58 protein-coding genes (1 of these 58 running past the window's edge) are annotated in these 57,671 nt (G+C 37.1%); 48 read left to right on the forward strand and 10 right to left on the reverse strand.

The window, feature by feature from the left end; translation table 11 throughout:
- Window positions 1-352: 352 nt before the first annotated feature.
- Window positions 353-1,468 (reverse strand): FUSC family protein, encoded by a 1,116-nt coding sequence (locus tag BLR79_RS00455; RefSeq protein WP_092083787.1) that lies wholly within the window; start codon window positions 1,466-1,468, stop codon window positions 353-355.
- Between the two features lie 190 nt (window positions 1,469-1,658).
- On the opposite strand from BLR79_RS00455, the gene BLR79_RS00460 reads away from it, so the two are divergent.
- Entirely contained in the window at window positions 1,659-2,135 is a 477-nt protein-coding gene (locus tag BLR79_RS00460) for a Fur family transcriptional regulator (RefSeq protein WP_092083789.1), read from the forward strand.
- Window positions 2,136-2,174: 39 nt separating this feature from the next.
- Here BLR79_RS00460 and trpS read toward each other — a convergent pair whose 3' ends face one another.
- A complete protein-coding gene (gene trpS, locus BLR79_RS00465; protein ID WP_092083791.1) occupies window positions 2,175-3,167 on the reverse strand; it encodes a tryptophan--tRNA ligase in 993 nt (330 codons plus the stop codon).
- Window positions 3,168-3,390: 223 nt separating this feature from the next.
- Here trpS and spxA point away from each other — a divergent pair, with 223 nt between their 5' ends.
- The 4 genes from spxA (at window position 3,391) to pepF (ending at window position 7,628) form a co-directional block, all read left to right on the forward strand.
- Complete coding sequence (gene spxA / locus BLR79_RS00470; RefSeq protein ID WP_092083793.1) at window positions 3,391-3,789, forward strand: transcriptional regulator SpxA; 399 nt, start codon at window positions 3,391-3,393, stop codon at window positions 3,787-3,789.
- A 160-nt stretch (window positions 3,790-3,949) separates the two neighbouring features.
- Window positions 3,950-4,675: an adaptor protein MecA gene (locus tag BLR79_RS00475; RefSeq protein ID WP_092083795.1), complete on the forward strand. Its 726-nt coding sequence runs from the start codon at window positions 3,950-3,952 to the stop codon at window positions 4,673-4,675.
- Window positions 4,676-4,723: 48 nt separating this feature from the next.
- Window positions 4,724-5,764 carry a competence protein CoiA gene (locus BLR79_RS00480; protein WP_092083797.1) on the forward strand — a complete coding sequence of 347 codons (1,041 nt, stop codon included), beginning with the start codon at window positions 4,724-4,726 and terminating at the stop codon, window positions 5,762-5,764.
- An 85-nt stretch (window positions 5,765-5,849) separates the two neighbouring features.
- On the forward strand, window positions 5,850-7,628 hold the full coding sequence (pepF, locus tag BLR79_RS00485; protein WP_092083926.1) for an oligoendopeptidase F: 1,779 nt from the start codon (window positions 5,850-5,852) through the stop codon (window positions 7,626-7,628).
- Window positions 7,629-7,663: 35 nt separating this feature from the next.
- Here the strand turns inward: pepF and BLR79_RS00490 are convergent, their stop codons facing one another.
- Window positions 7,664-8,485 carry a phosphotransferase family protein gene (locus BLR79_RS00490; RefSeq protein WP_092083799.1) on the reverse strand — a complete coding sequence of 274 codons (822 nt, stop codon included), beginning with the start codon at window positions 8,483-8,485 and terminating at the stop codon, window positions 7,664-7,666.
- Between the two features lie 59 nt (window positions 8,486-8,544).
- Window positions 8,545-8,889, reverse strand: a complete 345-nt coding sequence (locus tag BLR79_RS00495) for a PepSY domain-containing protein (protein ID WP_092083801.1) — start codon at window positions 8,887-8,889, stop codon at window positions 8,545-8,547.
- Between the two features lie 170 nt (window positions 8,890-9,059).
- Here BLR79_RS00495 and pepA point away from each other — a divergent pair, with 170 nt between their 5' ends.
- The 11 genes from pepA (at window position 9,060) to thrS (ending at window position 22,023) form a co-directional block, all read left to right on the forward strand.
- The gene (pepA, locus tag BLR79_RS00500; RefSeq protein WP_092083803.1) at window positions 9,060-10,148 is read left to right on the forward strand and encodes a glutamyl aminopeptidase; all 1,089 of its coding nucleotides are present in this window, start codon (window positions 9,060-9,062) and stop codon (window positions 10,146-10,148) included.
- A gap of 16 nt (window positions 10,149-10,164) precedes the next feature.
- Window positions 10,165-10,800 (forward strand): YtpR family tRNA-binding protein, encoded by a 636-nt coding sequence (gene ytpR / locus BLR79_RS00505; RefSeq protein WP_180955433.1) that lies wholly within the window; start codon window positions 10,165-10,167, stop codon window positions 10,798-10,800.
- Window positions 10,801-10,831: 31 nt separating this feature from the next.
- Window positions 10,832-11,344, forward strand: a complete 513-nt coding sequence (locus tag BLR79_RS00510) for a hypothetical protein (RefSeq protein ID WP_092083806.1) — start codon at window positions 10,832-10,834, stop codon at window positions 11,342-11,344.
- The gene (gene murC / locus BLR79_RS00515; protein WP_092083807.1) at window positions 11,331-12,668 is read left to right on the forward strand and encodes a UDP-N-acetylmuramate--L-alanine ligase; all 1,338 of its coding nucleotides are present in this window, start codon (window positions 11,331-11,333) and stop codon (window positions 12,666-12,668) included. The genes BLR79_RS00510 and murC overlap by 14 nt, the downstream gene beginning before the upstream one ends.
- A gap of 129 nt (window positions 12,669-12,797) precedes the next feature.
- Window positions 12,798-15,467, forward strand: a complete 2,670-nt coding sequence (gene polA / locus BLR79_RS00520; protein WP_092083808.1) for a DNA polymerase I — start codon at window positions 12,798-12,800, stop codon at window positions 15,465-15,467.
- A gap of 22 nt (window positions 15,468-15,489) precedes the next feature.
- A complete protein-coding gene (gene mutM, locus BLR79_RS00525) occupies window positions 15,490-16,332 on the forward strand; it encodes a DNA-formamidopyrimidine glycosylase (RefSeq protein WP_092083809.1) in 843 nt (280 codons plus the stop codon).
- A gap of 11 nt (window positions 16,333-16,343) precedes the next feature.
- Window positions 16,344-16,934: a dephospho-CoA kinase gene (coaE, locus tag BLR79_RS00530; protein WP_092083810.1), complete on the forward strand. Its 591-nt coding sequence runs from the start codon at window positions 16,344-16,346 to the stop codon at window positions 16,932-16,934.
- On the forward strand, window positions 16,934-17,422 hold the full coding sequence (gene nrdR, locus BLR79_RS00535) for a transcriptional regulator NrdR (protein ID WP_092083812.1): 489 nt from the start codon (window positions 16,934-16,936) through the stop codon (window positions 17,420-17,422). Before coaE ends, nrdR begins: the two co-directional genes overlap by 1 nt.
- The gene (locus BLR79_RS00540) at window positions 17,406-18,848 is read left to right on the forward strand and encodes a replication initiation and membrane attachment family protein (RefSeq protein ID WP_092083814.1); all 1,443 of its coding nucleotides are present in this window, start codon (window positions 17,406-17,408) and stop codon (window positions 18,846-18,848) included. Before nrdR ends, BLR79_RS00540 begins: the two co-directional genes overlap by 17 nt.
- A gap of 4 nt (window positions 18,849-18,852) precedes the next feature.
- On the forward strand, window positions 18,853-19,770 hold the full coding sequence (gene dnaI / locus BLR79_RS00545) for a primosomal protein DnaI (protein WP_092083817.1): 918 nt from the start codon (window positions 18,853-18,855) through the stop codon (window positions 19,768-19,770).
- 306 nt (window positions 19,771-20,076) lie between these two features.
- Window positions 20,077-22,023 carry a threonine--tRNA ligase gene (thrS, locus tag BLR79_RS00550; protein ID WP_092083819.1) on the forward strand — a complete coding sequence of 649 codons (1,947 nt, stop codon included), beginning with the start codon at window positions 20,077-20,079 and terminating at the stop codon, window positions 22,021-22,023.
- 90 nt (window positions 22,024-22,113) lie between these two features.
- Here thrS and BLR79_RS00555 read toward each other — a convergent pair whose 3' ends face one another.
- Entirely contained in the window at window positions 22,114-23,421 is a 1,308-nt protein-coding gene (locus BLR79_RS00555; protein WP_092083821.1) for a D-alanyl-D-alanine carboxypeptidase family protein, read from the reverse strand.
- Window positions 23,422-23,635: 214 nt separating this feature from the next.
- Here BLR79_RS00555 and BLR79_RS00560 point away from each other — a divergent pair, with 214 nt between their 5' ends.
- From BLR79_RS00560 to BLR79_RS00585, 6 genes are all read left to right on the forward strand, one after another.
- A complete protein-coding gene (locus tag BLR79_RS00560; protein WP_159427548.1) occupies window positions 23,636-24,763 on the forward strand; it encodes an O-antigen ligase family protein in 1,128 nt (375 codons plus the stop codon).
- 274 nt (window positions 24,764-25,037) lie between these two features.
- The gene (gene infC, locus BLR79_RS00565; RefSeq protein ID WP_407643812.1) at window positions 25,038-25,571 is read left to right on the forward strand and encodes a translation initiation factor IF-3; all 534 of its coding nucleotides are present in this window, start codon (window positions 25,038-25,040) and stop codon (window positions 25,569-25,571) included.
- 16 nt (window positions 25,572-25,587) lie between these two features.
- Window positions 25,588-25,785: a 50S ribosomal protein L35 gene (gene rpmI / locus BLR79_RS00570; RefSeq protein WP_092083827.1), complete on the forward strand. Its 198-nt coding sequence runs from the start codon at window positions 25,588-25,590 to the stop codon at window positions 25,783-25,785.
- Between the two features lie 32 nt (window positions 25,786-25,817).
- Entirely contained in the window at window positions 25,818-26,174 is a 357-nt protein-coding gene (gene rplT / locus BLR79_RS00575) for a 50S ribosomal protein L20 (protein ID WP_092083829.1), read from the forward strand.
- Between the two features lie 84 nt (window positions 26,175-26,258).
- A complete protein-coding gene (locus BLR79_RS00580; RefSeq protein ID WP_092083831.1) occupies window positions 26,259-27,983 on the forward strand; it encodes an ABC transporter ATP-binding protein in 1,725 nt (574 codons plus the stop codon).
- Between the two features lie 15 nt (window positions 27,984-27,998).
- The gene (locus BLR79_RS00585) at window positions 27,999-29,783 is read left to right on the forward strand and encodes an ABC transporter ATP-binding protein (RefSeq protein ID WP_092083833.1); all 1,785 of its coding nucleotides are present in this window, start codon (window positions 27,999-28,001) and stop codon (window positions 29,781-29,783) included.
- Between the two features lie 44 nt (window positions 29,784-29,827).
- Here the strand turns inward: BLR79_RS00585 and BLR79_RS00590 are convergent, their stop codons facing one another.
- The 3 genes from BLR79_RS00590 to BLR79_RS00600 all read right to left on the reverse strand — a co-directional run bounded on the left by BLR79_RS00590 (window position 29,828) and on the right by BLR79_RS00600 (window position 33,188).
- The gene (locus BLR79_RS00590) at window positions 29,828-31,342 is read right to left on the reverse strand and encodes an AcpB/EbpR/MafR family transcriptional regulator (RefSeq protein WP_092083835.1); all 1,515 of its coding nucleotides are present in this window, start codon (window positions 31,340-31,342) and stop codon (window positions 29,828-29,830) included.
- A gap of 526 nt (window positions 31,343-31,868) precedes the next feature.
- Window positions 31,869-32,546, reverse strand: a complete 678-nt coding sequence (locus tag BLR79_RS00595; protein ID WP_092083837.1) for a DsbA family protein — start codon at window positions 32,544-32,546, stop codon at window positions 31,869-31,871.
- A gap of 60 nt (window positions 32,547-32,606) precedes the next feature.
- Window positions 32,607-33,188 carry a CYTH domain-containing protein gene (locus tag BLR79_RS00600; RefSeq protein ID WP_159427549.1) on the reverse strand — a complete coding sequence of 194 codons (582 nt, stop codon included), beginning with the start codon at window positions 33,186-33,188 and terminating at the stop codon, window positions 32,607-32,609.
- A gap of 139 nt (window positions 33,189-33,327) precedes the next feature.
- Between BLR79_RS00600 and BLR79_RS00605 the strand changes: the two genes are divergently transcribed.
- Genes BLR79_RS00605 through mgtE form a run of 3 tightly spaced genes read left to right on the forward strand, consistent with a single transcriptional unit; the run spans window position 33,328 to window position 36,454 of the window.
- The gene (locus tag BLR79_RS00605; RefSeq protein WP_092083839.1) at window positions 33,328-34,176 is read left to right on the forward strand and encodes an NAD kinase; all 849 of its coding nucleotides are present in this window, start codon (window positions 33,328-33,330) and stop codon (window positions 34,174-34,176) included.
- A gap of 12 nt (window positions 34,177-34,188) precedes the next feature.
- Window positions 34,189-35,091: an RluA family pseudouridine synthase gene (locus tag BLR79_RS00610; protein ID WP_092083840.1), complete on the forward strand. Its 903-nt coding sequence runs from the start codon at window positions 34,189-34,191 to the stop codon at window positions 35,089-35,091.
- Window position 35,092: 1 nt separating this feature from the next.
- The gene (mgtE, locus tag BLR79_RS00615) at window positions 35,093-36,454 is read left to right on the forward strand and encodes a magnesium transporter (RefSeq protein WP_092083841.1); all 1,362 of its coding nucleotides are present in this window, start codon (window positions 35,093-35,095) and stop codon (window positions 36,452-36,454) included.
- A gap of 1 nt (window position 36,455) precedes the next feature.
- Here the strand turns inward: mgtE and BLR79_RS00620 are convergent, their stop codons facing one another.
- Window positions 36,456-36,887: a GNAT family N-acetyltransferase gene (locus BLR79_RS00620; RefSeq protein WP_159427550.1), complete on the reverse strand. Its 432-nt coding sequence runs from the start codon at window positions 36,885-36,887 to the stop codon at window positions 36,456-36,458.
- Between the two features lie 159 nt (window positions 36,888-37,046).
- On the opposite strand from BLR79_RS00620, the gene BLR79_RS00625 reads away from it, so the two are divergent.
- From BLR79_RS00625 to BLR79_RS00735, 23 genes are all read left to right on the forward strand, one after another.
- Window positions 37,047-37,718 (forward strand): DivIVA domain-containing protein, encoded by a 672-nt coding sequence (locus tag BLR79_RS00625; RefSeq protein WP_092083844.1) that lies wholly within the window; start codon window positions 37,047-37,049, stop codon window positions 37,716-37,718.
- A gap of 61 nt (window positions 37,719-37,779) precedes the next feature.
- Complete coding sequence (locus BLR79_RS00630) at window positions 37,780-39,354, forward strand: peptide chain release factor 3 (RefSeq protein WP_092083845.1); 1,575 nt, start codon at window positions 37,780-37,782, stop codon at window positions 39,352-39,354.
- 167 nt (window positions 39,355-39,521) lie between these two features.
- Window positions 39,522-39,788, forward strand: coding sequence for a phosphocarrier protein HPr (locus BLR79_RS00635; RefSeq protein WP_092083846.1), 267 nt, complete (start codon window positions 39,522-39,524; stop codon window positions 39,786-39,788).
- 1 nt (window position 39,789) lies between these two features.
- Complete coding sequence (gene ptsP / locus BLR79_RS00640) at window positions 39,790-41,529, forward strand: phosphoenolpyruvate--protein phosphotransferase (protein ID WP_092083847.1); 1,740 nt, start codon at window positions 39,790-39,792, stop codon at window positions 41,527-41,529.
- A gap of 86 nt (window positions 41,530-41,615) precedes the next feature.
- Complete coding sequence (locus tag BLR79_RS00645) at window positions 41,616-41,840, forward strand: DUF1797 family protein (RefSeq protein WP_092083848.1); 225 nt, start codon at window positions 41,616-41,618, stop codon at window positions 41,838-41,840.
- Between the two features lie 69 nt (window positions 41,841-41,909).
- Window positions 41,910-42,437, forward strand: coding sequence for a YqeG family HAD IIIA-type phosphatase (locus BLR79_RS00650; RefSeq protein WP_092083850.1), 528 nt, complete (start codon window positions 41,910-41,912; stop codon window positions 42,435-42,437).
- Window positions 42,427-43,545 (forward strand): ribosome biogenesis GTPase YqeH, encoded by a 1,119-nt coding sequence (gene yqeH, locus BLR79_RS00655; protein ID WP_234970751.1) that lies wholly within the window; start codon window positions 42,427-42,429, stop codon window positions 43,543-43,545. Before BLR79_RS00650 ends, yqeH begins: the two co-directional genes overlap by 11 nt.
- Before the next feature lie 19 nt (window positions 43,546-43,564).
- Window positions 43,565-43,882, forward strand: coding sequence for a ribosome assembly RNA-binding protein YhbY (yhbY, locus tag BLR79_RS00660; protein WP_092083851.1), 318 nt, complete (start codon window positions 43,565-43,567; stop codon window positions 43,880-43,882).
- Between the two features lie 18 nt (window positions 43,883-43,900).
- Window positions 43,901-44,563, forward strand: a complete 663-nt coding sequence (locus tag BLR79_RS00665; RefSeq protein WP_092083852.1) for a nicotinate-nucleotide adenylyltransferase — start codon at window positions 43,901-43,903, stop codon at window positions 44,561-44,563.
- 18 nt (window positions 44,564-44,581) lie between these two features.
- Window positions 44,582-45,163 carry a bis(5'-nucleosyl)-tetraphosphatase (symmetrical) YqeK gene (gene yqeK / locus BLR79_RS00670; RefSeq protein ID WP_092083854.1) on the forward strand — a complete coding sequence of 194 codons (582 nt, stop codon included), beginning with the start codon at window positions 44,582-44,584 and terminating at the stop codon, window positions 45,161-45,163.
- Between the two features lie 14 nt (window positions 45,164-45,177).
- Window positions 45,178-45,546 (forward strand): ribosome silencing factor, encoded by a 369-nt coding sequence (gene rsfS, locus BLR79_RS00675; RefSeq protein WP_092083856.1) that lies wholly within the window; start codon window positions 45,178-45,180, stop codon window positions 45,544-45,546.
- Window positions 45,543-46,286 (forward strand): class I SAM-dependent DNA methyltransferase, encoded by a 744-nt coding sequence (locus tag BLR79_RS00680; protein WP_092083858.1) that lies wholly within the window; start codon window positions 45,543-45,545, stop codon window positions 46,284-46,286. Before rsfS ends, BLR79_RS00680 begins: the two co-directional genes overlap by 4 nt.
- An 8-nt stretch (window positions 46,287-46,294) precedes the next feature.
- A complete protein-coding gene (locus tag BLR79_RS00685) occupies window positions 46,295-47,455 on the forward strand; it encodes a nucleotidyltransferase (protein WP_092083859.1) in 1,161 nt (386 codons plus the stop codon).
- Between the two features lie 88 nt (window positions 47,456-47,543).
- The gene (locus BLR79_RS00690) at window positions 47,544-48,089 is read left to right on the forward strand and encodes a YceD family protein (RefSeq protein ID WP_092083863.1); all 546 of its coding nucleotides are present in this window, start codon (window positions 47,544-47,546) and stop codon (window positions 48,087-48,089) included.
- 38 nt (window positions 48,090-48,127) lie between these two features.
- Entirely contained in the window at window positions 48,128-48,304 is a 177-nt protein-coding gene (rpmF, locus tag BLR79_RS00695) for a 50S ribosomal protein L32 (protein ID WP_092083865.1), read from the forward strand.
- Between the two features lie 120 nt (window positions 48,305-48,424).
- On the forward strand, window positions 48,425-49,021 hold the full coding sequence (gene clpP, locus BLR79_RS00700) for an ATP-dependent Clp endopeptidase proteolytic subunit ClpP (RefSeq protein ID WP_092083866.1): 597 nt from the start codon (window positions 48,425-48,427) through the stop codon (window positions 49,019-49,021).
- A 234-nt stretch (window positions 49,022-49,255) separates the two neighbouring features.
- Entirely contained in the window at window positions 49,256-50,290 is a 1,035-nt protein-coding gene (locus BLR79_RS00705; RefSeq protein ID WP_092083868.1) for a sugar-binding transcriptional regulator, read from the forward strand.
- Window positions 50,291-50,325: 35 nt separating this feature from the next.
- The gene (gene gap / locus BLR79_RS00710) at window positions 50,326-51,339 is read left to right on the forward strand and encodes a type I glyceraldehyde-3-phosphate dehydrogenase (RefSeq protein WP_092083870.1); all 1,014 of its coding nucleotides are present in this window, start codon (window positions 50,326-50,328) and stop codon (window positions 51,337-51,339) included.
- Between the two features lie 90 nt (window positions 51,340-51,429).
- Window positions 51,430-52,620, forward strand: coding sequence for a phosphoglycerate kinase (locus tag BLR79_RS00715; protein ID WP_092083872.1), 1,191 nt, complete (start codon window positions 51,430-51,432; stop codon window positions 52,618-52,620).
- A 14-nt stretch (window positions 52,621-52,634) separates the two neighbouring features.
- On the forward strand, window positions 52,635-53,393 hold the full coding sequence (tpiA, locus tag BLR79_RS00720) for a triose-phosphate isomerase (RefSeq protein ID WP_092083874.1): 759 nt from the start codon (window positions 52,635-52,637) through the stop codon (window positions 53,391-53,393).
- A complete protein-coding gene (gene gpmI, locus BLR79_RS00725) occupies window positions 53,393-54,922 on the forward strand; it encodes a 2,3-bisphosphoglycerate-independent phosphoglycerate mutase (protein ID WP_092083876.1) in 1,530 nt (509 codons plus the stop codon). Before tpiA ends, gpmI begins: the two co-directional genes overlap by 1 nt.
- Before the next feature lie 85 nt (window positions 54,923-55,007).
- Complete coding sequence (gene eno / locus BLR79_RS00730) at window positions 55,008-56,303, forward strand: phosphopyruvate hydratase (RefSeq protein ID WP_092083878.1); 1,296 nt, start codon at window positions 55,008-55,010, stop codon at window positions 56,301-56,303.
- Between the two features lie 122 nt (window positions 56,304-56,425).
- Window positions 56,426-57,409: an NADPH:quinone reductase gene (locus BLR79_RS00735; protein ID WP_092083880.1), complete on the forward strand. Its 984-nt coding sequence runs from the start codon at window positions 56,426-56,428 to the stop codon at window positions 57,407-57,409.
- A gap of 50 nt (window positions 57,410-57,459) precedes the next feature.
- On the opposite strand, the gene BLR79_RS00740 is transcribed toward BLR79_RS00735, so the two are convergent.
- Window positions 57,460-57,671, reverse strand: partial view of a glycosyltransferase family 4 protein gene (locus tag BLR79_RS00740; RefSeq protein ID WP_092083882.1) — the end only. The gene runs 1,006 nt beyond the window's last position; the window shows 212 of its 1,218 coding nt (coding positions 1,007-1,218); its start codon lies beyond the right edge, outside the window; the stop codon is at window positions 57,460-57,462.

The raw sequence follows: 57,671 nt of genomic DNA on the forward strand, positions 1-57,671 counted from the left end.
AGAAATTAGGCTATTTAAGTCCTGTCGAATACAGACAACAACAATTACTTTTAAGTGCCTAAACATGTCGTAAATCACCTAACCTCAATGGTTTCACAAACCATCCAGACTTATCAAGAGCCGCTTCGCTCTTTCTCTTGACAAGCCTGGATGTCTGATGAGATGTTTTGGTTAGGTCAATTAGCAGCTCCTCTGTTTTTGCGAAATTGGTCACCTTGAAGCAACTTAAGTTTTATATCTTTATTGAATCTTTCAGAAACACAAAAAAGAGCTACCCATTATTGGGGTAACTCTTCATAAAATCTAGTCTAACTTTTTGGGGTCACTATATACTGATCGAAGTAAGCGGCTTTTAATAAATATGATGATCATCTAATTGCAAATCTAAGTCTTTAGTAATTTGTTTTGACTTAAAATTTCGAATTAAACGGTTTAATGTGGATAAGTTTTCTTCGTATTTATAAATCGCGGACATAATATGAATTACTCGGTGAGACTCTGTGTTATACATAAAATCTTTTCCATTCATTAAATCGTCTTCATGTTCATGGGCTGCATCAAAAAATTCTTTCATATAAGTTTTATGAGACGACACATTCATATCAATAAAATTAACTTCATCAGGATCTACCCGACCACTAAATTTCATTAAAATTTGCTCGTGGGCAGCTAGTAAAGTTTCTAGACGATGACGAATCATAATCCGCAAATCATCGGGAAAATCATCAAAAACAAAGTTATTTTCATGTAAGACATTTAGCAGTTCAATCGCACTTTGAGTTGTTTCGCCTAAATAACGGTAAATAACTAATTTACGAGCTAATCCAACACGTTTAGATTTATTTAAAATCATTTCATTACGAGTTAAACCGAATAATTGATTAAAGTCCTTCATCTGCTTGCGAGCCCATTTAATATCGCTAGCTAAGACAGTAAAATCAGTATTTTTACGCATGAAAGCTCGGATCCAAATAATGACTTCAGTACTGACTTGATCGATGACGGTAAACATCTTAGCGTCGTAATGAGGCGGGTAAATTAACCAGTTAATTAAAAAAGATACGCTGACTCCAATTAAAGTATCACCTACCCGCAATATAGCGCGAGTAATAGTCACGGCTTGTTCGTCTCCTCGAGCCGTTAAGACAATCACCGTACCAAGAGCTAAACCGATATAATTTCCTAAATTTAATGTGTTTAACGTGGCGATCAAAAGGATCGAAATAAATCCAATCGCCAGAGGGCTAGAACCTAGAAAGGCCGTGACAACGACCGCAATAATACCACCTACAATGTTCGATAAAACCCGCTGAAAGAACAGTTCATAAGACTTTCTAACAGAAGGTTGAGTCGAATAAACGGCGGCAAGTCCGGCTAAAATCCCATCACCTTTTGTAATCATCATGGATATAAAAATGGATAAGGTAATGGCGAGACCGGTTTTAAAGACACGTGCACCAATTTTCATTTAAATCTTGTCTCCTAATATATTTAAAACAGTCTTTAATATCACTTTAATCATAATATATTGACGGTGTATTTCAAGTAAAATCAATTGAAAATATTGCTTTTTAGTTCGAAGTTTGCTAAAAGAAGAAAATAGTAGTATAATTTTATCGATAATTATTCTAAGTTATTAATAAAGGAGCGTGAGCCTCATGTCAGTTCAACCTCTAACGACACCTTTTGGAACGGATGATTCTTATGGTGAAAAGTTAGCTAATAATATTATTCGCGATTTGAGAAATAAAGGGATTCGCATTACTCCTCAAAGACGCGTCATCTTAGAGTATATGATTCAAACTACTAAACATCCAACAGTAGAAGAAATTTATCAAGATCTTTTACCTGATAATCCTGGAATGAGTGTAGCTACTGTTTATAATAATTTAAATGTGCTTGTTAAAGAAGGCTTTGTAACTGAAATGAAATTCTCAGGTGTGACAAGTCGTTATGACTTTGTTGGCGAACATCACCATCACATCGTATGCGAAAAATGTAACCGTATTAGTGATTTTCATTTCAATCAAACAAATGATATTGTCGATAAAGCTCAAAGTGAAACAGGTTATAAAGTTTCGGCAGCTAAAATCGAACTTTATGGACTCTGTCCTAAATGTCAATTAGACGAATAATAAAGTCCCCCATCAAAAAATCGATGGGGGATTATTTATTTAGTAGCCAATCCCCATCGCATCCTTCATTCGCTGAAGAACTTCTTGGGCTTGGTGGTCAGCTTTTACAGCACCTTCTTTAAGAATTTGAGTTAATTCATCACTATCGACTAATTGATTGAAACGGTCTTGAATCGGTTCAATGACAGAAATAATGCTGTCAGCGATATCTTGTTTAAATCGACCGTATCCTAAACTATGATATTCGTTAACTAAATCATCAATGGAACGATGAGAAACGCTAGAATAAATTTCTAATAAGTTAGAAACAGCAGGTTGATTTTCCTTATCATAATTCACTTCACCAATAGAGTCCGTCACGGCACTTTTAATTTTCTTTTCAATTTGTTTTGGTGTATCAAGTAGAGAGATAAAGCCACGAGGGTTATCATCCGACTTGCTCATTTTAGAGGTTGGATCTTGTAAGCTCATAATGCGAGCGCCTGCTTTAGGATAGAGAGGTTCTGGTTTAACCAGTAGACGTTTTCTCTTGCCGAAGCGGTTATTGAAACGGTCTACAAAGTCACGAGTTAATTCTAAATGTTGACGTTGGTCTTCTCCGACAGGAACGACGTGACTATCGTAAAGAATAATATCAGCTACCATTAAAGCTGGGTACATTAAAAGTCCTGCTCCGACTGATTCTTGTTTGGATGCTTTATCTTTATATTGAGTCATTCGTTCTAACTCACCAATTCCTAAAAGAGTTGTGACAAGCCATGAAGCTTGTGTATGAGCAGGGACGTCTGATTGAACAAAGATGGTTGATTCATTAGGGTCAATTCCGATAGCTAAATATAACGCTGCCAGTTCGCGCGTGCGTTGCTTTAAGTGTTCTAAATTACTTGGAACCGTCATCGCATGCTCGTCAACAACACAATAGGTCGTATTATATTCTTTTTGTAAATCGACGAAACCTTGCATTGCACCGATATAGTTTCCAATAGTTGGAATTCCACTGGGTTGAACTCCAGAAAAGGCATTTTTCTTCATAAGGATCTCCTTTGTAGTGTATTCTTCTTACTGTCTATTATAGCGGACTTTAACTTATAAAAAAACTCAAGTAAAAGCAATAATCATTTATCAATGTGTGATACAAATTTATTAAGAATATCTCAATATTTATAAAATAGTCTAGAAATATGAGAGATTAATAAGTATACTTGTACTTAGCAGTCGAAATACATATGATGGTACGAAGGAAGGTGGACCATTTATGGTAACGTTATATATTACTCCAAGCTGTACCTCGTGTCGAAAGGCTCGAGCATGGTTAGAAGAACATTCAATTCCCTTTGTGGAACGCAATATCTTTTCTGATCCTTTAACAGTCGACGAATTAAAAGAAATTCTTCGTTTAACGGAAGAGGGGACAGAAGATATTATCTCTACACGTTCTAAAGCATTTTTAGAACTTGATATTGAGCTGAGCGAACTGCATTTAAACGACTTCTTTGATATGGTACAAGAACAACCTGGTTTGTTAAGAAGACCGATTATTATTGATGAGAAGCGTTTACAGATCGGCTTTAATGAAGATGAAATTAGACGCTTTCTTCCAAGAGAAGTGCGCGCTTTAGAGTTAATGAAAGCACGCGAAATGGTGAATGAGTAATCTTTTACAGACGATCAACTGGCAATGACAATCATTGTCAGTTTTTTTGTTTAACAATCATTAAATTTATTTTATGCTATTGGCTTAATAAATGAATAATGTATATAATAGAGGATAAGTGAATCCATTCACTGAAATGGATATCAAGGGGGTGCATAATATGGAAATGGAAAGAATCAATGATAATCTCATTAAAGTAACAATTGATTCTCAAGATCTTGCTGAACGAGAAATTGACTTTTTAGACTTAGTAGGGAATCAACACGAGATTGAAGCATTCTTTCGCTCCGTGTTAGAAGAAGTCGATGTAGATAATCAGTTTAAAGATTCTGACGCAGTAACTTTTCAAGTCATTCCAACATCTAATGGATTGGAATTATTTATTAGTCGTGCCGATGGAGTAAGCTCATCAATGGCTTCCGATGATCCACAAGAATATTTTGATCACTTACTCAAAAACACATTAGGTTTGACCGATGAGATGCTTCAAAAAGAGCCGAGTGCTTTTTCTAAATCTCACTTAACTGGTCAAATAGATCGCAATAAACCATCCTCTCAATTAGAAGATGATGATCTTGAAGATAGCGAAGTGTCCTATGCTTTTGAAGAAGAAGTTCTTCATTTTAAGACGTTAGAAGACTTTATTTTAATGGCTCGTAATATTTCTCATGATGGGCTAATTACAAGTCTTTATACGTTAAATGGTGAGTATTTTATGATTTTAACGGTGGAGCCTGAGTGGGATCAATCGATGGACGAAATGGTCGAACGCTTTGCAAGTATGTTAGAGTTTTGCGAATTGGCCTCAATTACGCCAGCAGTATTGAAAGAACACGCCTCGTTAATTAAAGAAATAGATGCTTTAGAAACTTTATCTAAATTATAAAATGGAAATCCCTCCTTTTGGTGTATTTATACATAGGAGGGATTTTTTATGTTATATATGGCTTTTACAAAAGATCAAAGAGTTGTTTATGCACAAGAAGTACTAGGAAAAGAAGGACCCTTTTATTGTCCGAAGTGTAAAAAAGAAGTGATTGTTAAATGCTCATCAAAAGATGTTCCATTTTTTAGCCACGTTACAAAAAAGCGTGTGGCTCTATCTGAGAGTCCAAAACACAAGTTAGCTAAAGAGCAATTAAGTCACTGGTTTCAAGATAATCAATTGCATTGGGGTTCAGAAATGTACTTGAAAGATACATCGCAATACCCAGATGTATTAGTCGAATACCCGTTAGACAGTCAACAATTATGGTGTATTGAATTTCAACATTCCCGTTTATCAGCAACAGACCTTTACAAGCGCCAATTAGGTTATAAAAAGCAATCTCTTAAAGGACTATGGTTACTAGACGATGAAACAGTTAATACGACGATTCCTAAATGGCATTTTAACTTTGTTCAATATAATAGTCATTTAGGGTTGTATTTAGTTTATTATAACGTCACTTCAAACGAGTTAGTGCTTCGCTATCATTTACCGATCGCTTGGCAAAGTAACAAATTAACTTATCAAACAATGAGGTTACCATTAAATCAGACCACTTTAACTGATTTGTTTAATGGATTTACAAAGATCCAGCAACGCGAAAAAACCGCTTTAAAGCAACCGACTGAGACACTGAAAAGTCGCTATGCATTAGAAGGTATCAAATCAACCGCTAACTACCGTCGTTATTTAAATACCTTTTATCGTTTAGGTCACTCTTTGGAAGATTTACCTTATTGGGTTTGGGGCTTTCAACCGAAAAGTTGGGTCTTTAAAGAGCCCATTTGGTATACGTTAGGACGACTCTTTTTTGAAGCTACAAAACAGACGTTTACTAGCGTATATGATCATTTCATTGAAACTGAACAAATAAACTATGAGCTGTTTCCTTTACTAGATGGACCTTGGCAAAGGGTGATCCAAGAGGAAATAGAACAGCTAATGAATGGCGAGTTTTTTAACCAACAAGAATTCAGTGAGAGTTAGTGTGTGTTATGTTAAACTAGACATAAGACTTAACATTCAAAGGAGATGAATTGACGTGAGTCAACAACTGAAAGAAAGAAGTGCAATGGATCCGAATTTTCAATGGGATTTGACGTCTTTATTTGCAGATGATAATGAGTGGCAAGAAGCTTATGACAAGGCAAATAAATCACTAGAAGACATCGAACCCTTTAAAGGAACCCTCGGGCAAAGTAGTGAGCAATTACTTAAAGCAATTGAAACGTTGTTAGCAATCCAACGCCAAATTACGAATATTTATGTCTATTCTCACTTAAAAAACGACCAAGACCAAACAAATTCGACTTATCAAGAAATGCATGCTAAAGCTGTGCAGCTTTATAGTCAATTCGGTCAAGCCGTTGCCTTTTTTAACCCAGAACTTTTATCGATTCCGCAAGAAACTTTAGCGCAATTTATTGAAGAAAATGACGCGTTAAAAGAGTATGAGCAATATTTAGACGATGCGACGCGCTATCGTCCTCACGTTTTATCAGAACAAGAAGAATTGCTGTTAGCTCAAGCAAGCGAAATTTTTGGCTCACCAAGTACAACATTTGGTATGCTAAATAATGCGGATTTAAAATTCCCAGAAATTGAAGACGAAGAGGGGAATAAAGTTCAACTGACTCATAGTGTGTACGGAAAAATGTTAGAAAGTTCAAATCGTCGCGTTCGTAAAGATACTTTTGAAGCGTTTTATTCGGTCTATGATCAATTTAAAAATACTATCGCCTCGATTTTAAATAGTGAAATTAAAACTAATAATTACCGTGCGAAAGTAAGAAAGTTTGATTCTGCGCGCCAAGCTTCCTTATTTAGAAATAATATTCCAGAAGCGGTTTACGATACATTACTTAATACAGTTGGCGAGCGTTTAGAATTATTACACCGCTATGTGAATTTAAGAAAAGAATTACTAAATGTAGAACAACTTGAAATGTATGATATGTATACACCTCTTTTAGGGGATGCGCCTATTGAAGTTACTTATGAAGAGGCAAAGCGCATTACGTTAGAAGCTCTGGCACCTTTAGGCGAAGAATATCATCAAATTTTACAAAAAGCATTTGATGAACAGTGGATTGATTTATACGAAAATAAAGGTAAACGAAGCGGTGCTTATTCTTCAGGAAGCTACGATAGTAAGCCATATATTTTAATGAACTGGCAAGACACAGTGAACTGGTTATACACACTTGTTCATGAATTAGGTCATAGTGTTCATAGTTATTTAACCCGTGAAAACCAGCCTTATGTTTATGGAAGCTATGCGATCTTTTTAGCTGAAATTGCTTCGACAACGAACGAAAATCTACTAACAGATTATTTATTAAAGGAATATAAGGGTAATCGTGAAGTAGAGCTGTACATTTTAAACCACTTCTTAGATGGTTTGAAAGGAACGGTATTCCGTCAAACCCAGTTCGCTGAATTTGAGCATTTAATGCATGAATCTGATGCTAAAGGCATTCCGTTAACACAAGAGTACTTGTCACAAGAGTACCGCCGAATTAACGAAAAATATTATGGCTCAGGGGTGAATTCAGACTCTGAAATTGCTTTAGAATGGACGCGTATTCCACATTTTTATATGAATTACTATGTGTTCCAATATGCGACAGGATTTGCGGCCGCAACAGCTTTTTCTAAACGCATTTTAGATGAAGAACCAGAAGCATTAGATAAATATTTAACCTTCTTAAAGTCAGGATGTAGCCAATATCCAATTGAAACAATGAAACAAGCAGGGTTAGATATGACCCAAGCCGATTATATTGATGCGACCTTAGATGTTTTTGAACAACGTTTAGGCGAGTTTGAAGATTTATTACATAGTAAATAAAAACAAGCTCTTTCTTACGCGGAGTAGGAAAGAGCTTATTTATGTTGTAATAAATTAGAAGATAAGTGAGGCTGCGTTGCGGCTTTGTAAATAGCGCGTAGCAATAAAATCATTTGATTGGCTTTTTCATAATCTTCAATTAAATAAAAGTGCTTAATTAATCTTAAAGCATTCATCAAACTATACCACTGAACCCGTTGATAAAAGTTATCTTCCATGGGCATTCGATATTCTTTAAACCAACTAGACCATTGACTAGGTGGAAAGTATTGACATAGTAAAAAAGTAATGTCACTTAAAGGATCCGCAATTTTAACCTCTTCCCAATCGACTAAATAAAGATGATTATTAAGAGATTCCAAAAAGTTTAAATGGTGTAAATCGCCATGACAGACGACATAGTCAACGTTGTAAAAGGCTTCGTCTAAGTCATTTTCTAAAAAATCAATCACTTCATTGAAGAATTGGTGATTCGCTAAAGCAATGGGTAATCCTTTAAAGTAGTGATCAATAAAATCGATGGGGTAAGTTTTTTGGGGATGAATCTTTTCCAGTGAGCTCAGCAAATGATCGCAATGATGGATATAGTGAATTAAATCAATCACTGATGGATCCATCATTTCATTAGGAGTGAGAAGTCTTCCATCGTGCCATTCTTGTGCTGTTAAAATATCGCCGTCAATTGTCCGCCTTGCCCATTTGAGTCGAGGTGCAATTCCTTCAGCCGATAGAGCAGCGACAAAAGGTGAAGTATTTAATTTAAAAAAGAGTCGTTCTTCATTTTTTACTCCCATAAAAGCTTGACCTGTATCGCCAAGAGGCATTTTTAATTCCCAGTCAGTTGCTTTTTTGCTCATGATTCACCCTCCCTTCTAAAATGTTCGATTATTTAAAAACTATACCATGAATTGAATGATTAAGCACGAGTTGAATGTGGCTTTTGTTTGTCAGCGATTTCTAGTAAATGTCCGCTGTAAGCATCGACAAGAAACTCGTAGTAGTGAACACGGTCTTCTTCATGACAATATAATCCACCGCGATAAGCTTTTGTTTCTTCATCGTAATCTATCATCTGACTCGAAATCCAACCGTCTTGCACAATACCTCGCTCTTTAAAGTCCTCTTTTACTTCTTCGAGTAATTCCATTGCGTCAAAGGGCTGAAGTTCTTTATAAAGTAAGATACTTGCAATACTTAAAATAGCGCCGACACCCCATAAAAGAGCGGTGATCGGTGTTTTTGAATTATTACGTTTTGCCACTGGTCATCATCCTTTCTTTTTCATGAAATGAAGCAACTTAATTGTAACATGAATTTGAAGTGGATAACATTGGAAAGAAGACTTTAAAGTCAGCGTCATTGATTTAGTCGCTTATATATGTAAAAATAGATAGGATAAAAGACTGCGACATAATTTAAGGAGGATATTCAATGTCTTCAACACCTTTTGAACAAACATCAACTTTTCAATTGATTAAAGAGTTAACTGAACTTCAAGGAGTCTCAGGAAATGAACGTCAAGTACGTCAATTTATGAAAGAGCAAATGGAACAATATGCTGACGAACTCGACATTTCTCCTTTAGGCAATATTTTTGGAGTTAAAAAAGCCAATGATTCTCAAGCGCCGAAATTAATGATGGCCGCTCATATGGATGAAGTCGGCTTTATGGTTAAGCGCATCACTAAAGAAGGTCAATTTTCGGTCATTCCTTTAGGTGGATGGAACCCTTACGTTGTCTCAGCCCAACGTTATACACTTCAAACTAAAAAGGGCGATTACGTTTGTGTTTCTTCATCCATTCCGCCTCATTTATTAAGAGGAAGGGGCGCTCAAAACGCTCAAGTGAGCGATATTTTATTTGATGCCGGTTTTTCTTCAAAGGAACAAGCCGAAGAATATGGCGTTCGTGTAGGGGATACGATTGTTCCCGAAACAAAGACTGTTTTAACCGCTAACAAAGAAAATGTTATCGCAAAAGCTTGGGACAATCGTTATGGTTGTGTTCTTGTCCTAGAATTATTAAAAGAACTACAAAACGAGCAACTTCCTAACACATTGATTGCTGGAGCGTCTGTTCAAGAAGAAGTTGGACTTCGCGGGATTAAAGGCGCCGTTCACACTTATGAACCTGATGTATTTATCGCATTAGACTGTTCACCAGCCAATGACTTAGAAGGTGCTAAAGACCGTCAAGGCGTGTTAGGCGATGGCTTTTTACTACGCATTCAAGATCCAGGACTGATTACCCACCCAAGATTGTTAGAGTTTTTTGAAACGGTGGCAGAAGAAGAAGGCGTTAAATATCAACCTTTCTTTTCTAAAGGAGGCACTGATGCAGGAGCTGCTCATACGATGAATGAGGGGATTCCAAGTGCTGTCATTGGAGTGCCAGGCCGTTATATTCACGGTCATCAAACATTATTTAATATTTCAGATTATGAACAAGCTAAACACATGGCGTTAGCTGTCGCAAGACGACTCGATAAAACAACACTAAATACTTTACAAGGTCATTAAGAAAGAGGAATGAATTATGTGGATTGCATTTTATAACCCAAAAGCTGCAGGGGACGTTTTATTATTGACACGCGAGGCAACTCGTAGTGAACATTTGCCAGTGGTAGAGAGTAAAGAAAATGTAACGTGTATTAAAAATGAAGAAACAAATAAAATAAATAGTGTTAATATTTTTAATATTTCATCATCTTTACCTCTTCACGAAACAGGTGTGGTAACATTATCTAATGAAGATCAAAAAACAATTAACGATATCATCCAACAAGCTGGATTTGACGTCGAGGTATCCTTAGACGAAACACCTAAATTTGTTGTAGGATACGTTGAAGAAATAGAACCGGTTGAAGGAAGCGATCATTTAAATAAAACACAAACTCGTGTTGGAGCTGATGAAGTACTTCAAATTGTTTGTGGCGCAAGTAATATCGATCAAGGTCAGTCCGTTATTGTCGCTAAACCAGGAGCGGTTATGCCTAATGGAATGATTATTTGGCCAGGTGAGTTGCGCGGAGTTGAAAGTCACGGCATGGTGTGTTCAACGCGAGAGTTAAACTTAACTCATATCGAAAACGAAGACGGTATCTGGGTATTACCTGACGGATATGAACCAGGCACTTCATTAGAAGATGTTGTTAGTGATTTAAGTAAGTAATCTTTAGAAATAAGGAAGAAAAGGGATTGAATTGGATAAGGAAGAAAAGCAACGACGCTTTTTAAAACGATCAACCATTAAACGTCAGCCGCTTTTTCAGCCAGCGTTAAAGTCTGCTCAAAGACCGAAGTTGCATATAGATGAATCGGATCAATTACTTGAAGAAAAATCCAGTACGCCGAGTGAATATGTTGTACCGTATTTAAAACAAGAAGGTAAATCGGGTCATCCATTAGATTTGAATTTGCCTGATGAGTCATTAGTGGATCAAACTGCGGAACAAACGCCACCCTTAGGCGAATATGAGCCGTCTTTAAAAACCAAACCCCCATTTAAAAAAAGCGAATATATTAGTCCTATGGGACCGACTGAAGAAACAAAGGAAATAGATCATGACGATTCTCAAGATAAGCCCTCTATTAGTCCTTTGGCGCCTCATAGTGTATCGAATCGTCAAATTAGAACGATTGTCAGACGTTTACAAAAGACACCTGAACAATTTCTATTATTTCAAAGAGTAGGAGAATCATATGATGTTACATGATACGGTTTATCATTTTGTAGGTATAAAAGGATCTGGTATGAGTGCACTAGCACTTATTTTGCACGGTAAAGGATATAAAGTTCAAGGAAGTGATCAAGCTCAATACTTCTTTACTCAACAAGAACTAGAAAATCAAAATATTCCTTTACTTGAATTTGATGAAGAAAATATTCAATCTGACTTAACCATTATCGCAGGAAATGCCTATAACGATGAAAATAATATCGAACTGGCCAGAGCTAAACAACTTAATTTACCCGTCATTCGTTATGACCAATTTTTAGGTCAATTGATGGAAGATTATATTAGTATTGCTGTAACAGGTTCTCACGGAAAGACATCTACGACAGGCTTATTAGCCCATACGTTAAAAGAACTCGCTCCGACAAGTTACTTAATTGGGGATGGGACCGGAGTTGGGCTAGAAAACGCCACTTATTTTGCGATGGAGGCGTGCGAATATAAGCGCCATTTCCTTTCTTATAAGCCTGACTATGCCATTATTACCAATGTGGACTTTGATCATCCGGATTACTACCAATCGATTGAAGATGTGTTTGACGCTTTTTCAAACTTTGCTAATCAAGCCAAAAAAGGGATTATTGCTTGTGGAGAAGATGAGTATTTAAGACAATTAAAAACGGATATTCCTGTTTATTTTTATGGTTTTAGTGAAGATTGTGACACTTATGCATCAAATATTGAACGTACAGTGGATGGATCAAGTTTTGATGTTATTTTCCAATCTAAAAAATTAGGCCGATTCCAAATTCCAACGTATGGTAAGCATAATATATTAAACGCCTTGTCTGTTATTACTTTACTTTGCTTAGAAGGATTTGAGCCTCTAGAAATCGCCAATCATTTAACGACTTATACAGGGGTCAAACGTCGTTTTTCGATTAAAACCATTGACGATTTAATCGTAATCGATGATTATGCTCATCATCCGGTAGAAATTAAAGCAACGATTGATGCTGCTAAACAAAAGTTCCCGGATCGTTCAGTTATTGCGATTTTCCAACCACATACCTTTAGTCGTACTGTCGCATTATTAGATGAGTTCGCTGAAGCACTTAACTTAGCTGATGAAATTTATTTAGCAGATATTTTCCATTCAGCTAGAGAGACTTCTGGAAAGGTTAGAATTGAAGATTTACAACAAAAAATTAAAGGGCATCACGATCTAATTTCTAGAGATCATTTATCGCCTTTAATGAATTATCAAGATGCAGTTCTATTATTTATGGGAGCTGGAGATATTGATAAGATATCTGAGCAATTTAGCGAGGCTTATTCACGTTTAAATAAAATACAACTATAAAACCAACACTGATGTGTGCAACTTCTTTGAAGAAACGGACGTAACATTTTTGTTATAATAGATAAGAAGCCGAAAAACACATCAGTGTTTTATTTTTTTACTTTATATAACAAACTAAAGGAGAATTTTATGAACTCACGAAAGATTGTATTAATTGACGGAAGTAGTCTTGCTTACCGTGCCTTTTATTCTATCTTTAATATTGAACGTTTTAAAAATAAAGACGGATTACATACCAATGCGTTATATAGTTTCAATCGCATGTTAGATAATATTTTAGATCAATTCAAGCCGACACATATATTAGTCGCTTGGGATAAGTCAAATATAACATTTAGAAACAAATTGTTTGAAGATTATAAAGCAGGTCGTTCAAAAACACCGAGCGAATTTAAAGAACAAATGCCTTATTTTAGAGTACTACTTGATGGGTATGGGATCTCCCATTATGAATTATTAAATTATGAAGCCGACGACATTATCGGAACCCTTGCTAAATCGTCCAATCCTGAAGATGAAGTGATTGTGATATCTGGGGATAAAGATTTAATTCAATTAGCAGACGACCATATTACCGTTGAAATTACGCGCAAAGGAGTGAGTGAACTCGAAGCCTTTACGCCTGAAACGATCAAAAAAGAGTATAATTTAACACCTGAACAAATTGTTGATTTTATGGGGATGATGGGGGACCCATCCGATAATATTCCTGGAATTACCCGTGTAGGAGAAAAAACAGCTCTTCGTTTGATGCACCAATTTGGGTCGCTAGACGGTTTATATGCAGGCTTAGACGAACTGAAACCGTCAAAAATGAAGGAAAACATTATTAATGATAAAGAACAAGCTTATATGAGTCGTGATTTAGCTCAAATTGAAACCAATGCTCCTTTAGAAATTACACTAGAAGACACTGCTTATAAAGGGAAAAATGTCGAACAATTGGTTGAGTTTTATCGTCAAATGGACTTTAAAACATTTTTGACTAACTTACAAAGTGAACAAGGCCTTGAGGTAAGCGACGTCTCTGAAACAGAGCACACTATTCCTGAATATGAAACCATTGTCTTAGAAAAAATAGAAAAAGAGCACTTACCGACACGCAGTGCTCTTTATTTAGAAACATTAGGCACCAATCCTCATTTCGATGATATTGTAGCGGTCACGTGGTCTGATATTGACCAAACGAAAGCTTACATTACAACGCCAGAGGTGGCCTTTAAATCAAAGGAATTCACTCAGTGGTTAGAGTCAAAGGATCACTCGATTATTTCTTTAGATTCTAAACGAGACTACGTACTAACTCATCGTCAAGGCGTTGACTTACAAGGTGTTGACTATGATGTACGTATTGCCGCTTACTTATTAAATACACAACAGGCCCATGAAGTGAGTGATATTTTAGACTTATTGGATCTACCCAACTTAGTCACTTCAGATGTGGCGGTATACGGTAAAGGAGCTAAACGCGGAGTTCCGGAAGATAAAGAAGTCTTCCACCATCATTTAGCTAGCATTTTACGTGTCCTACCGGAATTAAAAGATGAACTCATTAAACAGTTAGCGAAAGTCGAAATGACTGAACTGTATGAAACCATTGAATTCCCGCTGGCAAAAGTACTAGCAAACATGGAAATTAGAGGAATTGCGGTAGACCAAGAACGTTTAAACGAAATGAACGAAGAAATGTTAGCTCAACTTGGACAAATGGAAGAAGAGATTCATGAATTAGCAGGCGAAGAGTTTAACGTTAACTCTCCAAAGCAATTAGGTGAAATTTTATTTGAAAAGTTAGGGTTACCGGTCATTAAGAAAACTAAAACCGGCTACAGTACGGCCGCTAGCGTTCTTGATGAATTACTAGGTAAACACCCAATTATCGAAAAAATATTAGAATACCGCGGACTCGCTAAACTGCAAGGAACTTATTTAGCTGGACTGCCTAAATATATTAAACAAGACGGAAAAATTCATACGAATTTTGTGCAAACCTTAACTCAAACAGGTCGTTTAAGTTCAACGGATCCAAACTTACAAAATATTCCAATTCGCATGGAAGAAGGACGTAAAATTAGACAAGCTTTTGTTCCGTCCCATGAAGATTATCAGTTATTTGCAGCGGACTATTCGCAAATTGAATTGCGCGTATTGGCTCATATTAGTGAGGACGAACATTTAAGACAAGCCTTTATTGATGGCCAAGACATTCATACAACTACCGCAAGACGCGTTTTAGATATTGAAGATGATGAAACGGTTACTGCCAATGACCGCCGAATGGCTAAAGCAGTTAACTTTGGGATTGTCTACGGGATTAGTGACTATGGTCTATCTCAAAACTTACACATTACGCGAAAAGAAGCGAAAGAATTTATTGATCGTTACTTTGAACGCTATCCTGGAGTCGAGACATTTATGCGTGACATTGTCGCTAAAGCGAAAAAAGATGGCTATGTCTCCACACTATTTAATCGTCGCCGTTATTTACCAGATATTAAATCCCGCAACTTTAACTTACGTTCCTTTGCTGAACGAACAGCGATGAACTCTCCAATTCAAGGAACAGCGGCTGATATTATTAAAATTGCGATGGTCCGATTGGAACAAGCACTCAAAGAAAAAGGGTTAGCTTCACGTATTCTTTTACAAGTTCATGACGAGTTAATTTTAGAAGGACCTCAAGAAGAGATGGAACAATTAAAAGAACTCGTTCCTGACATTATGGAATCAGCGGTAGAATTATCTATTCCACTAAAAGTTGAATACGGTATTGGCAATAGTTGGTATGATATTGATTAATTGAAGTCGAAAGGAAGATAATATGCCTGAACTACCAGAAGTGGAAGCGGTTAGAAAAGGATTAAATCAATTGGTCCAAGGAAAAGTCATTCAACAAGTGACGGTCGATTGGCCTAATATTATCGATACAACTCTATCCATTGATGAGTGGAGTCAACTACTTCAAAATGAACGCATTGAAAAAATCGAACGACGGGGCAAATATTTAATTATTTACTTAACTCATTGGGCTTTAATTTCTCACTTGCGAATGGAAGGAAAGTATAATTTTTATCCAAAAGGACAAGTCCCAAGTCAAAAAGGAAAACACGTTCACGTTCGCTTTTTAATGACTGACGGGAGTCAATTAGAGTATGATGATGTTAGAAAGTTTGGCCGAATGACATTGATCGACCCCCAAGGGGTCGGTCGCTATTTTGAAGAAAGAAAATTAGGCCCTGAACCAACGAAAGAACAATTTAGGCTAGATGACTTTGCCTCATCCCTTAAGAAAACAAAACGAGCCATTAAAACGGTTTTACTTGATCAAAAATCCGTCGCTGGATTAGGAAATATTTATGTGGATGAAGTATTGTTTCGATCAAAGATTCACCCGGAAACAAAAGCTGACCTGTTAACCTTAAATCAAGTGGAAACTTTACGAGAACAAATTATTCAAGTTCTCCAAGAAGCGACCGCTAAAGGTGGCTCAACCATTCGAACTTATAAAAACAGCTTAGGTGAATTAGGACAATATCAAAAAGAACTACAAATTTATGGCCGAACGGGTGCATTATGCATTCATTGCCAGACTCCCATTGAAAAAATAAAAGTAGGTGGCCGCGGAACTCACTATTGTCCTAAGTGCCAACCGTTAAAAGCTTAGGAGAGAGATAAATGAAAATAGGCATTACAGGAGGTATCGCGTCAGGTAAATCAACAACAACATTGTACTTAAAAGAAAAGGGCTGGCCCGTCATTGACGCCGATCTGATCGCCCGGCAAGTAGTTGAACCCGGAACTATTGGATTAAAAAAGATTGTTGAATACTTTTCAAAGGATGTATTAACGAGTGAAGGAACACTGGACCGGCCTAAATTAGGCAGTATTATTTTCAGTGATCCATCTAAACGCCAGCAACTCGATCGTATTTTACACCCTCTCGTTCAACAAGAAATCAAACGTCAAATGGAACAATACAAGGCAGCTTTTATATTTGCAGATATTCCGCTACTGTTTGAAGGAAATTATGAAACGTGGTTTGATGAAACGTGGGTAGTTTATGTACCTTTTGAAACACAAATCGATCGCTTAATGAAGCGTAACGGCTTTACAAAAGAACAAGCTTTAGATCGGATTCATAGTCAAATGCCTTTAGAAGAAAAAAAGCAATTAGCTACGCGAGTATTAGATAATTCAAAGGAACCCCAAGCATTGTATGATCAAATTGATCAAATATTAAATGAACTGTTAGGAGGGTGTTGTTAATGGAATGTCCAAAATGTCATCATGACAATTCAAAAGTGGTCGATTCAAGACCCACTAAAGAAGCGATCCGACGTCGTCGCGAATGTTTAAAATGTCATTATCGTTTTAATACCTATGAAAGAGTCGAACAAGTTCCTCTTTTAGTTGTTAAACGTGATGGAACAAGAGAAGAATTTAATAAAGATAAACTATTAAGAGGCATTATTCGAGCGGCTGAGAAACGCCCGATTACTCGGGAACAGATGAATGAATTAGCTAATAAAGTAGAATGGGCCATTCGTGAACAAACGGATCAAGAAATTGAAAGTGAACAAATTGGCGAATATATTATGCCGCTATTATTTGAACTAGATGAAGTCAGTTACATTCGTTTTGCGAGTGTTTACCGTCAATTTCAGTCTCGCGAGATGTTTTTAAAGGAACTAGAGTCAATGCCTCAAACATCGAAAGAGGATAAAGGAATGACCGATCATGGCTTGGACGATTAGCCCGCTACAACCTTTTAAAGTTCGCCATCAAAGTGTATTATCGGCCCTTCAACTGCAATCACTTATCCAACTATATCAGCCAATTATTGGAAAAGAAGCTCTCGCTTTGTATTTAACTCTTTATAATTTGCCTTTAGAAGAAGTTCAGTGGAGTCAAACGCGCATTCATTCAGAATTATTTACAATTTTGAATATGGGGGTCCCTCAAACCAATGAAGCACGGATGAAATTAGAAGCCATTGGATTGATGCGGACCTATCGTGATTCAAGTTCACAAGCGGATATTAACAATCAAAGCTTTTTATATGATTTACAACTTCCGTTGGATTTTAAGCAATTTATGGATAATTCGCTACTCAGTACATTGCTGTTTGAACGTATTGGTGATCAAAGCTTTAACCAGTTACTTAGATCTTGGCGAATTGATCGATTAGACACTAAACGTTACGTTGAAATAACCACTAATTTTGATCAAGTGTTTCAGCCATTATCCAGTCAAGCAACCTATAATGCGATTCAAGAGGAAATGGGCTATGAAGCCTTTAGACACCAAAAAGCCGAGACTTTTCAAGCGCAAGTTATTGAAACATTTGACTACAGTGTCTTTTTGAAGCACTTGATGAACGAAGCCATTGATCATACGGATTTAACGCAAGCTTTAAAAGAAGAAGTCTTAGCGATTCATACTATTTACGGTTTAAATGAATGGGAAATGGTTGATTTAGTTCGTTTAGCCATTAATCAAACAACTGGCCACATCGAAACCTTTCAACTAAAAGAAATTGCTTCTAAACGAGCCTTCCACCAAGAACAAAAAGATCAAAGACCGCAATCAGCTCAAAAAAATAATGAAGAAGAAAATCAGCGTAAACAAGCACTAGCAAGCGAATATCCTGATTTAACATCCGAAGAAATTCATTTAATTTATGTGAGTGAACAAATTCCTTGCGACGTGTTTGTTAAACGGATTAAACAGCTAAAAAATGGTTTCGCAACGGATCAAGAACTTTTTTATGTCAAAGATTTACTAGAAAAAAGTCAATTAAACCAAACGGTTATTAATATATTAGTCTATTATTTATTAGTGATTCAAAACCAAACAAATGTCTTTAAAGGCGCTTTAGAAAGAACGGCTAGCGAGTGGCAACAAAAAGGAATTGACACAGGAGCCGAGGCGTTAGAAGAAATTAAAGCTCAACAACAATTAGCAAAAATTCAAAAAGAAAAGAAACAAACCCAGTTCAACCAAGGATATAATAAACGGACGCGAAAAGAAGCAGATGTCCCAACTTGGATGAATCAACCAAGCGCTTCGTCATCTACGGATAAGACAGAAGAAAATGTCTCTAAACAACAACTAGAAGATGAAGCAGCACGCTTGCAAGCTCAACTTCAAGCGATGTTTAATAATCAAAAAGAGGGGTGATTAAATGAAATCAATGAGTGGATTATTAAAACGTTACACCCAGTCGCCAGAATTTATTAAAAAGCGTAATGAAGCGATCCAACAAATGATGAATTATCCGGAAATTAAAGCCTTTGTCGCTGAACATAATTTATCTCAAGATATGATTGAAAACAGTTATTCCAGACTTCATGAATATATGTTAGAAATGGAAGCGTTAAAACGCGGTGAAGACGGTCAAAACCCAGGATTTGCGCCGGTTTTGTTTTTACACGATAATTATATTGATGTAACCTATGAACCAACGAAAGATTATTTAAAAGAAAAAGAAGAACAAAAAGTTAAAGCGTTAATCGACAACCGGATGATCTCAAGAGACGTTAAAGATGCCACGTTAGCAGATTATGATATGAATACGACCCATCGCCAGCAATTAATGAAAGAAGCTCTTTCTTTTTTAGATCAGTACCGAAAAGACCCTTATCAAGCTAAAGGACTTTATATTCATGGTCCTTTTGGTGTCGGAAAGACTTATTTAATGAGTGCGCTAGCAAATGCTTTAGTTGAAAAAGAACGAGTAGCGGTGACGATGATGCATTATCCAACCTTTACTAATGAATTAAAAGGTTCTTTTGCTAGCAATAATACTCAACAAATTATCGATGACGTAAAAAAAGTGCCTGTTTTAATTATCGATGACATTGGAGCAGAAAGTAATTCGGCTTGGTTAAGAGATGATGTATTAGGAGTTATTTTAGAGTACCGAATGAAAGAATCTTTAGTGACATTTTTTACGTCCAATATGGATTATGCTTTATTAGAAAAGCATTTTTCAGAAACTAGAGATGACCGCGACTTATTAAAGGCCAAACGACTCATGGAACGTGTCTATTCTTTAACGAAAGAAGTAGAATTATACGGTCCTAACCGTAGACATCAATAATTATTAGTTGCAGAAAATTTAAAAATCAATTATGATAGTTTTAACAAGTATGAAGACACCTTCATAAGAAGCAGGCTCCAGAGAGAAACGGGTGGTGGAACGTTTCGCCTTAATTTTATGTAAGACCCCTTCATATCCCTTCAATGGAAAGCGTAAGTGATTAACATTGACGTTCTAGTGCGTTAAACTAGATGAAAGGTTAGTTTATACTAATGAATTTGGGTGGAACCACGTTTTAAGCGTCCCATTGTCTACAGAGGCAATGGGGCGTTTTTATGTTCACCTAACTTATAGGAGGAATTTAATATGTCACAAATTCAATTAACATTTCCTGATGGAAGTGTTCGCTCTTTTGATCAAGGCGTTACTGTAGAAGAAGTTGCGGGAAGTATCGCTCCATCACTTAAAAAAGCAACTTTAGCAGGTAAGTTTAACGATGAGTTAGTGGACTATAACCGTCCCTTAACTGAAGATGGTGCGATTGAAATTATTACAGATAAAAGTCCAGAAGCCTTAGATATTTTACGTCACTCAACTGCTCATTTAATGGCTCACGCGTTAACTCATTTATATCCTGGGATTCAGTTTGGTGTTGGTCCAACCATTGAATCAGGTTTTTACTATGATACTCATTTAGAAAAACCTATTAGTGAAGAAGATTTACCAAAAATCGAAAAAGAAATGAAGCGTATTATCGCTCAAAACGTACCGATCGTTCGTAAAGAAGTCTCTCGCGAAGAAGCGTTAGAAATTTTCGCTAAAGTTCCATTCAAAGTGGAATTAATTAATGATTTACCAGAAGATGAAGTCATTTCAATTTATGAACAAGGAGACTTTGTTGATTTATGTCGCGGGGTTCATGTTCCGTCCACTGGTAAACTACGTATCTTTAAATTACTTTCTTTAGCTGGGGCTTATTGGCGCGGTAACTCTGATAATACAATGATGCAACGTATTTATGGAACTGCCTTTTTCAACCAAAAAGATTTAGATGAATTTTTAAAAATGCGTCAAGAAGCAAGAGAACGTGACCACCGCCGTTTAGGTAAAGAATTAGATATCTTTATGATCTCTCAAGAAGTCGGACAAGGGTTGCCAATTTGGTTGCCTAAAGGCGCAACTATTCGTCGCGTCATCGAGCGTTACATTCAAGATAAAGAATTACAGTTAGGTTATGAACATGTTTATACACCCATTATGGCCAAAACTGACCTTTATAAAACATCCGGTCACTGGGATCACTACCACGAAGACATGTTCCCACCAATGGATATGGGAGATGGAGAAATGCTTGTTCTTCGTCCAATGAACTGTCCGCACCATATGATGATTTACAAAAATGATATTCGCTCATACCGTGACTTACCAATTCGTATTGCTGAATTAGGGATGATGCACCGTTATGAAAAATCCGGAGCATTATCTGGTTTACAACGTGTACGTGAAATGACTTTAAACGACGCGCATATTTTTGTTCGACCAGATCAAATTAAAGAAGAATTCCAACGCGTCTTAGACTTAATTCGCGAAGTATATAAAGATTTCAATATTACTGACTACCGTCTACGTTTAAGCTACCGCGATCCAAATAACAAAGAAAAATACTTTGACGATGATGAGATGTGGGAAACAGCTCAAGCAATGTTAAAAGAAGTTATGGATGAAAGTGGTTTAGAATACTTTGAAGCTGAAGGAGAAGCAGCGTTCTATGGTCCTAAATTAGACGTTCAATTTAAAACAGCCATTGGTATTGAAGAAACGATGTCTACCGTTCAATTAGACTTCTTATTACCAGAACGTTTTGATTTAACTTATGTCGGTGAAGACGGACAAGATGCGCACCGTCCAGTGGTCATTCACCGCGGAGTTGTTTCAACAATGGAACGTTTCGTGGCCTACTTAATTGAAGAGTATAAAGGAGCTTTCCCAACTTGGTTAGCACCGGTTCAAGGAGTCATTATTCCAGTTAACTTAGAAGCTCACGAAGAACATGTTCGTAAACTTCATGATGAAATGATTCGTCAAGGTTTACGTATTGAAATGGACTTACGTAACGAAAAATTAGGCTATAAAATCCGTGAAGCCCAAACGTCTAAAGTTCCTTACCAAATTGTTATTGGAGATCAAGAAATGGAAGACGGCACCGTTAATATCCGTCGTTATGGTTCAAAACAATCCCATACAATTCCGTTTGAAGATTTTATTCAACAAATTAAGGAAGATATTGCTGCTAAAAGTAATTACGACAAATAATAGAATTAACCGAAAGAAGTTTAAAGCTTCTTTCGGCTTTTTTTGTACAAAAAAAGAACTCACCCAATGATGAGTTCTTTAAAATATTCGTTAGAAGAAGTTAAATATACGACGCATGAAGTTAGTTAAGCCAGAATCACGATTGTTTTCTACCGGCTCGCCGTTAGTAATTTCTTCTTCGATAATTTTTTCAGCTTCTTGTTGCTTTTCTTCTTCTAATTCAGCACGTGTCTTCTTCCAAAAGACAGGAAGATCCATATTATATACTTCAGGATTGCGCTCAATACCGTTTAACATCGTCGCAATCTCTTCATAAGTGCTTAGTTCTTCACCGAATACGCCCATTGCCACCGCAATAATAGGGTGACCATCTTCATTAGAAGTAGCTACGAAGTTCTTGCCAGCTTGGTCTGTATAACCAGATTTCAAACCAGTAACTCCTGGACGACCAAAGTCATAGCCTTCGAGAAGACGGTTGTTAGTTGGTAGGACTTCTTCATAGTCTGTATCTTTCATAAAGGTATACTCGTCTTTTTTAGTGATATCTAAAATTTGCGGGTAATCTCTTACCGTATAGTAAGACATTAAAGCCACATCACGAGCAGAAAGAGTATTTTGATCATCAGCGGTTGATCCTTCTAACCACATTGATTCCGGTAAGTTTTCATTAGGTGCACCGGAAACAGAAAAGATTTGTCCATTTAAGCCCCATTCGTCTAACTTTTCTTGCATTGCTTTAGAGGCTTCTTGTTCAGAACCGTAAATCTCCCACATGACAGCAGAAGTTGCATCGTTAGCTGAAGCGATCATAATCGCATGCATTAAATCTTCCACAGGGTAAGCGACCCCTTTTTCAAGACCAACGTTTGATAATTCTGGATCTTGAGTAATGGTTTCAACAATTTCGTCATTAGGGGTAATTTTTTGATCTAAAGAAAGCTTGCCGTTGTCAATTGCTTCATAAATTAAATACATCGCTAATACTTTTGTCATTGACGCAATAGGATACGGCGTATTAGCATCTCGTTCTAATAAAACCTTTCCTGTTTCTGTATCGACGACAATATGAGAGCGAGTATCTAAAGGCAGTGTCGCTAAATCTTGAGGAAAGTCACTTGGCATTTGAAACACGTCATTTTCAACATCTGTAATGACTTCTTTGGATAAATCAGGTGTTTTTGTGTATCCCGATGGAAGTGACTCATCTTCTTCGTGAGATTCTGCTTGTTCTACTTCTTGAGCTTGTTCGGTTTCTTGAGTAATTTCTTCCGTATGTTCTACTTCCTCAGTTTGTTCTGCTTCATCTTCAGCAAAAGTAACCATTGGCAGAGTAGTCATAAATGTTTGCGCTGCAAGCAAACTTGTTAGGAAAATACGTGATAGTTTACGATATTGCACAATGAGGCCTCCTATAAAATTAATCCTATTTATTATATATGACCTATAAGTAGAGTGCAATAACTTCAATAGATAATTCTTAAGTGGAGTTCATAGGGCTTTTGCTAAAACTCTTTGTAAAGTAAAGAAAATAACCTATAATAAGACATGACTGAAAGGCAGGTGACTTTATTTGGTTTATCCACCGACGATAAAAAAACATAAAAGATGGTTGATGGTGGCGCTTTTATCGTTAATGCTACCTTTTTATATTCATATACCTATTTTAGTTTGTACGCTTATTATTTTAATGCCGTCTTATAAAGAAACAATTTTTAATGTGCTTAAATCCCAACCAACATTTTTAACTTTTTTCATGTTAAACGCCGGGACATCACTTTTCTATCGTAACTGGTTAGGAGCGGCAGCTTCGTTAGCATTTTTGTTTGTCAGCATTTTTTTCATTATTTATAACCAAATAGTAACACCTAAACTGTTCTATCAAATAATTCATCGACTATTTCTTACGAGTGGCTTAGTGGTCCTGTGGGAGTTGTTTAATTACCGACGCTATTTAATACAGCATAATGAAACATGGCAATACGTGTTTACGTCACCGAATCCTTATTACCGCGCACAAGCATCCTTTGTCAACGCCAATTATTACGGTTTAATTTGTATTTTCATGGTTTTAATTGGCATGTATTTATTATTTAAAACCCATTCTGTCAAAAAGAAGTTACTTTATTTAAGTATTATTGCTTTAAATATCTTAGGAATGATCATGACGGCGTCTCGTATGTTTATTCCTACGTTATTCATTGGAGTAGCTATTTTTTCATTCTTTAAGTCACCACGTTTAGCAAGAAGAAGCTTTTTAGTGGCTTGTTTAGTCATAGGTTTTATTCTATTGAATCCTTCTTGGTTACCACGAATGCAGTCGATTTCTTATGGTATTGAAGATCGGTTATCCATATGGAAAGTGGGTTGGAAAATCTTTCAACTCAATCCTTTATTAGGAAAAGGTGCCTTTAGTTACCGGACGAATTATTACTTATTTACTAATAAAGGACTAATGCACAGTCATCAACTACTGATTGATATTTTAGCTAACTACGGTTTAATAGGCTTGTTTTTATTGTGGGACAGTTTGATTCCTCTTGCTAGAAAAGTGACTCGCCTTTATCGTCGACCAGTTGCTCATTTAGAGACGGGGCTAATTATTTCGGTTATACTGTGCGTATTGATTCATAGCATTGTAGATGTATCGATTGTATGGTTGCAGACAAGTTTTATTTTATTACTCATTATTTCAGCGCCGGAATCAGTTTATTTAGAACTAGAATCCTTACAAATAGATTAGTTTAAAAATAAAGGTTGTATTGGCTGTTTATTTATGATAGTTTATTAAAGTGCTCATCAGCGAATAAAAAAGACTTGTTATTCACTGATCGATATACTATTCTTAAATAGATGAGACAACAAGTAGAAACATGCCGTTTCTCGCCAACAACCTTTAGTTCATTGGCAAATCATTTCAAAGTGCTTATTTTTACCAATAAGGCTTTATTATGTGCGGCAGTTTATACTTATGTATAAACTGTTTTTTTTAATAGATACTTGTTAACTCAAATATTATGGAGGTGGCCGCTATCGCAAAAGGTATGTTCGTTAACGAAGAGATTCGCGCACGCGAATTACGAGTGATTGGTAATGACGGTGAACAAATTGGCGTCAAATCGACGGAGGATGCATTAACGATTGCAGAATCTTTCGGTTTAGATTTAGTTCTTGTTTCACCTAATGCCAAACCCCCAGTCGCAAGAATTATGGACTACGGGAAGTATCGTTATGAAATGCAGAAAAAAGAACGTGAACAACGTCGTAACCAAAAGGTTGCAAGCGTTAAAGAAGTTCGCTTAAGTCCTTCAATCGAAGAGCACGACTACCAAACAAAATTACGTCAAGCCATTCGATTTCTAGAAAAAGGCGACAAAGTTAAAGCAACGATCCGTTTTAGAGGACGTGCGATTACACATAAAGATTTAGGCCGAGATGTCTTGGAAGACTTTATTGAAGATACACAAGATATCGCAAGTGTTGAAGTGAAGCCTAAAATGGAAGGTCGCAGCATGTTTACAATGCTCGTACCAAAAACAGAAGATAAATAACAGGAGGATTCTTTTCATGCCAAAACAAAAAACACACCGCGGTTTAGCAAAACGCGTTAAGAAAACAGCTTCAGGTAAATTAAAACGTTCACGCGCATTTACAAGTCACCGTATGCACGGTAAAACTAAAAAGCAACGTCGTCAGTTACGTCATTCAACTTTAGTGCATCCGTCTGACCAAAAACGTATTGCGCAACAACTATCATCACTATAATATTCTAATACAACTCAAGGAGGAATTAATCAATGGCACGTGTTAAAGGTGGAACTGTTACACGCCAACGTCGTAACCGTACTCTTAAATTAGCTAAAGGTTACTATGGCTCAAAACATGCATTATATAGAACAGCTAAGCAACAAGTAATGAAATCATACATGTATGCTTACCGTGATCGTCGTCAAAAGAAACGTGATTTCCGTCGTCTATGGATTACACGTATTAACGCAGCAGCACGTATGAACGGTTTAAGCTACTCTGTATTAATGAACGGCTTGAAAAAAGCTGGTGTAGAAATTAACCGTAAAATGCTTGCAGACTTAGCTGTTCACGATGAAGAAGCTTTTGCTTCTTTAGTTGAAACTGCTAAAAAAGCGTTAGCTTAATTTAAAGACTGATGAAAAGAACATTTCCCCTTGATTGAGGAGATGTTCTTTTTTCCATATTTATTTATAAAAGGAGGTTATTATTTGAAGCTCATTTGGCAATATTTAAAAAAGCATCCTCAATTATTGTTCCTTGATTTATTTGGGGCCATGATGTTTGTGGTTGTTAACTTAGGATTACCGACCATTCTATCCTTTATTATCGACCAAGCGATTGTGCCAAAAGATATTCCAAGACTTTATTATTGGCTTATCGTGATGGGGGTCGTCATTATTTTAGGAATGTTAGGACGAATTGTTTTAATATATGCCGCATCTAAGTTGACAACGACAATGGTTAAAGATATTCGAAACGACTTATTCGATAAAATTCAACAATTCTCCCATCAAGAATACGAAACAATTGGTGTTTCTTCTTTAGTCACACGTGTAACCAGTGATGCGTTTGTCTTAATGCAGTTTACTGACCAAATGTTACGAGTTGGAATGATTACACCCATTATGATGATCTCAAGTTTAATTGCGGTTTTAATGACCAACCGTTCGCTGGCGTGGATTATTCTTTTAGCTATGCCATTTGTCGGTTTAGCGGTCTTTGTTATCGCACGAAAATCTCACCCTCTATCTCAAAAACAACAAAGTAATTTAGATTTGCTTAACCAATATGGTCGAGAGAATTTAACGGGACTTCGAGTGATTCGAGCATTTGCTAGAGAAGAATATCAAGAACATAAATTTGATGAAGCTAACCAGTCCTACGCAGGGGTTTCTTCCCGTTTATTTAAACTAATGGGAACGGCTCTTCCGGCCTTTTTACACATTTTCTTTTGGATGTTAATTGCGATTATTTGGTTTGCTTTAAAACCACTTGCTGATGGCACATTATTAGTCGGAAACTTAGTTGCTTTTGTCCAATATAGTTTCCATGCACTATTTTCCTTTATGTTATTAGCTAACTTATTTATTATTTATCCGAAAACTTCGGTCTCGGCAGAGCGTCTTCAAGAAATTTTTGATATGCCGATTTCGATTGATATGAACGAATCAGGAATTAAAGAAACTCAAACTCAAGGTTACTTAGAGTTTGATAATGTGACTTTTGCTTATCCGGGAGAAACAGAAAATCCGGTATTAGAAAATATTAACTTTAAAGCAAAACCTGGAGAAATTGTCGCCTTTATAGGAAGTACTGGAAGTGGTAAATCTACTTTAGTTCAATTAATTCCGCGCTTTTATGACGTCACCTTAGGACGAATTATTTTAGACGAGGTGGATTTACGCGACTATAACTTGAAAGCATTACGTCGTAAAATTGGTTTCGTTCCTCAAAAGTCCTTGCTGTTTACAGGAACCATTGGTGACAATTTACGTTTTGGTAAATACAATGCTGAAGAACGTGAATTAGAACATGCTTCAGATATTTCTCAATCGCGAGACTTTATCGAAAAAAGTCAAAAACGATTCCAAACTTACTTGGAAGAAAGTGGCGGTAACTTATCTGGAGGACAGCGCCAACGTTTATCTATCGCCCGCGCTTTAGTTAAAAAGCCAGCTGTTTATATATTTGATGATAGCTTCTCTGCTTTAGACTATCAAACGGACAAGCAATTGCGTCGTCGCTTAAAAGAAGTGACTCACGATGCGACTGTTTTAATTGTCGCTCAGCGGGTAACAAGTATTATGAATGCTGATCAAATTATTGTTTTAGATAAAGGGAAAATTGTCGGGCGAGGAACCCATGAAGAGCTCATGGCCTCCAATGAAATTTACCAAGAAATTGCTTATTCCCAAATAAAAGAAGAAGAATAGAAAGGAGGCTACTCAATGGAAGTTACACAAAGTGCACCTAAAGAAACTAATTTTGTTCGCAAGTTATGGAGCTTTATGCATCGCTACCGCGGCTCTTTATATTTAGCTATTTTGTTTGTGGCGATTAATGCGATTCTTTCCGTTTTAGAGCCTTTTATTCTAGGTCTTATTATTACGGAAATCACTGAAAACGTTCTTGCTATTGCTAGAGATATTCCTGGAGCTAGTATTAATTATCCTAAAATTACTTGGCTTTTAGTTATTTATTTCATTCGAAGCGTTGTCGTTCAAGTGGCACTTTACAGCCAAAACTTCTTTATAACGAATGCGGTCCAATCAACCGTTCAAGACATTCGAAAAGCTTTAAGTCATAAATTAAATCAATTACCCGTCAGTTATGTTGACCGTCACCAGTTCGGAGACTTGTTAGGACGTTTAACGAATGACGTGGAAGCTGTATCCAATGCGATGCAACAAAGTCTACTTCAAGTAGTCGAAGCGATCTTAAAACTCACTTTTGTTGTTGCTTTTATGCTTTATTTAAACGTCACATTAGCCATTATTTTAACGGTTACGATTCCGCTATGCTATTTTGTAGCGAATTATTTAGTTAAAAAGTCTCAACCTTACTTTAATAAACAACAAAATATTTTAGGCGATTTAAATGGCTATATTCAAGAAAACTTTTCCGGCTTTACAGTTGTTAAACTGTATTCAAGAGAAGCAGCCGCAAGTCATGAATTTCGCCAAATTACAAAAGAATTGGCAGAGGTGGGCTTTAAATCCAGCTTTATTTCTGCTCTAATGTTACCTTTAGTCGGTGTTATTTCTCATGGAAGTTACTTAGTGGTCGCTTTTGTAGGAAGTTTACAAGTCATTGCGGGTACTTTAACCATCGGTAACTTACAAGCTTTTTCTGAATATGTTTGGCAAATTAACCAACCGATTCAAATTTTAACTCAGCTATCAGGTATGATTCAAACAGCTAAAGCAGCAACGGATCGTATTTTTGAAGTGTTAGAAGGACCAGAGGAAGTAGACGAAGCAACGATTAAATTAGAAAAACCTTTAACAGGTCAAGTTACTTTCGATCAAGTATCTTTTTCTTATACGCCTGAACAAGAATTAATTCGCGACTTTACAGTGGACGTAAAGCCCGGTGAAATGGTAGCTATTGTAGGACCGACTGGTGCTGGTAAGACAACGATGATTAACTTACTAATGCGCTTTTATGATGTGGATGAAGGAGCTATCCGGGTGGATGGGATGGATGTCCGCGATTTATCTCGTCAAGAGTACCGTCAAAATTTTGGTATGGTATTACAAGATACATGGTTATTTGAAGGTACTGTCAAAGAAAACTTACGCTTTGGTAATTTAGAAGCAACGGATGAAGAGATTGTCGAAGCGGCAAAAGCTGCCAATGTTGATCATTTTATTCGTACCCTTCCTGGAGGATACAATATGATGATGAACCAAGAATCATCAAATATCTCTCAAGGTCAAAAACAACTCTTTACGATCGCAAGAGCTTTGTTGTCGGATCCTAAAATTTTAATTTTAGATGAAGCGACAAGTTCTGTTGATACGCGTTTAGAGCTTTTAATTCAAAAAGCGATGAATCGCTTAATGGAAGGACGAACTAGTTTTGTCATTGCCCACCGCTTATCAACGATTCAAGAAGCAGATAAAATTATTGTGATGAAAGATGGCCAAATTATTGAAATTGGTGACCATGAAAGCTTATTAGAAAAAGAAGGTTTCTACGCGAATCTATATCACAGTCAATTTGAAGAGTAAATTTTAATCCCCTGGTGAACTTTTTTAGTTCATCAGGGGATTTTTTATTTCTCTCGTTGGCAAGCGAGGGGATCTTCACCAAAATTCAATTGATGAATCAACTTTGAAAAGTTTGCATAATCAACAAAAGAAGGTAACTCTTCTGTAGCACACATCACTTTGCCGTCAATGGGAGGAATATAAAAATTGCTGACTACAATATCAATATCCATTTTTTCAATTTTATCGATATCGATAATGGCGTCTGTATATACGGTTGTTTGGATGCGATGGGAAAAGTTTAAAGCGATATAATCTTTAATCATTTTGGCGTGTTGTAGACTATTTCTAGAAATAATTAAAACCTTAATACTTCTTAATTTTTCACCTAAGCGCAACATTAACCCTTTCCACGTTACAAATAAAACCATCGTTAAATCATCGATGATATGAGAGTTATTTTCCGATTTATAAGGCATCATCTCTACGTAAGTCGCTAGACCTTCTTGAATCGTTTGATAAAACTTTGGGTACATGGTTTTCACACTTTGGTTGAAACAAAAAGAAGGCTCATAAGCAATTCCTTTATTACCGATTTCTAGAAAAGAGTGATAGCTTGCAACATGAAGTGCATCGATAATTTCTGTACGATTAGGAATTTCAAGATCAAAATTACTTTCAATCTTTTCAAAGAAATGAAACAAGTAAGTTTGAGGCCCAATCATATCTGGAAGTTGTTCAAAAATATTAAGGATATCCTTTTGAGATAAGAAATAACACGTATTGGCGATCGGACCTAAAAATTGAGTCACAAAAGAGATACTGTAAGGTACGCCTAAGTCTTTTTCAATAATATTTTTGAGTTTCTTTTTTCGCTCAGCACTCATCGTTTCAACGAACCGTTTAGCACCCTCGTCGTTCATTTGAGCAAAGAAACCTTGTTTAAAGCGCATTAAATTGATCAGTAAACTGAGCTTTAACGTTCGATAACTTCCTACATTGATCTGTGTTTCAAAGTGGTCTAAATACACTTGCGCAATTTGATCAAAAGGTGCTTCAGCAATGAAGTCAGGCCAAAAGAGAGGAGGATACAGTTCGATAAATAATCTTAAAAATAAATTACGAACGTTTTTCTCGTCTCCTAAAACTTGGTAAGGGTTAGTTTCAATTTGGACATCATACTCTTTGAGTATGGCGTTGATTTCTTTTACGCGTCGATATAGTGTGGATGGACTAATATGAAGCTCTTCTGCTAATTCTAAGTCGTTTAAATTAGGATTTCTAAAAATAATCATTCCTAATTCAACCACTTCTAAATCACGAAGAAAAAGGCGATGAATATCTTGCAAGTTATAATTAATTGGAAGTTGCATGTCGATCGTCTCTTTATGAAGAGTAATCGTCATTCCTTTAAAGCGCGCTTGGATGTCTTTTAATGTCTCTTTAAAAACCGTCTCTGAAATAGAAAACTCTTCAAAAACTTCCGCACAAGGAATTGGATGATGTTTCCCCACTAAATAAGTAATCATATCTAATTGTCTTAATTCAGTTGTGGATAATAATGATTCTAAAAATTTCATTTTACAATTCCTTTCATTTGTAATAAGACTGTTCTTTTAATTTGAAATAACGAACAAATGGAAGATAAAAAAGTATGGCGTTAAATAAGATTGATTATTGAAAGAACCTAAGTCATCGGTTGTATGAAACTATATATTACTTACGTTTTTTATACAAGCGAGATCGTTGAACGTATGAGTAAAGGCGAATTATGAGTTGATCAACTGGTCACTTTAAAGGGTTCATCCAAAGCTTATTTTAGAGAACTCCTTTTTAAAGTGAGAGATGAATAAATCTTATTCAAATAGACCGCTATTCAAAAAGGAGTCATCGGTCGATTGAAATTGAAAAGAAATTTTCTTGTAGACACTTTATACTATCTAGTGTAATGGTTATTAGATGTTTTGGAGATAGTTTAGTAGAAAATCGAAAAACATTCTAATAAAAATCCCAATCACTTGAGGTGGTTGGGATTTTTTGTTTTCATATCAACGGTTATTGACGAAATAAAAAGACTACCGATCAAAAAGATAGTAGTCGTTAGAGTTAATGGTGAACGATGCGAAGACGTGGTTGATGTTTACGCTTCGTTGAGTAGCGATTTTGTTCGATAATCAATCGAAGTTGACGTAAAATATTTTCTTTAGTTAGATCTTGGGTTAAGATCACGCCGTGACCACTGAGGCTGTGCTCAAAAATAACTAGGGAGGGGGTGTGCTCAATGCCCATTTCCATCGCAATTTTTTGATCTCGTAAATAAATGCGTTTAACTAAGTCGGATTGGTAATCACTCATAAAGACATCGAGCTCTAAACCAACTTTTTTTGCGACTTCATAAGGAACTTGATGATTAAATAGTCGATAATCTCCCTTAGTCATTTCTTGCATCGCTAGCATGTATTGATGTCCCGAACGTTTTCCTTGAAAACAGGCAGCTTTATAAGAAAGGGCTGCTTGATAAATTTTTTGAAAAATATCATTGCGACAATCTAATGATGAACAGGGAATGTTTTGTGACTGAATAAAGTCTGTGACTGTTTTTTGATTATGATAACAAATAATATGCAAATCAACAGGATTACACATCGTTTGACTCAATCGCATAACTTCCGTTTCAAAACGATAACAATCCGGTTGAAGTGGATTAACAAATAAATAAAATTCAAAGATAGACGGTTTACCATTAGCGTGGTACCGAATGCGATAATTCCTTTCGGTTACCATGAGCAATATTCCCCCTTTTTAGGTACGAATGTAACGAGAGCTATCTGTAGATTAGATCACTTAAATAGAGCGTTTTGTCGCTTGAGCAACACGAGCGATTTTTTTAGGAGCGGGTTCGTTAGGGATATTAAACTGTTCTAACAGTTGATTAAAGAAGATCAGGCCTTCTTTTAAGTTTGTCATCTCTAACTCCATTTCATAGTCGGTTATATTTGCATACTGACTTTTGTCCAGAGCAATATCCCCATAAGGTGTTGCGATCCAATAACGATAGGTTTCAATTTGATACGTTTTATGTAAAGTTGAAAGATCAATATGATGATCCTTGAAAAAACTCTGCAGTGCTTCTAAATGAATCCATTGTGGTTCAATCGTTGAAGGAGCAGGTTGAATCGGTTGATTGTTAGATTGATTAATTTCTAGTGCATCATATTGATTAAGAGATTGTTTCAAAGTCCATTCGCTTGTAGTCTTAAAGTTTCTTAGACGAAAGGCACTTCGTAAATCTTTTAATGTGCTATTTACTGTATCATAATAGGTGTTTTCTTGGTATAAAAAAGACTCGTCCTCGACATTGAAATATTGCTTTAGCTGAGTAAATTGTTGAAGTGTCAGTAAAACTTTAGCTTCAGTTTCAATCAAATGGGCTCCCTCCTTTAGTAAAATGACTGAATATAAGCGCTGTCACTTTAATTATATGAAGAGGAAAGAACGAATTCAAATAAAGACACTTAATGTGCTAAAATAAGAATGATGAACATTCACTTGAGGAGGAGAAAAGATGTCTAAACGTGTTTTGATTTATGCGAACGACAGACCCCATTCACAAACAATAAAAAAAGAGCTAAAGGAAAAGTTATGCTTTGCTGAATTTGATTTAATTGAAGACGAAGCCAACAATCCCTTTATTACCCCTCCTGACTATATTATAACCATTGGTGGAGATGGAACGTTGTTAGGTGCCTTCCATACATTTGAAAAATGGATTCATTATTCTCACTTCGTAGGAATCCATACAGGACATTTAGGCTTTTATACGGATTGGCGTCCCGATGAGCTCGATGAATTGATCGACTATCTTCATAACGATACGGGCGCTTTTGTTAGTTATCCGTTATTGCAAATTGAAATTAAAAATAACGACGAAACGGTTAAATGCGTCAAGGCGCTGAATGAACTTTCTTTACGCACGCTAGGAGGTACGATGGCTTGCGATATCTATATTCAGCATGAGTTTTTTGAAACCTTTAGAGGAGATGGCGTTTGTATTTCAACGCCAACGGGTTCTACTGGATTAAATAAATCTATCGGGGGAGCCGTCATTCACCCACGAGTCGATGCGATGCAATTAACAGAGATGGCTTCTATTAATAATCGTATTTATCGTACATTAAGTTCCCCAATGGTGATCGCTAAAGATGAAGTGGTCGAATTGGATCCGCGTTCTTTTGGTAAAGAAATTATTATTTTAGTTGATAACATACGGATTGATCCGGGCGCTTTTGATCGCATTAGCGTGCGCATTGCCAACGAGCGAATTCGTTTTGGAAAGTATCGCCATACTCATTTTTGGGACCGGGTGGAAAATTCTTTCTTAGGTAATAAAAAAGAACAAGAAGAGACGAATTAAGAGGCTTTTGAAATGAAATTTACATGGATATATGAAGAAGAGACGCCGGTCTTACTAAGAACTTACTTAAAGCATTTAACCTTACCCAATAGTTTTATTAAATGGATTAAGCGTGAGGGACGCTTTATGATTAATGACGAACCAGTAACAGTAAGGTACCAAATTCAAAAAGGTGATCAGTTAGATATTTTATGTCCTTTAGAACGAGGTCATGACACTGTGATACCTACTTTCGAACCCATTGATGTCGTTTATGAAGATGATCATCTTTTAATCGTCAACAAACCGGCAGGGATCATTTCTATTCCTTCAATTAAGGATCCTAAGTCATCGATGGCTAACCGAATTAAAGGGTATTATGTTCAACAAGATTATGATAATCAGGTGATTCATATTGTTACTCGGCTAGACCGTCAAACGAGTGGACTGATGTTAATCGCAAAACACCGCTTAGCTCACGCTTGGTTAGATCGACAAATTCTTCAAGGCACATTAGACCGAGTTTATACAGGAATTTCTTCAAGAGGAGTCTGGCCTAAAGTAGGAATGATCGATGCGCCTGTAGGTCGCGACGAAGTGTCAATTATTACTCGCCGAGTCACACCCACAGGTAAACCGGCACAGACAAGTTATCGCCTTTTACAAGAGTTGAAAGACAGTGCTTTATTGGAATTTAAATTGCATACAGGGCGAACTCACCAAATTAGAGTCCATACCCAACATATGGGAGGCCCACTTGTAGGAGATGATTTATATGGCGGTCCGGTTTTATACCCTTTAACAAGACAAGGGCTTCACTGTAGTCTTATTCGGCTTATTCATCCCTTTACACAAGAGACATTAGAAGTAACTATCCCTCTTGCTGAGGATATGGTGCAATGGATTCAACTACATCAAATTAGAAACGGAGTATAAAATGACTTTAAAAAACTTATCTCTAGAAAAACGGATTGAACATTTTTCAAAGCTTTTAGCAGAACATCGGATGGGACGGTTTAGAACAGACTTTTTAGCGCAACACGCTTTTGATCAAGTCCAAGTTTTTAAAGAGTTCAGTACTCACGAACGAAAGCACGTTTATGATTATATCTCTCCTGAAGAGATGGCGGGTCTATTTGATTCAGATCCGATGGAAGAGAGTCTTTTGAAAGTATATTTTTCTGAAATGAACGCTCAGTATGCTGCGTCAACGTTATCGTTTATGAAACCAGATAACGCCGTGCATATTTTAAATGAAATCGATGATACTCATCAAGTGAGTGCTTACTTAACGCTAATGCCTTCAAAAGTTGCTCGAGAGTTGAGTACGTTGTTAAACTATACAGATCATACGGCGGGCGCTTTAATGACAACAGATTTTGTTTCGGTTCCTGTTGAAATGACTGTAGGCGAAACCATTCAATACATTAAAAAAGAAGCGATTGAGGCGGAGACAATTTACTATGTGTACGTTGTCAATGAGGCAAACCAAATTCAAGGCGTTATTTCACTACGAGATTTAATTGTTCATTCCGATGAAGATCCGGTCTCTCAGTGGATGCGTCGTCAAGTCATTTCAGTAAACGTAAATGAAGAAGAAGAGGAAGTAGCCCGTACCGTTCAAGACTATAATTTGTTAGCTATTCCTGTTACAGGATACGATAATGAATTATTAGGTATTATTACAATTGATGATATTGTCGATGTATTAGAAGAAGTCGCGACAGCTAATTACTCCGGGCTAGCAGCCGTTGATGTTGATGAAGATCATGCAACACCTCTTCAAGCTTCAAAAGGACGTTTACCTTGGCTGATTACGTTACTGTTTCTAGGAATGGGAACGGCTACACTGATTGGAAAATATGAAACGTTAATTGAAGAAGCCACCGTTCTTTCAGCCTTTATTACGCTTATTACCGGTACGGCGGGAAATGCCGGAACCCAGTCTTTAGCCGTTGCGGTTAGAAAATTAACGAATAAAGATGAAGACGATAAACTGTTTTCTTCCTTTGGGTTTGAATTGATGACCGGCGTGTTGACTGGATTAATTGTCGGAGTGACAATTGCATTGATTGCAGGAGTTTGGAAGCAAAATATCATTCTAGGTTTAATTATTGGAACGGCTATGATGTGCGCTATTATTGTCGCTAACTTAGCCGGTGCGTTAGTGCCCAAATTAATGGACAAAATCGGCTTTGATCCGGCTGTAGCGAGCGGGCCGTTTATTTCGACTTTGAGTGATTTGACATCTGTTTTAATTTACTTTTCTATCGCATCTTTCTTTTTGGATAAGTTGTAATTTAAATCAACTGTTTCATATCAAAATGTAAAATACCCGCATCCATATGTTGGCTGCCTTCAACTACGGTATAACCTAAAGATTCATAAAAAGGAACAGCGGTATGTTGAGCCGATAGAAATAATTGAGTGACTGATTGACTTTGACCAAACTGTTTTATTTCATTCATCAGTTGACGTCCAACACCTTGACGTTGATAGTGAGATAAAACAGCAACCCGTTGAACGGTTAAGATATTTCGATCGATTTTAATCCGGGCTACACAAATCGGTTGTTCTTGATCATAGCCGACGACATGATAATAAAGATCATCTTGTCCATCGAGCTCGAGTTGTGGGTCAATGCCTTGGTCTTTAATAAAGACCGCTTTTCTTATTTCTAAGGCATGTTGATAGATAGGATGGGTCAAATCTTGGGTCCATTTAAATTGCACATAAATCGCCTCTTTCTAAAAAAGTGGCTTTATTATACCATGAGTAAAAGAAAAAGCGTCAAATGTTCAATTAGTCTATGTTTTTTAAGAAATTTTTGATAAAATAAAAGAGTACTGACATTTTATAATGTTATTTAAACATGAAAGAGGTGAATCAATATGAAACAATGGAATGAATTACCGAGTAGTTTATTTGGATATAATAAACAAGCGGTCAATCAGTTAATGAATCAACAAAATCAACAGATTGATGAGTTGACGAAACAAGTCGAAACGATGACTGAGAAGATAACGACCCTTGAAGATTCACTGTCTCATTACCAAGAAATTGAAGAGTCGCTGAAGACAAGTGTCATTGATGCTCGTATTACGGGAGATAAGATTTTAGAAGAATCCCATGACGCAGCTGAGCGTATTCGTGAACAGACGGAAGAACAGATGGAACAGTACAAAGAAGAAGTCACTCACCGTAGTGAAACCCTTGTACAACGAGGAATGGACTTACGAGTCCAATTAGAAACGATGCGCGAATCAATGTTAGCGACCTTAAAAGAGTATGAACAATTTATTAAAGGAACAACCTTTAATGAACTTTTCCCTGAAAAAGAGATGAGCGAGATGACAAAACTTGTCACTGAATTCGACACCGACACAGTCTTACAAAAGCCTCAAGGCGACCTGGCTGGGATGGGGTTATCTCCCGATAGCAGCTTAAGCGATGAGGAAAAACAAGAATTAGCTAAACTCATTCAAGAAGTCATTGCTAATGAAGCACGCTCTACGCAGGAAAATAAGAGCTCACATTTGTCTGTTGTAAACCGTCAACAGTAGTGATTGAACAACCCCTGAAGGGGTTGTTTGTTTTTTAAAAGGATTTATAAGGAGGTTGTCCATGGCTGGATTACAAGAAAAAGTGTCAAAACGTCGCACCTTTGCGATTATTTCCCACCCGGACGCGGGAAAAACAACCATCACTGAACAGTTATTGCTTTTTAGTGGAGCGATTCGTTCGGCGGGAACAGTTAAAGCGAAAGGTAAAGGAAAAGACTTTGCCACGTCGGACTGGATGGAAATTGAAAAACAAAGAGGTATTTCTATCACTAGTTCGGTGATGCAAGTCGATTACGATGGATTACAAATCAATATTTTAGATACTCCCGGACACGAGGACTTCTCAGAAGATACTTATCGTACTTTAATGGCTGTGGATGCAGCCGTTATGGTCGTTGGTACAGGTAAAGGAATTGAGCCTCAGACGAAGAAATTATTTGAAGTCGTTAGTCGTCGTGGCATTCCAATTTTTACTTTTATGAACAAATTAGACCGGGATGGAAGATCTCCTTTAGAGTTAGTGGATGAATTGGAAGAGGTTTTAGGCATTGATGCGTATCCAATGAACTGGCCTTTAGGAATGGGGAGCGGACTTTTAGGGCTATATGATTTATACAACAAACGACTTGAACTAAGAGGAGCTGACCGAGAGCATGATGAGTTTATTCCCTTAGATGAAGAAGGCGAAGCCGTTGGCGATTATGAGTTTAAATCTTCGAGTCTTTATCAGCAAGGTATTGAAGATGCGATGTTACTCCATGAAGCAGGAAATGAATTTGACTTAGATAAAATTAAAAAAGGTCGCTTAACTCCAGTATTTTTCGGATCGGCTTTAACAGGTTTCGGCGTTAAAACCTTTTTAGACGCCTTTGTTGACCTAGCTTCTGCGCCGGATAGTCATGAACTAATGAATGGCGAAATACTCGAACCAACGGATGAGCGCTTTAGTGGGTTTGTTTTTAAAATTCAAGCCAATATGAACCCAAAACACCGCGACCGTATTGCCTTTGTTAGAATTTGTTCTGGCCAATTCGATAAAGGAATGGAAGTAACTTTAGACCGAACAGGTAAAACAATGCGCTTAGCCCATACGACGCAATTTATGGCTGATTCTAGAGAAGAAGTTCAATCAGCTGTAGCAGGAGATATTATCGGGTTATTTGATACAGGAAACTTTCAAATAGGAGATTCAATTTATACAGGTAATCGCGAGATTGAATTTAAACCGTTACCTCAATTTACTCCGGAATTATTTATGAAAGTCTCTCCTAAAAACGTTATGAAACAAAAATCATTCCATAAAGGAATGGAACAATTGGTTCAAGAAGGAGCCATCCAACTTTACAAAACCTATCATTCTCAAGAGTATATTTTAGGGGCGGTAGGCCAATTACAGTTTGAAATATTCCAACACCGTTTATTAAATGAATACAATGCTGAAGTAGAAATGACACCGATGGGTCATCGTATTGCACGTTGGATTGACGAAGAGGACTTGGATACATCCATGTCTTCTAGCCGAAATTTATTAGCAACGGATCGCTATGGACAACCGGTTATCTTATTTGAGAATACTTTTGCTGAAAATTGGTTTAAAGACAAGTACCCCGACGTTACTCTTCATCAATTGATGTGATGCGGTTTTTGAGAGATTTATTAGAATATTTAAGAGTAATATAGGTTTTATCTTTTCTTTTTAGAGATAATTCGTTATAATTAAGGTGACGCTTACATAAAATGTAAGATAATAATATTATACCAATGGACAAGGAACCTTTGTCTATTGAAAGGAGAATGGATTCAATGGAGAAGAAAGATTTTAACATTATTGCAGATACAGGTATTCACGCTCGTCCTGCAACATTATTAGTACAAACAGCAAGCAAATTTGCTTCAGATATTAACTTAGAATATAAAGGTAAATCAGTTAACCTAAAATCAATCATGGGCGTTATGTCTCTAGGCGTTGGTCAAGGAGCAGACGTAACAATTACAGCTGAAGGTGACGATGCTAAAGAAGCTATCGACGCAATCACTGAAACAATGAAGAATGAAGGTTTGGCTGACTAGTATGACAAACTATTCAGGAATTGCGGCGAGTGATGGAATTGCCATTGCTCCCGCTTATTTATTAACCGAACCAGATTTAAGTTTCGAAAGTGTCACTATTTCTGATGCTCAAGCTGAAATTGATCGCCTTGACCAAGCGTTAGTTCAAGCAAAACAAGAAATTAGTAATATTCGTCAAACAGCAGCGGAATCTTTAGGTGAAGAAGAAGCTCAAGTATTTGATGCTCACTTACTTGTATTAGAAGACCCTGAATTAACAGACCAAGTAAAAGCTAAGATTGAAGAAGAGAAGATGAACGCAGAGCGTGCCTTAAAAGACGTTTCTGATATGTTCATTATGATGTTTGAGTCGATGGAAGATAACCCTTATATGCAAGAACGTGCAGCAGATATTCGCGACGTTTCAGAACGTGTTCTTGCCGCGCTATTAGGGGTGAAGCTACCAAGCCCAACAGCTATTAATAAAGAAGTGGTTGTTTTAGCTCACGACTTAACACCAAGTGACACGGCTCAACTAAACAAGCGCTACGTAAAAGCCTTTGTGACAAATATTGGTGGTAGAACGTCTCACTCTGCTATTATGGCACGTTCTTTAGAGATTCCAGCAATTGTTGGTACAGAAAATATCACTCAAGTTGTTAAAGACGGTGATATTTTAATCGTTGATGCGATGGAAGGAATCGTTATTCCTAACCCAACGCCAGAACAAATTGCTGAATACGAACAAAAAATTAAAGAATATGAAGCCTTAAAAGCAGAATGGGCTCAATTAGTGGATGCAGCAACTGAGACTAAAGATGGTCACCACGTAGAAATTGGTGCCAACATTGGTACACCAAAAGACGTTGAAGGTGCTTTATCTCACGGTGCAGAAGCGATTGGATTATACCGTACTGAGTTCTTATATATGGATTCAGCGGATTTCCCAACAGAAGATGAACAATATGACGCTTATAAGACAGTGTTAGAATCTATGGGAGATCGTCCGGTGGTTGTCCGTACGATGGATATCGGTGGGGATAAGGAATTACCATATTTAGAACTTCCAGAAGAAATGAACCCATTCTTAGGTTACCGCGCAATCCGTATCTCTCTTGATCAAAAAGATATGTTCCGTACACAGTTACGTGCTTTACTACGTGCGTCTGTTCACGGTAACTTAAAGATCATGTTCCCAATGATCGCAACGTTAGAAGAATTTAGAGAAGCTAAAGGATTCTTTGAAGAAGTTAAAGCAGAACTTCAAGGCGAAGGTCAAGAAGTATCTGACTCAATTGAAGTAGGAATTATGATCGAAATTCCAGCGGCTGCTGTTTTAGCTCATCAGTTTGCTAAAGAAGTTGACTTCTTCAGTATTGGAACAAACGACTTAATCCAATACACAATGGCTGCAGACCGTATGAACGAACGCGTATCATACTTATACCAACCATATAACCCATCTATTTTAACATTAATCAAGCATGTTATTGATTCTTCTCATAAAGAAGGTAAATGGACAGGTATGTGTGGGGAAATGGCTGGAGATCAAACAGCTGTTCCGTTATTACTTGGTATGGGCTTAGACGAGTTCTCAATGAGCGCAACAAGTGTTCTAAAAACTCGTAGCTTAATTAAGAAATTAACACTAGCAGATATGCAAGCTCTAGCAGACAAAGCGATTAACGAGTGTACAACTTCTCAAGAAGTTGAAGCACTAGTTCAAGAAGCGGTTGAAAAAGCTAACCAAGCTAACGCATAATAATACAACAAAGGAATACTCTTAGATCGTTTGAATCTAAGAGTATTTTTGTCATTTGAATTAAAATACAGTAGGAGGGGCTTTTTTTGGAGACGTCAGTTTTAATTTCGTTAGTTAAACGGTTAATGATGATGAAAAAAAGCAATCAAGAAGAAGTGCGTCATTTTGAAATGGATGGAGTAGAGCGCGCGCAAGTTACTTATAATCCTCAAACAGAGCTGTATACGTTGTCCGATCATTTAACTGGACGTCAATATTTATTCGATAATGTTGATCTAGTAGCGATCGACTTATATGAACTACTAGGGTGAAACTGAGCTTTTGTTTAAGATATGGTATAATAGAAGGAACGAATTCACAAGAAATGGACGGTAAATGCATTGAAAACACTCTTTACTCCGACGTGGATAATAAATTCCATTTATCATATTAAACCCCAAGATTTATTAGACCGCGGTTTTCGCGCGGCAATCATCGACTTAGATAATACACTGCTTGCTTGGGATCATTTAGATCACACACCGCAGATGAAAGAATGGATTGAATCGTTATTAAAAGAAGGCATCAAAGTTCACCTTTTGTCTAATAATACGGATGAGCGCGTAAAGCGAGTCGCTGATCCTTTGAAATTGACTTACACTCCCAATGCACTAAAACCTATGCGACGTAATTTTAGAATTGCCATGGAGCAATTAAATGAACCTGCGGAGCGAATTGTTGTAATAGGCGATCAAATTATGACGGATGTCTTAGGGGCAGGAAGAGTAGGCATGAAAAGTATTTTAGTTAAACCGATTGCTCATAATGATATCATTTATTCTTGGCTCAATCGCCGATTAGAAAGCGTCGTTTTACGATCATTAAATATTGACAAACAATCAGATTGGGGAGATACACTTGACGACTAGACAAATTGATTACCAATGTATAGGGTGCGGAGCGACTATCCAAACGACAAATCCTAATGAACCCGGCTATTTACCTAATAGCGCACTACAAAAAGGGTTAGAAAAGGGCGAGTTTTATTGCCAGCGTTGTTTTAAATTAAGACATTACAATGAAATTCAAGATCTAGATATTTCAGATGATGTCTTTTTAACGAAATTAAGTCAAATCTCAAATGATCGCGGTCTAATTATTAATGTCGTCGACTTATTTGACGTGGAAGGTAGTATGATTCAAGGATTAAATCGCCTCATTGGCGAACAACCTTTCGTAGTCTATGCTAATAAATTCGATCTTTTACCAAAAGTAACTAAGAAAAATCGCGTGCGTCATTGGATAGAGCATACTTTTTATCAAAATGGCTTACGTCCATCAGACGTTTTATTAGGATCAGCAACGAAGAAAACACCCGCTAAAGAGTTGATTGATTTAATCGAAGCACACATTCAAACTAAAAATATCTATATTGTCGGTGTGACGAATGTAGGGAAATCAACTTTAATTAATCAGCTGATTCATTATTACGGTGGCGAAAGAGAAATTATTACCACTTCAAACGTACCAGGAACAACATTAGATTTAATTCATATTCCTTTAAATGAAAAATATGGAATTATTGACACACCTGGTATTATCCACCGTCATCAAATAGCTCATTATTTAACGCGTGAAGAAATGAAACAAGTACTCCCGACAAAACCTCTTAAGCCTAAGACATTCCAATTAAATCAAGGTCAAACGATTTTTATTAACGGATTGGCTCGAGTCGATTTTGTTAAAGGAGACCCAAGTTCCTTTACATTCTATGTCTCAAACGGGGCATACTTACACCGAACAAAATTAGAAAAAGCCGATGAGTTTTATCAAAACCACCTAGGAGAACTTTTGTCTCCGCCAAATCTGGAACATAAAGACTCATTCCCACCTTTAATTAGCCAATCGATTACACTTCATCCAAATCAAGACATTGCGATTTCAGGATTAGGTTGGTTTACAGTTAACAAAAAGGTTCAAATTACTTTATGGACGCCTAAAGGAGTCTCCTTTGCGATTCGTGAGTCAATTATTTAAATTTAGAAAGGATGATTAAATGTACGAATTATCAAAACCTCAATTAAAATGGTTAAGAAAAGAATCTCACCAACACAAACCTATTTTTCAAATGGGTAAAAATGGACTAACGGAAGCTTTTTATGAACAAGTCGATGAAGCATTAGAAAAGCGCGAGTTGGTTAAGATTTCTCTACTTCAAAACACCAGTGAAGAATTAGAAGAAACAGCAAACCGCTTAAGCCAAGCGCTTGAAGCAAACATTGTTCAAACGATTGGTAGTACAATTGTATTATACCGTCGTTCTCATAATAAAAAGAACCGCAAAATTAGTGAAGAAGTCCGTCGCGCACGTTAATTTAGAAAAGAGGTTGCGATGAAAGCATCTACTAAAACCCAAAAGGTTGCTTCGATTTATGAACAATGGGAAGAAACGTTTACCCAAACAGCTCTGGAACCTAAACAAGCAGGACGGCAACGAATCGGTATTTTAGGTGGAACCTTTAATCCGCCTCATTTAGGTCATCTAATTATGGCCGAACAAGCGGGCTATCAACTTGAGTTGGATGAAGTATGGTTTATGCCAACTGCTGCTCCGCCCCATGCTCAAGGTAAGACCACAATTGATAGTAAGCATCGGGTGGCAATGACACGTCTAGCAATTCAAGACAATGAGCGCTTTAAAATTCAAACTTATGAAGTAGATCGGGGCGGGAAAAATTATACCGTTAAAACAATGCGTCATTTTGTGTCACTGTATCCTGATGTCGATTTTTATTTTATTATTGGCGGCGACAGTGCCAATGATTTACCTACTTGGTATAAAGCGGATGAAATAGCTCAACTCGTTCATTTAGTCGGTGTTAATCGTCCTGGATCAAAGCCGTATACTCATCACTATCCGATTTTGTGGATTGATTCGCCTTTAATTGACATTAGTTCTAGCCAAATTCGCTGGATGGTCTTTTTAGAACAAAGCATACGCTACCAAGTCCCACGAGCTGTAGAAGAGTATATTAAAGAACATCAACTTTATTGAAATGAAGTGAATGATAGAATGAACTACGCAAAAACTTTAATTAATGTATCACGTCAACAATTATTAAGTGATTTAAAAACAAAAGTATCGCCTAAGCGTTTCGAACATATTTTAGGCGTTGAAGAGACGGCATTAAAATTAGCTGAAAAATATCAAATTGATAGTCAAAAAGCCAGCATCGCTGCATTACTTCACGACTACGCTAAGGAAATGGATCGCGAGGTGATGTTGCAGTTGGCCTTAAAATTTTGGAATCATCCATTATTTGAAACGGCTGATACTACCATTTTACATGGTTTTGCTGCAGCGACGATAGCCAAAGAACAGTTTGGCATTGAAGATGAAGATGTTTTAGAAGCGGTCGCTTATCATACAGCGGGAGCTAAACAGATGAATCCTGTCGCTAAAGTATTATATGTAGCAGATTACATTGAACCCAGTCGTTCATTCCCTGGTGTTGATAAAGCACGTAGTATTGCCTTCGAAGACTTAGACGAAGCAGTCTTATACAAAATGAAACAAACATTAACCTATTTAATTTCAAAAGAATATACAATTTTTCCTGATACAATTGAAGTATATAATGAATGGATTAAATAACGAAAGGAGATTCTATGAATCAATTAACTCCCTTAAAAACACTAGAAGTTGCTGTTAAGGCAATTGAAGATCGAAAAGGACAACAAACTCTTGCCCTTGATGTAAGAAATATGACTCCGTTAACGGATTATTTTGTTATTACTCAAGCGACAAACGAACGTCAATTAGACGCTATTGTCGATAACGTTGTAAAAGAAGCTGAAAAAGAAGGTATTGAAGTTAAACATGTAGAAGGAAAACAAAGTGGCAGCTGGATTTTAGTCGATTTAGTTGACGTTGTGGTTCATATTTTCCACTACAGCCAACGAGGCCATTATAATTTAGAACGCTTGTGGCAAGATGCTCCATTGGTAGATATTTCTGAGTGGGTCGTTGAAGAATGAGTTTTTCAAAAATAGCCCGAGTTTATGATCAATTTAATGATTTATCAGCCTATGAGCATTGGTTAGATTTTACCCTTCACTCCGCGAGTAAAGCGCCCCAAAAGTTACTCGATGTTGCTTGTGGGACCGGGTGGTTTACTCAAATTATTGCGCCATTTGTTGATGGGGTGACCCTCGGGGTTGATATTGATGTCGCAATGCTTGAAATGGCTCGAGAAGAAAGTCATTATGAAGGAGCGCCGCTTTTTGAACAAGGAGATATGCTCGATTTATCTTCCTTTGATACAGATTATGATATCGTAACGTGTTACGCGGATTCTCTTTGTTTTTTAAAGGATGAAAACGAAGTAGCGCAAGCAATTGAACAAATGTATCAGCGTTTAAATGATCAAGGCGTTCTTTTATTTGATGTGTGGACCCCTTATCAATTAAATGAAGGATTCGAAAATTTTAGTTACGCAGATACAAATGAAGAAGCGGCTATTTTATGGGACAGTTATCCTTTAGGAAATAATGAAGTAGAACATTATTTAACGACGTTTGAAGCCCAAGAAGATGGCCGTTATATACGTCAAGATAGTGTTTTAGTAGAGCGAACCTATCCTCTATCTATTTTTGAAGACGCGCTTAAAAATGCAGGATTTAGCTCTTTTGAAGTTAGTGTAGAGTACGGCGAAGAGATATATGACCCCAAACATCATACTAGAGCCACCCGTTGGTTTTTTAGATGCTATAAGTAGGTGAGCGGATGAAAGCGATTGGCATTATTGCTGAATATAATCCGTTTCACCACGGCCACGCCTATCAAATAGAGCAAGTGAAACAACGCTATCAGCCCGATGTGCTGATTGTCGTGATGAGTGGAAACGTGGTGCAACGAGGCGAGTTTGCGATGATAGATAAATGGCAACGTGCTCAGTTAGCTTTAGAACATGGCGCCGACTTAGTCGTTGAACTTCCTTTATTAGCAAGTCTTCAATCAGCCGATTATTTCGCAAAAGAAAGCGTTCGTTTGTTATCGCGACTTAAATGTCAACAAGTGGTATTCGGTACAGAAACGGCTAGAACAGAAGAGTTGTATCAATTCCACCATTGGGTCACTGATCATCGCCAGGCGATTGATCAAGAAATAAAAAAGCATTTAAATAAAGGTCACAGCTATGCGTATTCATACCAACAAGCGTTGGATGGGCTGCAAGCACCTTTAACGTTTGATGCGTCGTCTAGTAATCATATATTAAGTTTGCAGTATATTCGTTGGAATGATCATTTTGGTGAAAAGATGAAGTTATTGGCTCTTCCAAGAATATATACACGAAAAGACTATCCTATTTTAAGTGGAAGTCAAATACGAAAAAAGTGGTTTAAAGGCACGTTAACTAAAGAACAAGTCCCTTTAAAAACTTGGCAAACATTAAATGAAACGTCCGCTGTGTCTTGGGAAGATTACTGGCCTTTATTGCAATATCGTTTAATGAGTGATTCCTATCACTCTTTAGAACAAATAGTCGGTATGAAAGAGGGAATTGAGCGACGTTTTAAAGAATACGCTTTTTTAGAAACGTTTGAACAATTTATTGAGCAAATGACGTCTAAGAGATGGTCAGCTTCCTCTCTTCAGCGTCTTTGTATGGCGGTGCTACTTAATATTGATAGCCAAACATGGCAACAAGAAAAAAAGCAACAAAGCCAACGTTCAGTGACTCGGATTTTAGGTTTTAACCAACGAGGACGCCTTTACTTAAACGGACTCAAAAAAGAACCTTGTCTTCAGTTGTTTACTAATTTAACTAAAGAATTAGAGCCAAGGTATCAACTATCATTGCAAGCAGATCGAATTTATCAATTGAATTCTAACACGAAAATAGATGAACAAATTATCGCTCGGTATGGAATTTACAAGAAATAAGATCTTGTCACAGTTAAATGTGCAGATAACGTTGACTTCATATCAATAATATCTTATAATTTAACATGTCGTTTTAGAGGTGATTAATATGCGATGGACGATTGAAGAAATTAGAAATCACGGCGATTTATTGTATTTTGATCAACAATTACAAATCAAAAAACAAGTAATGGATCGTGATTCATCTATTATTGATGTATCTCCTGTTCATGTAAAAGGATACGTTCTTTCAGTCGGGTATGATATTGTACTTCATGCTGAAGTGGAAGCAGAAGTAGTTGTTCCATCAACTCGAACGTTAGATCCTGTAACGTTACAGTTACACTATCCTATTAAAGAACGTTACGTCACTCATGATCCGATGGAACCTTTATCAGATTACGAAGAAACGCTTATTTTACTTGAGCATGATTATATCGACCTCGAACCGGCTGTAATTGATTCTATTTTGTTAAATATTCCAATTAAAGTAATTGGAACAACAAAGACGGAACAAACTTTGCCTAAAGGTGAAGATTGGCAAGTCTTAACAGAAGAAGAGTTTATTCAGCAACGAGAAGAGGAAAGAAAAAATACCATTGACCCTCGTTTAGCTGGCTTACAAGCCTTATTAAAGGATAAAGAAGAGGAATAACCTTTTCGATTTTGATTACATTTAGGAGGTGTAACCAAATGGCAGTTCCAAAAAGAAGAACATCTAAAGCTAAGAAAAGAATGCGTCGTACGCACTTTAAATTAGAAGTCCCAGGAATGAACACATGTCCACAGTGTGGGGAATTAAAATTAAGCCACCGTGTATGTCCAAGTTGTGGATATTACGATGGTAAACAAGTTGCAGAAGCAAAATAATAAATCATTGACCAAGATGAGTTCATCTTGGTTTTTTTATTAGAGTCAATTACTTTCATTGACCTTTATTGACCAATTGGGTATAATAAAAGATGAAATAGACAAAAAGGAGGACATTCTATGAATTTAGTTCCTACAGTAATCGAGCAATCAGCTCGTGGCGAAAGAGCCTATGATATTTATTCAAGACTTTTAAAAGATCGTATCATTATGTTGAGTGGTCCCGTTAATGACCACATGGCTAATTCTGTTATCGCTCAATTATTATTTTTAGATGCCCAGGACCCAGAAAAAGATATCTACTTATACATTAACTCTCCTGGAGGAAGTGTAACTTCTGGATTAGCTATTTACGACACGATGAACTTTATCAATGCAGACGTTCAAACGATCGTTATCGGAATGGCAGCATCTATGGCATCGATTTTCCTAGCAGCGGGAACAAAGGGTAAGCGCTACGCCTTACCGAACGCTGAAGTGATGATCCACCAACCTTTAGGCGGAGCTCAAGGACAAGCGACAGAAATTGAAATTGCTGCTCGCCATATTTTAAAAACGCGTGACCGTTTAAATCATATTTTAAGCGAAGCGACAGGTCAGCCCATTGAAGTGATTGAAAAGGACACAGATCGTGATAACTTCATGGACGCTAAAGAGGCAAAAGAATATGGTTTAATTGATCATATTATGGAAAGCGCTAAAAGTTTAAAAAAATAATATTAACCAAACTCTTTAAGAAAGATATTCTTGAAGAGTTTTTATTTTACCTTCAATTTCTGGGGCATTAATGGTCCAACTGAAACCGATTAAACTATTTTAGTCGTTTTCCTTGCGTCTAATAAATATTATTGCTATTATAATAGATGTGGAAAGGGTTTGGTGTTAAGAATTCATCTGAAGTGATGAATTTCTCTGGGACACTAAACGACCATCCCGTAGAGGAGGAACAACATGTATCATGCTTTGTCAATTATCCAAGCTGTTGTTCCAGATATTAGCGCAACTTTCGCTCAACGCATCTTAGTTCTTCAAACATTAAAAGAGTTTGCAAGACCCGTTGGTCGAAGAACACTGGCTAAGGCCGTGGATTTGTCGGAACGTCAGTTGCGAACCATCATTGATATTATGCGTGAGAATCAATTAGTAAACGTTAGCAACTTAGGCATTGAGTTGTCGGATGAAGGTGAACGGTTACTTTTGCAAATTGATTTTCACTGGGACGAAGCAAGAAGATTGACTGATAAAGAAGAGCAGTTGAAGCAAGTCTTAGGCGTCGAACGATGCGATATTGTTCATGGCGATGCCGATTTAGACAAAGCTGTTTATAGCTATTTAAGTCAAAGAATTCAACAGATACTTCAACAACAGCTTCCAATGAATGAAGCAGTGGTTGCAGTTACTGGTGGAACCACTCTTGCGCAAGTCGGACAAGGATTCGATGATACATTATCAAAAGATCGCCAAATTACTTTTGTTCCCGCTCGTGGAGGCGTTGGTGGGTCATACAGAATCCAATCAAATAGTGTGGCTGGATTAATGGCACAACAAACGAATGGTCAGTATATTCCTTTATTCCTTCCAGAAAAGCTAGAAGAATATACGGCAGATTTGTTGCTTAAAGATCCAAATATTCAGTCAATTATTGACCAAAGTAAAAATGCGGATTGTCTGATCCTAAGTGTAGGCGCAGCAGATGTGATGGCGAAACGTCGTTTAATGACAAAAGCGCAATATCAATACTTGAAAGACAACAATGCTGTAGGAGAAGCTTTTGGTATCTTTTATAACCAACAAGGCGAAAAAGTCATGCGGCTTCCCCGTTATGGTATGGTTTTAGATGATTTAGAACATATACCTTTATTATTAACGGTAGTAGCCGGCTCTTCAAAAGCACATGCGGTAGAATCGTATTTTAAATTAGCGCCAAAACATAGTTGGCTCATTTGCGACGAAGGAGTCGCTAATCGAATTCTACAAACCCATTAATGAGTTATTAAAATCCTTAAGGAGGAATATTAATTATGACAGTAAAAGTAGGTATTAACGGATTTGGACGTATCGGTCGTTTAGCTTTACGTCGTATTCAAGACGTTGAAGGTATCGAAATCGTTGCAATTAACGATTTAACTGATGCAAAAATGCTTGCTCACCTATTAAAATATGATACGACTCAAGGTCGTTTCGACGGTGACGTAGAAGTTCATGAAGGTTCATTCAACGTAAACGGTAAAGAAATTGCAGTTTACAGCGAACCAAACCCAGAAAATATTCCATGGGGCGAACACGATGTAGATATCGTTCTTGAAGCAACAGGATTCTTTACTTCTAAAGAAAAAGCTGAAAAACACTTAAAAGGTGGAGCTAAAAAAGTTGTTATCACTGCTCCAGGTGGAAACGATGTTCCAACAGTTGTTTACAACGTAAACCACGACATCTTAACAGGTGACGAAACAGTTATCTCAGGTGCTTCATGTACAACAAACTGTTTAGCACCAATGGCTAAAGTTCTTAACGACGAATTTGGTATCGTTGAAGGTTTAATGTCTACAATTCACGCTTACACAGGTGACCAAATGACATTAGACGGACCACATAGCAAAGGTGATATGCGTCGTGCACGTGCTGCAGCTGAAAATATTGTACCTAACACAACAGGTGCTGCTAAAGCAATCGGTTTAGTTATTCCAGAATTAAACGGTAAATTAGACGGATCTGCACAACGTGTACCAGTTGCAACAGGTTCATTAACAGAGTTATATACTGTTTTAGAAAAACCTGCAACAGTTGAAGAAATCAACGCAGCAATGGAAAAAGCAGCAAACGAATCATACGGTTACAACGTTGACCCAATCGTATCTTCAGATATCGTAGGTATGACTTATGGTTCACTATTTGACTCTACTTTAACAACTGTTTTAGATATCGATGGTAAACAATTAGTTAAAACAGTTTCATGGTATGACAACGAAATGTCATATACTGCACAATTAATCCGTACTTTAGAGTACTTTGCAAAATTAGGCGAAAATAAATAATATAGCGTTTTATTAAACAAAAGCGTCTATCCAATAGCGAGGGGGCATACGCTTCCTCGCTTTTTGTATAAAAAGTAGGAGGTCGAACAAATGGCTAAAAAAACATTAAAAGACATTAACGTTCAAGATAAAACAGTTTTAGTTCGCGTGGACTTTAACGTTCCGATGAAAGACGGCGTTATTACAAACGATAACCGTATTGTAGCAGCATTAGACACCATTAAGTATTTAATTGATCAAGATGCACGTGTCGTTTTATTCTCACACTTAGGTAAGATTAAAACTGAAGAAGATAAAGCTAAAAACTCTTTAGAGCCTGTAGCAAAACGTTTAGGTGAGTTATTAGGTAAAGACGTAGCGTTTTCAAAACAAACGCGTGGCGAAGAATTAGAAGCTGCTGTTAAAGCATTAAATGCTGGTGATGTACTATTAGTTGAAAACACACGTTTTGAAGACTTAGACGGTAAAAAAGAATCTGGAAATGACCCAGAATTAGGTAAATATTGGGCTTCTCTTGGTGACGTATTCGTTAACGATGCGTTCGGTACAGCTCACCGTGCTCACGCTTCAAACGTTGGTATTGCTTCTAACTTAGATTCAGCTGTTGGCTTTTTAATCGAGAAAGAATTGAAATTCTTAGGTGACGCCGTTGATAACCCACAGAGTCCATTCGTTGCGATCTTAGGTGGAGCTAAAGTATCTGATAAGATTAAAGCTATCGAAAACTTATTAACTAAAGCTGACCGTGTGCTTATCGGTGGTGGTATGGCATATACATTCTTTAAAGCTAAAGGATACGAAGTAGGTCAATCATTATTAGAAGAAGACCGCGTTGAATTAGCAAAAGAAATTATGGAAAAAGCAGGCGATAAATTAGTTTTACCTGTAGACATTACCATTGCAGATGACTTTTCAAACGACGCAAACACTAAAATGGTTAAAGCAGATGAAATTCCGTCTGATTGGGAAGGTTTAGACTCAGGTGAGGAAACTTCTAAGTTATACGGAGACATCATTAAAGAAGCTAAAACTGTTGTTTGGAACGGTCCAATGGGTGTATTCGAAATGCCAACCTTTGCTAAAGGAACTGAAGCGATTGCTGAAGCAATTGCACAAAACGACGATGCGATTTCAATCGTTGGTGGTGGAGATTCAGCAGCTGCCGTTGTTGAGTTAGGATACGAAGATAAGTTTTCACATATCTCAACCGGTGGTGGAGCTTCATTAGCTTACTTAGAAGGAAGCCCATTACCAGGAATTGAAGCAATTCAAGACAAATAAGAAGGAGTTTTAGAATGACACGCAAACCAATTATTGCTGGTAACTGGAAAATGAACAAAACAATCGACGAAGCGATTGAATTTGTTAAAGCAGTTAAAGACCAATTACCAAGTAACGATTTAGTAGAAGCTGTTGTAGGTGCCCCTACTTTATTACTACCTGCCGTAAAAGATGAAGCAGCAGGAAGTGTTTTAAAAACATCTGCACAAAACTGCTTCTATGAAGATTCAGGCGCATTCACTGGCGAAACTAGTCCAGTAGCTCTTGAAGCGTTAGGAGTCGACTATGTAATCATTGGTCACTCTGAGCGTCGTGATATCTTTGGTGAAACAGACGAAGATATTAACAAAAAAGCGCATGCGATTTTAAACCACAACATGATTCCAATTATTTGCTGTGGTGAATCATTAGAAGAGCGTGAAGCAGGTAAAACAGCTGAGCTTGTTTCAGGACAAGTAAAAGCTGCTTTAGAAGGTTTAACTGCAGACCAAATCGCTGAAGTGGTTATTGCTTATGAGCCAATTTGGGCGATCGGTACAGGGAAATCTTCTTCAGCTGAAGAAGCAAACGAAACTTGTGGTGTTATCCGCGATGTGATTGCTGACTTAACAAGCGACGAGGTCGCACAAAAAGTTCGCATTCAATACGGTGGATCAGTTAAACCTGAAAACATCAAAGAGTATATGGCGCAAGAACATATTGATGGCGCTCTAGTAGGAGGAGCCAGTTTAGAGCCAGACTCATTCTTAGCATTACTGGAGGCGATTAAATAATGACTAAAGCACCTGTTGCTTTAATTATTCTTGATGGTTTTGCCATTCGAGATGAAGTTAAAGGAAATGCAGTAAAAGCTGCGCATAAGCCTAACTTTGACCGTTACTGGAATACGTATCCTCACGAGCAACTTAAAGCTTGTGGGGAGGACGTAGGATTACCAGCTGGCCAAATGGGTAACTCGGAAGTAGGACACTTAAACATCGGTGCTGGACGAATTGTTTATCAATCTTTAAGCCGTATTAACCGAGCAATTCAAGATGAAAGCTTCTTTGAAATTCCAGAATTAGTGGACGCGGTAAAAGAAGCAAAAGAATCAGGAAATGCTCTTCATTTAATGGGGTTACTATCTGACGGTGGAGTTCACTCTCACTATGATCATCTTTTTGCTTTAATTCGTCTTGCTAAACAACATGGTCTAGAAAAAGTATATGTTCATGCCTTTTTAGACGGACGCGACGTAGGGCCACAAACAGCCTTAGAATATGTTGAAAAAACACAAGAAGTATTCGATCAAGAAGGTGTAGGCGAATTCGCGACTGTTTCTGGACGTTACTATGCGATGGACCGTGATAAGCGCTGGGATCGTGTAGAGAAGGCCTATGACGCGATTGTGAATGGTGAAGGACCTAAATACGCGTCAGCTGCTGAAGGGATTCAAGCATCTTACGACGAAGGTGTTTATGACGAGTTCGTTGTACCATTTGTTATTACAAAAGACGATCAACCTGTTGCGACAATTAACGACGGTGACTCAGTTGTTTTCTTCAACTTTAGACCTGACCGCGCTATTCAGTTATCAACAGCGTTGACTAATAAAGAATTTGACGGATTCCCAGTGGGAACTGAGCGTCCTGTTGGATTAAAATTTGTCATCTTTACTCCATATAGCGAAGATGTGAAAGCAGACATTGCTTTCAAAAAACAGGATTTAAAAAACACCATTGGTGAAGTGTTATCTAACGCTAACAAAACTCAGTTGCGTATTGCGGAAACAGAAAAATACCCTCACGTTACTTTCTTTATGAGCGGTGGACGCCATGAAGAATTTGAAGGTGAATCTCGTATTTTAGTTCCGTCACCAAAAGTTGCAACTTATGATTTAAAACCAGAAATGTCTGCTTACGAAGTAAAAGATGCGCTAGTAGAAGCGATTAATGAAGACTTCCTCGATGCAATTATTTTAAACTTTGCTAACCCAGACATGGTAGGCCATAGTGGTAAAATGGACGCAACCGTTAAAGCGATTGAAGCTGTAGACGAGTGTTTAGGTGAAGTTGTTGATTTAATTCTATCTAAAGGTGGTTATGCGATTATTACAGCAGACCATGGTAACTCAGAGGAAGTGACTACTTTAGATGGTGAACCAATGACAGCTCACACAACAAACCCAGTTCCTGTAATTGTTACTAAGAAAGACATCGAGCTACGTAGTGCAGGCCGCTTAGCCGACCTTGCTCCAACGATGCTTGATTTATTAAATGTTGACAAACCAGAAGAAATGACCGGCGAGTCATTAATTAAATAATTACGTTTTAAAAAACAAAGTGTTATAATATAGATGTAGCATTTTGTTCTTAAAAAAGATTTATCTTAAAGGAGAGACTATACTTATGCCATTCATTACAGACGTTTATGCACGTGAAGTTTTAGATTCTCGCGGTAACCCAACCGTTGAAGTAGAAGTTTATACAGCTTCTGGCGCATTTGGACGCGGAATCGTTCCATCTGGTGCTTCTACAGGTGAATATGAAGCAGTAGAATTACGCGATGGTGAAGATCGTTACTTAGGTAAAGGTGTTCAAAAAGCTGTTGATAACGTAAACAACATTATCGCAGAAACATTAGTTGGTGTAGATGTAACTAACCAACAACTAATCGACCGCATGATGATCGAATTAGATGGTACACCAAACAAAGGTAAATTAGGTGCAAACGCAATCTTAGGTGTATCGATTGCTGTTGCAAAAGCTGCCGCAGATCACTTAGGCATTTCTTTATACCACTACTTAGGTGGATTCAATACAAAAGAATTACCTGTACCAATGATGAACATCGTTAACGGTGGATCACACTCTTCAGCACCAATTGCTTTCCAAGAGTTCATGATCTTACCAGTAGGTGCTCCATCATTTAAAGAAGCATTACGCTGGGGTACTGAAGTGTTCCACGCTTTAGCTAAGATTTTAGCTGACCGCGGTTTAGAAACAACTGTTGGTGACGAAGGTGGATTTGCTCCTAAATTCGAAGGTACTGAAGATGGTGTTGAAACAATCTTAGAAGCGATTAAAGCTGCAGGATTAACACCAGGCGAAGACGTATTATTAGGATTCGACTGTGCTGCTTCAGAATTCTACGAAAATGGTGTATATGACTACACTAAATTCGAAGGTGAAGGTGCAGCAAAACGTACTTCTTCAGAACAAGTAGATTACTTAGAAGAATTAGTTAACAAATACCCAATCATCTCTATCGAAGATGGTTTAGACGAAGATGACTGGGATGGCTGGAAAGAGTTAACTGACCGCTTAGGTGACCGTGTACAATTAGTTGGTGACGACTTATTAGTAACAAACACTGAGAAATTATCTGAAGCGATCGAAAAAGACATTTCAAACTCAATCTTAATTAAAGTTAACCAAATCGGTACTTTAACAGAAACATTTGATGCAATTGAAATGGCTAAAAAAGCTGGTTACACAGCAGTTATCTCACACCGTTCAGGTGAAACAGAAGATACAACAATTTCTGACATCGCAGTAGCAACAAACGCAGGTCAAATTAAGACTGGTTCATTATCACGTACTGACCGTGTTGCTAAATATAACCAATTATTAAGAATCGAAGACCAATTAGGCGATTTAGCTGTTTACAAAGGTCGCGATACTTTCTACAACTTAAAAAAATAATTGAATATTAGTTCAATCGGACTCTTCCTTTCGAGGGAGAGTCTTTTTTATATGGAATCGTATTTTTGTGAATTGGCTTCATAGTAAGTTACAATGAAAGTAACAAACTAAAGGAGGTTATAATGATGAAAAGTATTGTTGTTTCACAATTTGGCCAAGCAGACCAGTTGAAGTATGAAGACAATGAATTACCTCAATTAAAAGATAACCAAGTACAAGTAAAATTAGCCTATGCAGGTATTAACCCAGTAGAAACTTATATAAGAACGGGAGAATACGCTTTTAAGCCTGATTTACCATGGACTCCTGGCTTTGATGGAGCAGGGGTAGTAGAAGGAGTAGGAGCTAATGTAACGCGCTTTAAAGAAGGAGATCATGTCTTTGTCGCTGCGTTAAATCATAATGACAATTCAGGTACTTATAGCGAACAAGTCGTTGTTGATGAGATGTGCGTTGAACCTTTAGGAGAGGTTGCTTTTGATAAAGGAGCTTCTTTAGGATTGAATGCTTTAACTGCCTACCGAGCGACGATGACTAAAGGCCAAGTGTCTAAAGAAGATGTTGTTTTAATTAACGGCGCCAGTGGGGGTGTGGGAATGATCGCCCTGCAATTAGCAAAAATAGAAGGAGCGACGGTTATCGCCACTGCCAGTCACGAAGATGATCAAAAGCGTCTTTTAGCATTAGGGGCTGATCACGTGATGGATCATTTATCTAATTTAACTAAAGACCAAGTAGGTCAATTTAAAGAGGAATTTAAACCGACGCTTATTATTGAAACGTTAGCCAATAAAAATTTAGAGCTTGATTTAGAAGTTGTTAAGCCTCACGGGCGAATCGTTCTTATCGGCTCAAAAGGGACCATTGAAGTGACTCCCCGTTTTATTATGGGTAAAGAACTTCAAGTGTTAGGGATGGGCATTTGGGAAGCGACTAAAGAAGAGCACCGTGATAGTTTAAGTCATTTAGGAAAGTTATTGCGAACAGAAAAAATAGATCCAATCGTTGGTAAAGTGTTCGATTTAAAAGATGCTTCAAAGGCCCATCAAGCCATTGAAGAAGGAAAAACAAAATTTGGCAAAACATTATTGAAAATAGAAAACTAAAAAATAAGCATCTCAACTTTGGGGGTTAGTTGAGATGCTTATTTAAATAATTAGTGATTAGTTAAAGGCTGAAGTTCTCTTTCAATTCTTTTAGCTAGATGTTGCCAAGATTTACTGTCGATAATTTCTTCGACTTCTTTATCCATCGATTCACCTTTTTGAACTTTTTCAAGTTGTGTAATAATGTTTTCACTCAGACGATCAATGTAAGCTGGAATATCTTCTTTAACGGGTTTGTCTAAATCATAAATCCTTGGTAGTT

The organism is Dolosicoccus paucivorans (assembly GCF_900100125.1).
In the GTDB taxonomy this organism is placed as follows: domain Bacteria; phylum Bacillota; class Bacilli; order Lactobacillales; family Aerococcaceae; genus Dolosicoccus; species Dolosicoccus paucivorans.

Excerpts from the sequence above, each read along its gene's own strand:
- BLR79_RS00715 (WP_092083872.1), top strand. The coding sequence starts at position 51,430 with ATGGCTAAAAAAACATTAAAAGACATTAACGTTCAAGATAAAACAGTT.
- gap (WP_092083870.1), top strand. The coding sequence starts at position 50,326 with ATGACAGTAAAAGTAGGTATTAACGGATTTGGACGTATCGGTCGTTTA.
- yhbY (WP_092083851.1), top strand. The coding sequence starts at position 43,565 with ATGTACGAATTATCAAAACCTCAATTAAAATGGTTAAGAAAAGAATCT.
- rpmF (WP_092083865.1), top strand. The coding sequence starts at position 48,128 with ATGGCAGTTCCAAAAAGAAGAACATCTAAAGCTAAGAAAAGAATGCGT.
- BLR79_RS00685 (WP_092083859.1), top strand. The coding sequence starts at position 46,295 with ATGAAAGCGATTGGCATTATTGCTGAATATAATCCGTTTCACCACGGC.
- dnaI (WP_092083817.1), top strand. The coding sequence starts at position 18,853 with ATGAAATCAATGAGTGGATTATTAAAACGTTACACCCAGTCGCCAGAA.
- rplT (WP_092083829.1), top strand. The coding sequence starts at position 25,818 with ATGGCACGTGTTAAAGGTGGAACTGTTACACGCCAACGTCGTAACCGT.
- yqeK (WP_092083854.1), top strand. The coding sequence starts at position 44,582 with ATGAACTACGCAAAAACTTTAATTAATGTATCACGTCAACAATTATTA.
- mutM (WP_092083809.1), top strand. The coding sequence starts at position 15,490 with ATGCCTGAACTACCAGAAGTGGAAGCGGTTAGAAAAGGATTAAATCAA.
- tpiA (WP_092083874.1), top strand. The coding sequence starts at position 52,635 with ATGACACGCAAACCAATTATTGCTGGTAACTGGAAAATGAACAAAACA.
- clpP (WP_092083866.1), top strand. The coding sequence starts at position 48,425 with ATGAATTTAGTTCCTACAGTAATCGAGCAATCAGCTCGTGGCGAAAGA.
- pepA (WP_092083803.1), top strand. The coding sequence starts at position 9,060 with ATGTCTTCAACACCTTTTGAACAAACATCAACTTTTCAATTGATTAAA.
- BLR79_RS00630 (WP_092083845.1), top strand. The coding sequence starts at position 37,780 with ATGGCTGGATTACAAGAAAAAGTGTCAAAACGTCGCACCTTTGCGATT.
- BLR79_RS00560 (WP_159427548.1), top strand. The coding sequence starts at position 23,636 with ATGGTGGCGCTTTTATCGTTAATGCTACCTTTTTATATTCATATACCT.
- spxA (WP_092083793.1), top strand. The coding sequence starts at position 3,391 with ATGGTAACGTTATATATTACTCCAAGCTGTACCTCGTGTCGAAAGGCT.
- murC (WP_092083807.1), top strand. The coding sequence starts at position 11,331 with ATGATGTTACATGATACGGTTTATCATTTTGTAGGTATAAAAGGATCT.
- BLR79_RS00690 (WP_092083863.1), top strand. The coding sequence starts at position 47,544 with ATGCGATGGACGATTGAAGAAATTAGAAATCACGGCGATTTATTGTAT.
- BLR79_RS00475 (WP_092083795.1), top strand. The coding sequence starts at position 3,950 with ATGGAAATGGAAAGAATCAATGATAATCTCATTAAAGTAACAATTGAT.
- BLR79_RS00455 (WP_092083787.1), bottom strand. The coding sequence starts at position 1,468 with ATGAAAATTGGTGCACGTGTCTTTAAAACCGGTCTCGCCATTACCTTA.
- coaE (WP_092083810.1), top strand. The coding sequence starts at position 16,344 with ATGAAAATAGGCATTACAGGAGGTATCGCGTCAGGTAAATCAACAACA.
- BLR79_RS00625 (WP_092083844.1), top strand. The coding sequence starts at position 37,047 with ATGAAACAATGGAATGAATTACCGAGTAGTTTATTTGGATATAATAAA.
- thrS (WP_092083819.1), top strand. The coding sequence starts at position 20,077 with ATGTCACAAATTCAATTAACATTTCCTGATGGAAGTGTTCGCTCTTTT.
- BLR79_RS00480 (WP_092083797.1), top strand. The coding sequence starts at position 4,724 with ATGTTATATATGGCTTTTACAAAAGATCAAAGAGTTGTTTATGCACAA.
- mgtE (WP_092083841.1), top strand. The coding sequence starts at position 35,093 with ATGACTTTAAAAAACTTATCTCTAGAAAAACGGATTGAACATTTTTCA.
- trpS (WP_092083791.1), bottom strand. The coding sequence starts at position 3,167 with ATGAAGAAAAATGCCTTTTCTGGAGTTCAACCCAGTGGAATTCCAACT.
- eno (WP_092083878.1), top strand. The coding sequence starts at position 55,008 with ATGCCATTCATTACAGACGTTTATGCACGTGAAGTTTTAGATTCTCGC.
- BLR79_RS00705 (WP_092083868.1), top strand. The coding sequence starts at position 49,256 with ATGTATCATGCTTTGTCAATTATCCAAGCTGTTGTTCCAGATATTAGC.
- infC (WP_407643812.1), top strand. The coding sequence starts at position 25,038 with ATGGAGGTGGCCGCTATCGCAAAAGGTATGTTCGTTAACGAAGAGATT.
- BLR79_RS00585 (WP_092083833.1), top strand. The coding sequence starts at position 27,999 with ATGGAAGTTACACAAAGTGCACCTAAAGAAACTAATTTTGTTCGCAAG.
- BLR79_RS00735 (WP_092083880.1), top strand. The coding sequence starts at position 56,426 with ATGATGAAAAGTATTGTTGTTTCACAATTTGGCCAAGCAGACCAGTTG.
- BLR79_RS00490 (WP_092083799.1), bottom strand. The coding sequence starts at position 8,485 with ATGAGCAAAAAAGCAACTGACTGGGAATTAAAAATGCCTCTTGGCGAT.
- BLR79_RS00665 (WP_092083852.1), top strand. The coding sequence starts at position 43,901 with ATGAAAGCATCTACTAAAACCCAAAAGGTTGCTTCGATTTATGAACAA.
- BLR79_RS00610 (WP_092083840.1), top strand. The coding sequence starts at position 34,189 with ATGAAATTTACATGGATATATGAAGAAGAGACGCCGGTCTTACTAAGA.
- BLR79_RS00680 (WP_092083858.1), top strand. The coding sequence starts at position 45,543 with ATGAGTTTTTCAAAAATAGCCCGAGTTTATGATCAATTTAATGATTTA.
- BLR79_RS00590 (WP_092083835.1), bottom strand. The coding sequence starts at position 31,342 with ATGAAATTTTTAGAATCATTATTATCCACAACTGAATTAAGACAATTA.
- polA (WP_092083808.1), top strand. The coding sequence starts at position 12,798 with ATGAACTCACGAAAGATTGTATTAATTGACGGAAGTAGTCTTGCTTAC.
- BLR79_RS00595 (WP_092083837.1), bottom strand. The coding sequence starts at position 32,546 with ATGGTAACCGAAAGGAATTATCGCATTCGGTACCACGCTAATGGTAAA.
- pepF (WP_092083926.1), top strand. The coding sequence starts at position 5,850 with ATGGATCCGAATTTTCAATGGGATTTGACGTCTTTATTTGCAGATGAT.
- gpmI (WP_092083876.1), top strand. The coding sequence starts at position 53,393 with ATGACTAAAGCACCTGTTGCTTTAATTATTCTTGATGGTTTTGCCATT.
- BLR79_RS00635 (WP_092083846.1), top strand. The coding sequence starts at position 39,522 with ATGGAGAAGAAAGATTTTAACATTATTGCAGATACAGGTATTCACGCT.
- rpmI (WP_092083827.1), top strand. The coding sequence starts at position 25,588 with ATGCCAAAACAAAAAACACACCGCGGTTTAGCAAAACGCGTTAAGAAA.
- ytpR (WP_180955433.1), top strand. The coding sequence starts at position 10,165 with ATGTGGATTGCATTTTATAACCCAAAAGCTGCAGGGGACGTTTTATTA.
- BLR79_RS00540 (WP_092083814.1), top strand. The coding sequence starts at position 17,406 with ATGGCTTGGACGATTAGCCCGCTACAACCTTTTAAAGTTCGCCATCAA.
- BLR79_RS00605 (WP_092083839.1), top strand. The coding sequence starts at position 33,328 with ATGTCTAAACGTGTTTTGATTTATGCGAACGACAGACCCCATTCACAA.
- ptsP (WP_092083847.1), top strand. The coding sequence starts at position 39,790 with ATGACAAACTATTCAGGAATTGCGGCGAGTGATGGAATTGCCATTGCT.
- rsfS (WP_092083856.1), top strand. The coding sequence starts at position 45,178 with ATGAATCAATTAACTCCCTTAAAAACACTAGAAGTTGCTGTTAAGGCA.
- nrdR (WP_092083812.1), top strand. The coding sequence starts at position 16,934 with ATGGAATGTCCAAAATGTCATCATGACAATTCAAAAGTGGTCGATTCA.
- BLR79_RS00460 (WP_092083789.1), top strand. The coding sequence starts at position 1,659 with ATGTCAGTTCAACCTCTAACGACACCTTTTGGAACGGATGATTCTTAT.